Genomic DNA, 57671 nt, shown 5'->3' on the forward strand with positions numbered 1-57671 from the left:
CGAAGGCCACGATGCAGGTCGCGCAGAAGCTGTACGAGAACGGCTACATCACCTACATGCGTACGGACTCCACGACCCTGAGCGACACGGCGGTCTCCGCCGCCCGCGCCCAGGTCACGCAGCTGTACGGCGCCGACTACCTGCCGCCGCAGCCGAGGACGTACGCCGGGAAGGTCAAGAACGCGCAGGAGGCCCACGAGGCGATCCGCCCCTCGGGTGATCGTTTCCGCACTCCCGCCGAGACCGGACTGACCGGTGACCAGTTCAAGCTCTACGAGCTGATCTGGAAGCGGACCGTCGCCTCCCAGATGAAGGACGCGACCGGCAACAGCGTCACGGTGAAGATCGGCGGCACGGCGGCCGACGGCCGGGACGTCGAGTTCAGCGCGTCCGGCAAGACGATCACCTTCCACGGCTTCCTGAAGGCCTACGTCGAGGGTGCCGACGACCCGAACGCCGAGCTGGACGACCGCGAGCGCCGGCTGCCCCAGGTCTCCGAGGGCGACGCCCTGAGCGCCCAGGAGATCACGGTCGACGGGCACGCCACCAAGCCCCCGGCCCGCTACACCGAGGCCTCCCTGGTCAAGGAGCTGGAAGAGCGCGAGATCGGCCGCCCGTCGACGTACGCGTCGATCATCGGCACGATCCTCGACCGCGGCTACGTGTTCAAGAAGGGCACGGCCCTGGTGCCGTCCTTCCTGTCCTTCGCCGTGGTCAACCTCCTGGAGAAGCACTTCGGGCGGCTCGTGGACTACGACTTCACCGCCAAGATGGAGGACGACCTCGACCGCATCGCCCGCGGCGAGGCGCAGGCCGTGCCGTGGCTGAAGCGGTTCTACTTCGGCGAGGGCACGGGCAGCGGCGGCGCGGCCGACGCCGGCAACGGCGACGGGGACCACCTCGGCGGCCTCAAGGAGCTGGTGACGGACCTGGGCGCGATCGACGCGCGCGAGGTGTCGTCGTTCCCGGTGGCCAACGACATCGTGCTGCGGGTCGGCCGCTACGGGCCGTACATCGAGCGCGGCGAGAAGGACACCGAGCAGCACCAGCGCGCCGACATCCCCGACGACCTGGCGCCCGACGAGCTGACCGTCGACCTCGCGGAGGAGCTGCTCGCCAAGCCGAGCGGCGACTACGAGCTGGGCACGGACCCGGCCACCGGCCACACGATCGTCGCCAAGGACGGCCGCTACGGCCCGTATGTGACGGAGGTGCTCCCCGAGGGCACCCCGAAGACGGGCAAGAACGCGGTCAAGCCGCGCACGGCGTCCCTGTTCAAGACGATGTCCCTGGACACGGTGACCCTCGACGAGGCACTGAAGCTGATGTCGCTGCCGCGTGTCGTCGGCGCCGACGCCGAGGGCCAGGAGATCACCGCGCAGAACGGCCGCTACGGCCCGTACCTGAAGAAGGGCACGGACTCCCGCTCGCTCCAGGCCGAGGAGCAGCTCTTCACGATCACGCTGGAGGAGGCGCTGGCGATCTACGCCCAGCCCAAGCAGCGTGGCCGGGCCGCGGCCAAGCCGCCGCTGAAGGAGCTGGGCACCGACCCGGTGAGCGAGAAGCCGGTCGTGGTCAAGGACGGCCGCTTCGGTCCGTACGTCACCGACGGGGAGACCAACGCGACCCTGCGCTCCGGCGACAGCGTCGAGGAGATCACCCCGGAGCGCGGTTTCGAGCTGCTTGCCGAGAAGCGGGCCAAGGGGCCGGCGAAGAAGACCGCGAAGAAGGCGGCCAAGAAGGCGCCGGCGAAGAAGACGACGACGGCCAAGAAGACCGCGGCGAAGAAGACCACGACCGCGAAGAAGACGACGGCGAAGAAGACCACCACCGCGAAGAAGACGGCCGCCAAGACGGCGACCGCCTCCAAGTCCGCGGAGGACTGAGGTCGTTCGAGCCCTGTTCGGAACCCGGACCGCCGTGTCCGGTTCTTCGCCCAGGGTTCGGAAAGCGAACGCCCCGGCAACACTTCGGTGTCGGGGCGTGCGCATGCCAGACCGCAACCCCCCAGGGTGTCGGTGGCTCCCGATAGGCTGAACGCATGACGCGAGCCGACCACCCAACGGCCCCTCAGCCCGCCCCCGACGACGCCCTGGTCGCGGACTCCCGCGAGCGTGCCGTCCGCGCCCTGCTGCGACGACCGCAGCTGAAGCGGTTGTGGAGCGCACAGCTCGTGGGCGGCGTGGGGGACACCCTCGCCCTTCTCGTACTGGTCGTTCTCGCACTCCAGGCAGCCGTAGCCGAAGGATCGTTCGGCGGCGGCTACCGGGGTGTGGCGTTCGCAGTGGCGACCGTTTTCGGCGTGCGCATCCTGGCGACGCTCCTGTTCGGCGCCGTTCTGCTCGGCCCGCTCACGGCGCTCACCTCGCAGGACGGCCCCCTCGACCGGCGCTGGACCATGGTGGGCGCCGACGGGCTGCGCGCGGCGCTGCTCATCGTCGCGCCCCTGTGGATCGACTGGATGCCCGAGAACGCACTGGCCGTGCTTCTCGTCACGGCCTTCGTGGCCGGGGTCGCCGAGCGGTTCTGGACGGTGTGCCGGGAGAGCGCGGCCCCCGCGCTGCTGCCCGCCCCGCCGCCGGAGGGCGCGACGATCCGGCCGCTGCCCGACCACATGGACGCCCTGCGCCGCCTGTCGCTGCGCACCGGCTTCGTGGCGATCCCCCTCGCGGCGGTCGCCCTGGTCGTCGCGGCCCTGTTCAACAACCTGCTGGGCGCCGGCATCGACTGGTTCGGCCAGCACCAGGCGGCCCTCGCCTCGTACGTGGCCGCCGGGCTGTTCGCCGCGTCCCTGTCCGTGCTGACCTTCCTGGAACTGCCCGGCACGCGCACCCCGCGCGCACGGTCGCCGCTCGAGGGGCTGCGCCGCCCGAAGACCGGCACCGGCACCGACAAGGGCCGCACCGGCGCGATGCCGCTGCTGGTCCTTTCCTGCGCGGCCGTCGCCGCGGCGGTGTCGGCCGCCGTCGCCGTGGCCGTGCTGCACGCCAAGGACCTGGGCGGCGGCCCGGTGCTCTACGGCCTGTTCGTGGCCGCGCTGACCGGCGGTGTCGTCGTCGGCATCCGTACGGCGCCCGCCCTCATGCCCGCCCTGTCGCGCCGCCGGCTGCTCGCGCTGACGATCGCCTTCACCGGTGTCGCCCTGCTGGCCGCCGGGCTGGTCCCGGACGTCACCACCGTGTTGCTGATCCTCGCGCTGGCCGGCGTCGGCGCGGGCATGTCCGCCAACATCGGACACATCCTGCTCGACCAGGAGACCGAGGAGTACCGGCGCTCCCGCACCACGGAGCACCTGCACGCGGTCGTCCGGGTCTGCGTGGCGCTCGGCGCGGTGATCGCCCCGCTGGTGGCGGCGGCGATCGGCCCGCACCGGCTGGAGAGCGGCAAGTTCGTCTTCGCGCACGGCGGCGCGGCCTTCACGTTGATGCTGGTCGGCGCCCTGCTGCTGCCGGTGGCCGCGCTGGTGCTGGCCAAGGTCGACGACCGTTCCGGTGTGCCCCTGCGGCAGGACCTGAAGGACGCACTGCTCGGCGGCGACGACCCGGTGCAGGGGGCCGCGGCCTCCGGCTTCTTCATCGCCCTGGAGGGCGGCGACGGGGCCGGCAAGTCCACGCAGGCCGAGGCGCTCGCCGAGTGGATCCGCGCCAAGGGCCACGAGGTCGTGCTGACGCGCGAGCCGGGGGCGACGCCGGTGGGCAAGCGGCTGCGGTCGATCCTGCTGGACGTGTCGAGCGCGGGCCTGTCGCACCGCGCGGAGGCGCTGCTGTACGCGGCCGACCGGGCCGAGCACATCGACACCGTCGTACGGCCCGCCCTGGAGCGCGGCGCCGTCGTCATCTCCGACCGGTACATCGACTCGTCCGTCGCCTACCAGGGCGCCGGCCGCGACCTCTCGCCGACCGAGATCGCCCGGATCAACCGCTGGGCGACGAACGGACTCGTGCCGCATCTGACCGTGCTGCTGGACGTCGCGCCGGAGACCGCGCGCGAGCGGTTCACCGAGGCGCCGGACCGGCTGGAGTCGGAGCCCGCCGAGTTCCACGCGCGCGTGCGGGCCGGTTTCCTCACCCTCGCCGCGGCCGATGCCGGACGGTACCTGGTGGTGGACGCCGGCCAGGAGCCCGAGGCGGTCACGACGGTCATCCGGCACCGGCTCGACCAGGTGCTGCCGCTGTCCGAGGCCGAGATCAAGGCCCAGGAGGAGGCGCGGAAGAAGGCCGAGGAGGAAGCCCGCCGCAAGGCCGAGGAAGAGGCCGCCCGCAAGGCCGAGGAGGAGCGCCTGGAGCGCGAGCGCCAGGAGCAGTTGGCCAAGCTGCGCGCCGAGGAGGAGGAGCGCAAGCGCCGCGAGCTGGAGGAGGCGCAGCGCCGCGAGGCCGAACGGCAGGCCGAGGAGGCCCGGCGCCGGGCCGAGGAAGCGCGCAAGAAGGCCGAGGAGGAGCGGGCACGGCTTCTCGCGGAGGAGAAGGCCCGCGCCGAGGAAGAGGCCCGCCGCAAGGCGGAGGAGGAGCGGCGCCGCAAGCAGGCCGAGGAGGAGGCGCGACTGCGTGCCGAGGCCGAGGCGGTCCGCTTGGAGAAGCAGCGCAAGGCCGAGGCGGCGCTGATGCGGGCCGAGGAGGCCCGGCGGCTCGCGGAGGCGGCGGCCGCGGCGGCCGAGGCCGGGCCGAAGAGCTCCGCTCCGAAGGGTGCCGCGGGTTCCGCGGCCGGTCAGGACGCGGCGACCGTGCCCACGCCGGCGGTGACACCGGGCGGCGCGGGGGACGACACGACCGTGCTGCGCCCGGTGCGCGACGAAGAGCAGGGTGCGGGCCGGGGCCGGACCTCCGGCGGGTCCGATGCCGAGGTGACGGCCGAGCTGCCCAAGCCGCCGGCTCCGCCGGTGGCCGAGGAGGAGACGGAGATCCTGCCGCCGGTGTCTCCTCGTGCCGCCGACGAGACCGAGGTGCTGCCGCAGGTGCGCGAACGGGACGCCTCCGGTGCGGCCGACGAGACGGCGGTGCTGCCTCCGGTCCGGCCGGGGGACGCCGAGGAGACGGCCGTGCTCCCGCCGGTGCGCGGGGACGGACCGGCGGACCGGGTTCCGCCCGGGTACTTCCGGGAGGACGCCCCGGCCGCCCGCCCCGACGGCACCGAGGACCGCACGCGGGAGATGCCCCAGATCGATGCCGACGGGGCGCCGCGCCGCCGCCGGTCCGACTGGGCCGAGGAGACGCCGCTGGACGACCTGCCCTCGCTGGCGGACGAACTGCTCGGCCCGCACGACGACGAGCCGGACGAGGGGCGCGGACGCCGCGGGAGGGGCGGCCGGGGGCGCTGAGGCCCCCCGGCGGACCGACGTAGGAGCCCGGACTCCGGACGGCGAGGTCGGGTGGGGGCGGCCGGCGTTGTCAGTGGTCGCCCTCACAATGGATCTCGCAACGCAGCACGTGACGGAAGGGCGGCGTGACCCATGACCGTGTGGGACGACCTCGTCGGGCAGGAGAGGGTGAGCGAGCAGCTGGCCTCTGCCGCTCGGGACGCCGACGCCCTGGTCACCGCGGCCGTCACCGGCACCCCGCCGCCCGAGGCGTCGAAGATGACGCACGCGTGGCTGTTCACGGGCCCGCCCGGGGCCGGGCGGAACCAGGCGGCGCGCGCCTTCGCGGCGGCGCTGCAGTGCGTCAGCCCCGACCGCGCCCTCGGCGGCTCCCCGGGCTGCGGTTTCTGCGACGGCTGCCACACGGCGCTCATCGGCACGCACGCCGACGTCACCACCGTCGCCGCCGTCGGCACGCAGATCCTCGCCGACGACATGCGCGACACCGTCCGCAAGTCGTTCACGTCACCGGCGACCGGCCGCTGGCAGATCATCCTCGTCGAGGACGCCGAGCGGCTGAACGAGAAGTCGGCCAACGCCGTCCTCAAGGCCGTGGAGGAGCCCGCCCCCCGCACGGTCTGGCTGCTGTGCGCCCCCTCCATCGAGGACGTCCTGCCGACCATCCGCTCCCGCTGCCGCCACCTGAACCTGAGCACGCCGCGGGTCGACGCCATCGCCGACATGCTCGTCCGCCGCGAGGGCATCGAGCCGGACGTCGCCGCCGCGGCGGCCCGCGCGACCCAGGGGCATGTCGACCGGGCACGCCGCCTGGCCACCGACCCGGCCGCGCGTGCACGCCGTGCCGCCGTGCTCAGGCTGCCGCTGCGCGTCGAGGAGATCGGCAGTGCGCTCAAGGCGGCCCAGGAGCTCGTCGACGCGGCCGCCGAGGACGCCAAGCAGCTCGCGGAGGAGACGGACTCCAAGGAGACCGAGGAGCTGAAGGCCGCTCTCGGTGCTGCCCAGGGCGGCCGCATGCCCCGCGGCACCGCGGGCGTGATGAAGGACCTGGAGGACAAGCAGAAGCGCCGCAGAACGCGCACGCAGCGTGACAGCCTCGACCTCGCCCTGACCGACCTCACGGCCTTCTACCGCGATGTCCTCGCCCTCCAGCTCGGCTCGCGCGTGGCCATCGCCAACGCGGACGCCGAGGACGCCCTGGAGCGGCTCGCCCGCGGCAGCTCCCCGGAGTCCACCCTCCGTCGCATCGAGGCGATCGCCGCCTGCCGCGACGCCCTCGACCGCAACGTGGCGCCGCTGCTCGCGGTGGAGGCGATGACGATGGCGCTCAGAGCGGGCTGAGTACGGGCCGGGAGGACGGGAAGCCCGGGAGGGACGGCCCGGGAGGACGGGCGGACGCCGGGCGCCGCACGAGCCGGACGTGGTGTTGACGCCGTAACTCGTACGTGGCACGCCACGCACGCACGGCACCCATTCCGTCGCCCAGAGTTACGCTCGCTGGATGTACACAAGGCGCACCCCCCGCTCCGCCTCCACCTCCGGCGGTCTCCACCGCAGGACACGAAACCGGGCCAAGACCGCCGCCGGTCTCCTCGCGACGGCCGCGCTGCTCGTCTCCGCCTGCTCCTCCGGCAGCGCGACGACGTCCGCCGCCTCCGCGGCGGCGGAGGCGGCGCTGGTCGCGCTGCCGCAGGCCACGCCCGCGGCGCTCTCGTCGTACTACGGGCAGAAGCCGGCCTGGCGCGGCTGCGGTGTCCCCGGCTTCGAGTGCGCCACCGTCAAGGCACCGCTCGACTACGCCAAGCCCTCCTCCGGTGACGTCCGGCTCGCCCTCACGCGCAAGAAGGCCACGGGCCCCGGCAAGCGGCTGGGCTCGCTGCTGGTGAACCCGGGAGGGCCGGGCGGCTCGGCGATCGGCTATGTGCAGGCGTACGCGGGCATCGGCTACCCGGCCGAGGTGCGGGCCCGCTACGACATGGTGGCGGTCGACCCGCGTGGCGTGGCCCGCAGCGAGCCCGTCGAGTGTCTGGACGGCCCGGAGATGGACACGTACACGCAGACGGACACCACGCCCGACGACGGCAAGGAGACGAACGGGCTGGTCACGGCGTACCGGACGTTCGCCGAGGGCTGCGGCGCGGGCGCGCCCCGGCTGCTGCGCCATGTGTCCACCGTGGAGGCGGCGCGGGACATGGACATCGTGCGGGCGGTGCTCGGCGACGAGAAGCTGAACTTCGTGGGGGCCTCGTACGGCACGTTCCTCGGGGCGACGTACGCCGGTCTCTTCCCGGACCGGGCGGGACGGCTGGTGCTGGACGGCGCGATGGACCCGTCGCTGCCGGCCCGGAGGCTGAACCTCGAGCAGACGGCGGGCTTCGAGACGGCGTTCCGGTCGTTCGCGAAGGACTGCGTACGGCAGGCGGACTGTCCGCTGGGCGGCAAGGGCACCCCGCCCGAGCGGGTCGGCGAGAACCTCAAGGCGTTCTTCAAGAAGCTGGACACACGGCCCGTCCCCACCGGCGACGGCCGCAAGCTCACCGAGTCGCTCGCCACGACCGGTGTGATCGCGGCCATGTACGACGAGGGTGCCTGGGAGCAGCTGCGCGAGGCGCTGACGACCGCGATCAAGGAGAACGACGGCTCCGGACTCCTCGTCCTGTCCGACGGCTACTACGAGCGGGACGCCGACGGCGCCTACAGCAACCTGATGTTCGCCAACGCGGCGGTGAACTGCCTGGACCTGCCGGCCGCCTTCGACACCCCCGATGAAGTGCGCAGGGCGCTGCCCGAGTTCGAGAAGGCCTCGCCGGTCTTCGGCAGGGGCCTGGCGTGGGCCGCCCTGAACTGCGCGTACTGGCCGGTGCACGCCACGGGCGAGCCGCACCGCATCGAGGCGAAGGGCGCGGCCCCCATCGTCGTGGTCGGCACGACCCGGGACCCCGCGACGCCGTACCGCTGGGCGCAGGCCCTGGCCGGCCAGCTGTCCTCGGCGCGCCTGCTCACCTACGAGGGCGACGGCCACACGGCCTACGGCCGCGGCAGCTCCTGCATCGACCGGACGATCAACGCCTACCTCCTCCGCGGCACCCCGCCCACGGACGGAAAGCGCTGCTCATAGCCCTGATCCCGGCCCTGGAGCGCAGGCCTCCGGGGCTGGTACGGAGCACCCTCGGAAACTGTGTAGACTTACCGTCGTTGCTGATCGCACCATAGTGCGGACAGCGCGCCGCCTTAGCTCAGATGGCCAGAGCAACGCACTCGTAATGCGTAGGTCTCGGGTTCGAATCCCGAAGGCGGCTCTTTTCAGAACCCCAGGTCAGGCCTCTGACCTGGGGTTTTCTGCTATTCGTGCTGTGTCGTCCGGGCTGGACTGCGGCCGGTTGACCTGCGCAGGCGCAACGCGTAGGTCGGAGGCTGTGGGGGGTGTGGTTCCCCGGGGCGTGCGTGCGGATGCCCCTCTGGCCTTGTGGTTTCGAGAGATCGCCTCTGCCTGATCGGTGCTGGTTGGCAATGGAGTGCGGGAGGGGAGCGTATCGGTCAACTGCAGTGCGGCAGCTGGCGTTACTGGCGGGCGGCCGAGCGGGAAGTGCTGACTCCGGCCAGGTTGTCGATGTCGCCCAATCCTGGGTTCCGCCGCCCGCGCGCGATCCGCCGCTTCCGTTGACGTGGTCCATCCCGGCCGAACCCCACCCTGCCGGAAGAGCCGCAGGGCGGCCCAGCGGTACGAACCCGGAAGGACCGTGAAACGCGCCGGAATCCTTCAATGGGCACATCGCCTGGAAGCAGCGGCACCGGTGGTCGCCTCGCGAGATCCGGAGTCGGTATGCCGGATCGATGTGGAGAATAAGTGCAGCTATAATAACTGCATCTATATGTGGGAGCTGGTGTTGTGGACAAGCCCGCCGAGATGTTCGACCGTGTCTTCGAATGGGCCGAGCTGACCCGGTTCGCCATCCTGCCGGGCCCGCGGGCCACGCTGGGCGTGGTCTCCGGTCGCCGCCGGCAGGGCAAGACCTTCCTGCTCGACGCCGTCGCTCGTGCCAGTGGCGGCTTCATGTTCACCGCCACCGAGACCACCGAGGCCGACGCCCTGCGTCAGTTCGGTGAGGCACTGGCCCGTTATCGCGGGCAGTCCACTCCGTTCCGTTTCGCGCACTGGGACGAGGCAGTCGCGGAACTTATGCGCATCGCCGACGCGGGCGGCCCCACCGTGGCGGTCATCGACGAGTTCCCCTTCCTCGCCAAGGCATCTCCCTCCCTGCCTTCGATCATCCAGCGCGCTCTGGACCCTGCTGCCCAGCACACCAACACTCCCGTGCGTCTGCTGCTGTGCGGCTCCGCGCTGTCGTTCATGGGCCGGCTGCTGTCCGGCAATGCTCCGCTGCGTGGCCGAGCCGGCCTCGAACTCGTGGTCCCGACCCTGGACTTCCGGCTCGCGGCCGAGTTCTGGCAGATCGACGACCCGCGCACCGCGCTGCTGACCAATGCCATCGTCGGCGGCACGCCTGCCTACCGCCGTGAGTTCACCCAGGGCGATACCCCGGCCGGGCCGGACGACTTCGACGACTGGGTCGTCCGAGCCGTCCTCAACCCGGCGCGTCCGCTCTTTCGGGAGGCCCGCTACCTCCTCGCCGAAGAGCCCGAACTGCACGACACCGCGCTGTACCACTCGGTACTGGCAGCCATCGCCGCCGGTAACGCCGCGCGTGGCGGCATCGCCGACTACCTGGGGCGCAAGTCCACCGACCTCGCCCACCCGTTGAGCGTTCTCCAGGACGTCGGCATGATCACCCACGAAGCCGATGCCTTTCGCCGCAACCGCTCCGCCTACCGCATCGCCGAACCGCTCGTCACCTTCTACCACGCGGTCATGCGCCCGGCCTGGGGCGATCTGGAACGCCCTGGGAGGGCGCCCGACGTGTGGCGCCGAACCCAGTCCACCTTCCGCAGCAAAGTCGTCGGTCCGCACTTCGAGCAGGTCTGCCGGGAATGGGCCCGCTGGCATGCGGCACCCGACACTCAGGGAGGACACGTCACACGCGTCGCAGGCGGAGCCGTCAACGACCCGGCTGCCCGGACCAGCCATGAGGTCGACGTCGCAGTCCACGGCGAGAGCCAAGAGGGTCGTCAGGTGCTGCTCGCCATCGGCGAAGCGAAGTGGAGTGAGGTGATGGGAGCCGGCCACCTGGAACGCCTCCGGCACATCCGTTCCCTCCTGACCAGGAGCGGCACGGCTACCGAGGCAACGAGGCTCTACTGCTTCAGCGGCACCGGCTTCACCGATGAGCTGAATCACCTCGCAAAGAGCGACCCCACGATTCAACTGATCGACCTGCCCCGCCTCTACCACGGAGAGTGACTCTCGATCTGCAGCGCGGGCGACCGGTCGGCCGCACCGGCAGGCAGACCCGTATGAGGAGTCCGGGCTCTTCGGAGAGGAGGGCACGAGGGCGTACGACCATGCGCGATCCGTCGTCGGACGGTCAGGGTGAGCGCGGGCAGCCACTACGACATGTCGGTGGTGGCCGCAGAGCCTCGGCCGAGAGCGGTTCGTCTCGATTCGGCGGTAGCGTGGCGAGGCGAGCAAGGCTGCGGACAGGCGGGGCGGATTTCATGCGGATGCGGTGCGAAGCCGGGGCCGAGGAGGAGTTCGAGGCGGCGTGTGGGCTGTTGGTCGACCGGCTGGTCCGGTGGGCGGGGGAGCAGGGGCTGCCGGTGGACGCGTTCATGGCCGAGGCGGCGTTGGACTACCGGCACCGGGCGACCGTCGACGGTCGGCTGGGGCTGTGGGAGCCGCGGCATGTGGAGGAGTTGCTGCTGTCCTGGCTCCCCCAGCAGGTCACCGAGCTTCCCGGGGAGGAGCGCGGCGACGGTCCGGGCACGTTGCGCACCCTCCTGCGTTTTCTGCATGCCGTGCAGTTGGCGGACCCACGCGGCCCCGCGCTCGATGACTCCCTCTGCGCGGTGGACGCGGCCGAAGAACGGTATCCGGAGGCGATGGCGGACCGTAAGCGCTGGGGCCTGGCGAAGTTCTGGGCGGTGACCGCTGCCGAGCAGGGCGTGGACGTCATGGACGGGGCGGCGTTGCAGCGGTTCGCTGAGCGCGCTCAGCGTGGGGAGATCGCTTACGACCAGCGGACCCTTGACGAGATCATGGATCGACGGTTGAACGGCCGCGTGTTGGGCGACGGGGTCCGGGCCGAGCCGCAGCTGCCGGTGGTGCTCCCTCCGGACGGTGAACTGCGGCTACTGGCTGAGGCGTCGACGACTGTGGCGCAGCTGCGGGGCCTCGCAGAGTGGGCGGGGCGCGAGGGGCGGGTGGTGACAGCCACGGGGCGGCTGCGGATGGCCGATGCCCGCGAGCTGGTGGATGTGCTCGGTACCGGGGACAGGACCGAGGGGGTGCGCTCTTCGAACGACCTGCCGCGGCTGGGACTGCTGGTGGAGTGGGCGAAGAAGGCGCGGCTGGTCCGGGTGGCCAAGGGCCGTTTGTACGCGGTGGCCAAGGCCCGGCCGGTGCTGGCCGACCCGCTTCAGCTCTGGTCGCGCGCCTTCGACGCACTTCTCGAACTGCGGCAGGCCCTGATCGGGGCGCGCAGCGGCTGGCACGTCGAGTCGATGCTCTTCGACATCTACGACGAGATGCTGGAGGACGTGCTGAACACGCTCTACAGCCTGCCGTACCCGATGCCCTGGCCGCGGCTGCGTGACTCCGTGCACCTGGGCTACCGGGCCCGCTTCCGGCTCGACGGCGGCTCGGACCTCCAGCACCGGATGTGGTTCGAGCACGCCGACCGGGACCTGCGTGCCGTATTCGACGTGCTGGTGGATCTGGGCGCGGTCGAGCGTGAGCAGGGGATGGCCGATCCGGTGTTCCTGGAGACCGATCTCTCCGGTCCGGAGGATTACGGACCCCAACCTCCTGCGGGCCTGCCGCAGGAACTCGCGGAGCTGCTGGGCGTCATGGGGGCGGCAGCGGATCCGGCAGAGGCGCGGGCGCGTGACCGCCGCCTGCGTGAGGAGCTGGCCGCCGGGCCCGTCGAACTCATCCGTCTCACCGACCTGGGCACCCGGGCTGTACGGCAGCGGCTGCTGGCGGCCGGCCGGGACGCACCGCTGGTCGGTGAGCTGGTCCAGGCACCGGCGGCCGGCCTGCTGGGGGTGCTGGCCGAGGACTACGACCCGGATGCCGCCCGCGCGGAACTGACCGGCTGGATTGCGGCCCGCGGGGAGCGGGATGGCGCACTGCGGCAACTGACTGACGCCGTACGGACCATGGCGGGTGCGGCTTTCCGTACGCGTGCCCAGGCGATGCTGGACGTGCTGACGGTGGCGTGGCCTGACGGCGAGGGCGAGCGACTGCTGCGTGCGCTGCGCGGTGACGCCATACTGGCTCCGCTCGCTCTGAGCGCGCTGGCGCACCGTGAACTGTTGTCCCCCGAGGACATGACCGACGCCGAGCATCTGCTGGTGCTCGCCGAGAGTCTGCTCCAGCTCGTGGAGCTGGCGGGCGCCTCGGGCGGCGCCGAGGAGGCGCTGCGCGCCCAGGGGCCCGAGGCCAGGGATGCGGTCGCCGCCGCGCTGGACTCCGAGCACCCGGACCGGGCTGGCCTTGAGGAACTCCGGCACCTCGCGGCCAGGGCCTGGCGTACTTCCGCCGTTCGTCACGGCGGGCTCCGCAGGCGTGGGCGGTCCGCGGGCAGGGGTGGGCGCAAGCGGCGCCGGTGACAGGGGGCGCCGATCGGTTCGGCGGGCGCGGGGACGAGGTCGGCGGGACGGAGCGGGAACCTGGCGGTGCTCGGGGCTCCACGACTCGGTGACGCGCGTTAGCGTGATCTGCGAAAACTGGATCTGATGCGATCGCGTGGCACAGCTCGTCACGATCTCTCACGACCTCGTAATGCGTAGGTCTCGGGTTCGAATCCCGAAGGCGGCTCCACTGGAACCCCAGGTCGGATGGACTCCGACCTGGGGTTCTTGCGTGATTCAGCGGATGGTTTCCCGTTCGACCGGGAGCCACAGCTCGGCGTCCGCCTCCGTGCCGTCGTCGGACATGCGGGTGCGGAGGATCTCCGGGCCGGGGCGGGTGCGGTACGGGTTGGAGGGGAACCACTCGGTGAACACGTCGCGCCACAGCTCCTGGATGGCCTCGGGGGCCGGGCCCGACGTGGTGAAGACCGCCCAGGTGCCCGGCGGGACCGGGAGGGCGGTGGTGCCGTCGGGGATCGGGCCCGGAACCGGGCCCGAGGTGATCACGGCCTGGTAGTAGTCGAGTTCCGTGCCCTCCGCGCGGCTCGGGTCCAAGTCGTCGCAGACCGCCACGACGCCCTGCGGCTCCTGGTCGGACAGTTTCTCCAGGGCCTCCACGGCGGACTTGTCCAGGCCCCGGACGAAGTCGATGATCGCCTGGTTCGGGCCGGAGTGGACCAGGGGGATCCGGGCCTTGAAGCCCGTGACGGTGAAGGCCGGGCGGTCCACTACTCGGTACTGCATGCTGCTGCTCCCTTCGACGGTGAGCCGGAAGGCCAGCCGGGGCTGGGAGACCAGCGCGGCGCCGGTGCGCCGGGCCTCGCCCGGGCCCACGCCGTGCATCGTGCGGAACGCCCGCGCGAACGCCTCGCCGGAGCCGTAGCCGTAGCGGACCGCGATCTCCAGGAGCGTCGCGTCACCCGACAGCACCTCCGCGCCCGCGACCGTCAGCCGGCGGCGGCGGATGTACTCCGACAGGGGCATGCCTGCCAGGGCGGAGAACATCCGGCGCAGGTGGTACTCCGAGGTGCATGCCGTACGCGCCAGGTCCGCCACGTCGACGGTCTGGTCGAGGTTCCGTTCGATCCGGTCCATCGCCTGGTTGAGCTGCTCCAGCACGTCCGGCCTCCTTCCGTTTCCTGCCCGCACGCTAGGCGGCGCGTGCCCTGCCGCACCCGACATCCTGTGCCCGTTCCGGTCGGGTGCGGCCTGTGCTGAACGGCGTGGGCGAACCGCCGTCCGGCAGGAGTACTCGCGGCGTCCTCACCGTGAACGGCTAGCATCGCCCGTCAACCCGTCAGTTGCCGACCGGATGAGGTGAGGACATGGGGGCGCCCCGGATCGCCGTCGCCGTGGTGACGATGGGCAACCGGCCCGAAGAGGTCGACGCCCTGCTGGAGTCCGTGGCCAAGCAGGACGTGCCGCCCGAGCGGATCGTCATCGTCGGCAACGGCTGCCCGCTGCCGGACTTCGCCCGGCGGCTGTCGCTGCCCGGCGAGGTCACCGCCGTCGAACTCGACGAGAACCTCGGCTGCCCCGGCGGGCGCAACGCGGCCCTGGCACGGCTGCGGGAGTTCGGCGACGTCGACGTCGTGGTGGATCTGGACGACGACGGTCTGCTCGTCGACCCCGATGTGCTGCGCCGCGTGCGGGACCTGTACGCCGCCGACGAGCGGCTCGGCATCGTCGGCTTCCGCATCGCCGACGAGCACGGCGAGACGCAGCAGCGGCACGTGCCCCGGATCGGCAACTCCGACCCCGGCCGGGGCGGTTACGTCACCGGCTTCCTCGGCGGCGGCCACGCGCTGCGGATGGCGATGCTCGACGAGGTCGGCGACTGGCCCGCCGAGTTCTTCTTCGCGCACGAGGAGACCGACCTCGCATGGCGCGCGGTGGATGCCGGGTGGCGGATCCTGTACGCGCCGGAACTGCTGCTCCGGCATCCGAAGACCTCGCCCGCCCGGCACGCCATCTACTACCGCGTCAACGCCCGCAACCGGGTCTGGCTGGCCCGCCGCCGGCTGCCGCTCGCGCTCGTCCCCGTCCATCTGGGCGTGTGGGTGCTGCTCACCCTCGCCCGGAACCGGTCGGGGGCCGGGCTGCGTGCGTGGTTCGGCGGATTCGTGGAAGGCGTACGGGAGCCGGCGGGGGAGCGGCGGCCCATGCGGTGGCGGACGGTGTGGCGGCTCACCCGGCTGGGGCGGCCGCCCGTCATCTGATGCGCTGAGGAGACGACTCGATGTGTGGAGGAGACGGCCCGCCGCGCTGAAGAGATGGTGTGGGCCCCGGTCGTTCACCTCCGCCGACCGGGACCCGGACCCGGCCGCGGCGGCGACACTCCCCCGAGTTGCGCGTCCAGACGCGCGCGCCGCCGGGCCAGATCCGATGTAGTGATCACATCAGGCTTTGCCAACGGATCGCTAACATGTGGCCAACGGTTCGCCGTTGCGTCGTCTGCCGATTGGCCGGAAGTCGCCGAACCAAGGTCGACGACGGCCAGGGCGGCGGCTGATCCCGGCGGAGCAGGCGAAGGCCGAGGTGGCGGAAATCCGCTGCCCAGGGGTGGAAACTCGTCAAGGCGGGAGGCACGGGGGGTAGTGGCGCGATGATGCGGTTCGGGCTGTTGGGGCCGCCGGTGCTGTTCTACGACGTCCAGGGCGGCGGCCGGGGTGAGGCCCGGGCCATCGCCGGCCCCAAGTCCCGTGTGCTGCTGGCCGCGTTGCTGCTCGACGCAGGCCGGGCCGTCTCCGTCGAGTCGCTCAAGGACGCGCTGTGGGGCGGGGCGCCGCCCGTGTCCGCCCAGGCCTCGCTGCACAATCACATCACCCGGCTGCGGCGGCTGCTCGACGATCCCGAACGACTGCGCACCGTGCCGTCCGGGTATGTGCTGCGGATCGACGAGGGCGAGCTCGACGTCCACGTCTTCGACGCCCACGTCGCCGAGGCCCGTGCCGCGCACACCGGCCGGGACCGGGAACGGGTCGTGCGCGCGTGCACCGCCGCACTCGCCCTGTGGCGCGGCGCGCCGCTCGCCGGGCTGCCACCCGAGGTGGGCGGGTACGCCTTCGCGCAGCGGCTGTGCGAGGCTCGGCTGCTGCTCCTGGAGTGGCGCCACGAAGCCGAGTTGGCGCTGGGCGGCCCGCGGCTGCACGAGCTGGTGCCGGAGCTGGCGGCGTTGACCGGCGAGTATCCGCTGCGGGAGGTGTTCCACCGGCAGCTCATGCTCGCCCTGCACCGCACCGGCCGTCAGGCCGAGGCCCTGGCCGTCCATCGCGAGCTGCGCACCCGCCTCGTCGGCCGGCTCGGGATCGAGCCGGGGCCGGGGGTGCGGGAGGCCCATGTGGAGGTGCTGCGGGGGGCCGCGGGGGACGGTGGTTCAGGGGAGCCGGGTGAACCGGGCAGGCCGATCGTCCCGCCCGCCCAGCTGCCCCCGCCCTCGACCCACTTCATCGGCCGCGCTGCCGTACGCGACGCCCTGCACCGCACGCTCACGGCACCCGATCCGTATCCCACCGCCGTCATCAGCGGCATGGCCGGCGTCGGCAAGAGCGCGCTCGCGCTGCATGTCGCCCATCAGCTGGAGGAACGTTTCCCCGATGGGCAGCTCCACCTCGACCTGCACGGCGCCACCCCGGGCATGACACCACTCACCCCTGGTCAGGCCCTCACCACCCTGCTGCGTGACCTCGGCACCGAGCCCTGCCGCATCCCCGAACAGCCGGACGCCGCAGCCGCGTTGCTGCGTTCGCTGCTCGCGCCGACGCGCACGCTCCTGGTGCTGGACGACGCCGCGAGTGCCGCGCAGGTACGGCCGCTGCTGCCGGGCGGCGCAGGGTGCGGGGTGATCGTCACGAGCCGTTCGCCGCTGACCGCTCTCGACGGCGCGGTCCGGTTCCCGCTCGCCCCGCTGTCGGACGAGGAGAGCGCCGAACTCCTGCGCAGGGCTTCGGGCCGCGACGGACTGGACGGCACGGACGCCGCCCGGCTCCTCGTCGAGCTCACCGGCCGGCTCCCGCTGGCCCTGCGGGTCGTCGCCGCGCGGCTCGCCGCCCGCCGGGCCCTCTCCGCCGACGCCCTCGCCGGACAACTCGCCGTCGAGGACGGGCGATTGCACCACCTGGAGTACGACGACCTGAGCGTCCGCCGCTCCCTGGCCGTCGCGCACGACGCGCTCGCCGCCTCCGAGCGCGAGACCGACCGGGACGCGGCCCGCACCCTGCGCCGTATCGGCGCGCTCGACCTGCCCACGTACGGCGCCGGCCTGCTCGCCCACCTCACCGGCACCGGCGAACCCCGCACCGAGGCCGCCCTGGACCGCCTCCTCGACGTGGCCCTGCTGGAGGAGACGACGTACGGCCGCTACGCACCGCACGACCTGGTGCGCGACTTCGCCCGTGAACTGGCCGGAGAGCGGGACGCCGTCGACACCGCGCTGCACTGGTACGCCGCCGTCGCCGAGCGCGTCCTCGCCGCGATCGTGGCACCCGGACCCGACCAGAGCGACCGCCGCCGGCCCACCGCGAGCCGGCCGAGCGGCCACACGGCCCACGTCGACAGCGTCGCCCCCTTCGCCGGCCCCGAAGAGGCATTCCTCTGGGGAGACAGGGAGCTGGAGAACGTCGTCACCCTGGTCCAGCGGTACGCGGACGACCCCGCCGGGCAGCGTGCGGGCCTGGTCTCCACGCTCGTCCGGCTGATCTTCCCGTACACGCATCGCCGGGGACGCGTCGCCGAGATGGAGGTGCTCGGGCAGGCCGGCCTCCGGGTGGCCCGGCGGCTCGGTGACGCGGCGGCGGAGGCATACGCGCTGGTCGACCTCGCCGGGCTGCACTTCCTGACCGGCCGGCAGAACGACGCCCTCGCCCTCAACGACCACGCGCTCGTCATCTGGCGGCGGCTGGACCACCCGACCTGGATCCGCCGCTGCCTCAACAACCGCGGCCTGCTGCTGGACGGGCTCGGCCGGCACACCGAGGCGGGCGAGGCGCTGACGCGGAGCCTGGAGTACGCACGGCGGCTGAACGATCCGTACGGCGAGGCCGTCACCCACAGTCACCTCGGCAACCTCTTCGAGCACACCGACCCGCGGGCCGCCATCGAGCAGCACCGGCGTTCGCTGGCGCTCGGTGACGAGATCGGCGCCGTGATCGTGCGGCACTCCGCGCACTGCAACATCGGGTACGCCCATCTGCGGCTCGGGGAACCGGCCGCCGCTCTCCCGCACTTCGAGGAGAGCCTGCGCATCCTCGGCGGGCACGGCGACTGGCACGGGGAGTCCCAGGCCCGGCTCGGCCTGGTCCGTGCCCTGCGGCTGCTGGGCCGCAGCGGGCCGGCCGCCCGCGAGTGCGCCGAGCTGCTCGACCGGGCCGACGCCCGCGCCGACCGCTACACCGCCGCTCTCGCCCGCCACCAGCACGGGCTGCTGCTGCGGGCGCGGGGCCACATCGGCGAGGCGCGCGAGGAGTGGGGTTCGGCCCTCGCGGCACTGGAGGGGACGGACGAGCGGGCGGTGGTAACGGAGTTGCGTGCGTTGCTCGCTCCCGCCGGCTGACCACTGCCGTCCTCATCACACCCCACCCGAGCGGCCTACTTGGCGTCCGCGTAGCACTCCACCACCGCCGTCGTGAACGGGAACCGCACCGGTGTCTCCCCGAAGGTCAGCCGCCCGGCCAGGGCCGCCGCCTCGCGGATCGCCGCCACGACCGCCTCCGTCTCCTCCTCGGGGCAGTGCACGATCACCTCGTCGTGCTGGAAGAAGACCAGCTCGGCCGCCAGCTCCGCGCAGCTCTTCCGCAGCGCGGCGAGCAGGAGCAACGCCCAGTCGGCGGCGCTGCCCTGGACGACGAAGTTGCGGGCGAAGCGGCCGCGGGCACGGGCGTTGGTGGAGGCGTAGCCGGGCACCCACTGCCCGCCGTCCGGTTGGTCGTCCTCCCCGGAGACGACGGCAGCCGTCGGGATGCCGGCCTCCTCGCTCGCGTCGTCCGTCCCCCGGGCCGCGGGCGGGCAGGTCCGGCCGAGCCAGGTCCGCACGAGCCGGCCCTCCTCCCCGGCCCGGGCCGCGTCGTCGACGTACGCCACCGCCCTGGGGAAACGGCGTCTGAGCGCGGCGAGGTTCTTCAGGCCGTCGCCGGAGGTCTGGCCGTAGACCGCGCCGAGCACGGCGAGTTTGGCCTGGGAGCGGTCGCCGGAGAAGGCGCGGTCGGAGACGGACTGGTACAGGTCGGTCTCCCGGCCGGCCACCTCCATCAGGCCGGGGTCGCGGGAGATCGCCGCGAGGACGCGCGGCTCCATCTGGTCGGCGTCGGCGACGACGAGCCGCCAGCCGGGGTCGGCGACCACGGCCCGCCGGATCACCTTGGGGATCTGGAGCCCGCCTCCGCCGTTGGTCACCCAGCGCCCGGTCACCGTCCCGCCCGCGAGGAACTCGGGTCTGAAGCGGCCCTCGCGGACCCAGTCCTGCAGCCAGGACCAGCCGTGGGCGACCCAGATGCGGTACAGCTTCTTGTACTCGATCAGGGGCTTCACGGCGGGGTGGTCGACCGACTCGAGCTCCCAGCGGCGGGTCGAGGAGACCTTGATGCCGGCCTGGGAGAAGGCCCTGACCACATCGGCGGGCAGGTCGGGGCGGACGCGGCGGCCGAAGGCGGTGGAGACCTCCTCGGCCAGCTCGGCCAGGCGGCGCGGCTCACCGCCGCCCGCGTACCGCTCGCCCAGCAGGTCGTGCAGGAGCGCGCGGTGCACCTCGGCGCTCCAGGGCAGCCCGGCGCGGTTCAGCTCGGCGGCCACCAGCATGCCCGCCGACTCGGCGGCCGTCAGCAGCCGCATGCGGTCGGGGTGCTCGGCGCTGTCGTGCCGCAGCTGCTGGTCGGCGTAGACCGCGAGGAGGTCGGGCAGGGGCAGGTGGACGCCCTGAGGCTCGAACAGGGAGGACTGGGAGCCCGGTTCGGCGGACCGCTGCGGCGGATCGGGCGGTACGGGGCCGCCGCGCAGCCGGGCCAGGGCGGCCGCGGCCGAGCGTGGTTCCCCGTACCGCCCCTCGTGGCCGAGGAGGAGGGTCTCGGCGGCCTCGATGTCGTAGCACCGCTCGGCTCGCACCCCCGTGGCGAGCAGGCGCGGGTAGACCTCGGCGGTGGACCGCCACACCCACCGCGTGACGCCGGGACGGCTCCGCACGGCCTCGGCGGGATCCGCCTCCCGCCGCACCGGGCCGGAGGGCAGCCCGTCCGGACCGAGGGGGGCGACGTCCACGCCACCGTCCTCGGCCGGAGCGAGCGCCCACCGGTCGGCCATGCTGCGAGTGTGCCAGGGGGGTCTGACAACGCCCCCTGCCACCGCCGAGGGAGGTCAGGACTCGTCCGGCACGTTCTCCTGTGCCCGCGCGATCCTCTCCAGCACCTTGGCGACGTACCGCTCCGTCCGCTCCTTGCCGATGCCCAGGCCGCTGAGGACGCCCTGGCCGTTCTCGTGCTCCAGGAGGGCGAGCAGGATGTGCTCGGTGCCGATGTAGTTGTGGCCGAGGCGCAGGGCCTCGCGGAAGGTGAGCTCGAGTACCTTCTTGGCGGCCTGGCCGTACGGCACGAGTTCCGGGGCATCGTCGACGGCCGGCGGGAGTGCCGCCGTGGCCGCCGCGCGGACCGCGTCGAGGGAGACGCCCTGTTCGACGATGGCCTTCGCGGCGAGGGCATCGGGTTCGGCCAGCAGGCCGAGGACGAGGTGCTCGGGCAGGCCCTCGGCGTTGTGCGCCGCCTTGGACGCGTTGTGCGCGGCCATCACGGCGCTGCGGGCACGGGGCGTGTAGCGGTTGAAGCCCTGGCTCGGGTCGAGGTCGGCCGACTCCTTCGGCACGAACCGCTTCTGGGCGGCCTGCCGGGTGACGCCCATGCTCTTGCCGATGTCGGTCCAGGACGCGCCGGACCGCCGGGCCTGGTCGACGAAGTGGCCGATCAGGTGGTCGGCCACGTCGCCCAGGTGGTCCGCGGCGATCACCGCGTCCTGGAGCTGGTCCAGCGGCTCCGGGTGGACCTTCTTGATGGCCGCGATGAGGTCGTCGAGACGGATGGCTGACGTGGTGTCGGGGTTCGTCATGCGTCAACCGTAGGTTGCGCCCTGATGACTGTCAACCATGAGTTGACAGTCGCGAGGGCGTACGGGATCGCGGGTTCCGGGCCGTCCGCGGCGGCATGGCACCATCGGCCCGTGAGTACGTCCAGCACCGTCGACCGCGCGTTCGCAGCGGCCCTCTACGAGACCGGCGAGACAGCCCTCGACACCGGCGCGTCCCTGCTCGCCTCCGACCCGGCGGCGGACGCCGAACTCGCCCGGCGTGGGCAGGAGTTCGTGGCGGCGGCCTGGCGGCGTGGCTGGCAGCCGGCCGACCTCGTACGGACCGTCCGGCGCGAGCTGGACGACGCACACGTGCTCCAGGTGGCCGCGCTGATCCGCGCACAGGCGCCCGGCGACGGCCCCCGGGGCAGCCGCTGGACCGCGCAGCTCGCGGAACTCCCCGCCGACGGCCCGCCCCGCACCGACCGCTTCTCGCACGCCACCGCCGTGCTGGAGCTGTACCGCCTGCTGCTGCGGCTGCCGGCCCTGGAGGCCCTCGACGAGGAGCCGGGGAAGGCGGCCGGGAGCGCGAGGACCGAGTCCCGCATGCTCACCCGCATCCGCGCCCTGCTCGCCAAGGCGGAGGCCACCGGATTCCCGGAGGAGGCCGAGGCGCTCAGCGCCAAGGCGCAGGAGCTGATGGCCCGGCACAGCGTCGACGAGGCGCTGCTCGCGGCGCGGGCGCCCTCCCCGGACGCGCCCGGTGCCTGCCGGGTCGGGGTCGAGCCGCCGTACGAGCAGGCCAGGGCGGTGCTGCTGGACGCCGTCGCCGGCGCCAACCACTGCCGGGCGGTGTGGAACGAGCCCCTCGGCTTCTCCACCGTGGTCGGCTTCGAAACCGACCTGGAGGCGGTCGAACTCCTCTACACCTCACTCCTCGTGCAGGCCACGGCCGCGATGACGAAGGCGGAGGCCGTGCAGCGGGCAGGTGGCCGCAAGCGCACCAAGACGTTCCGGCAGTCGTTCCTCGCGGCCTACGCCCACCGCATCGGCACCCGCCTGGCAGCGGCCGCCGAGACCCAGGTGACCGACGACCTGCTCCCGGTCCTCGCCTCCCGCGACGTCGCCGTCACCGGGCGGCTGGACCGGATGTTCCCGGAGACGACCACGACCCGGCTGCGCGGGGTGCGCGACGCGGCGGGCTGGACGGAGGGCGCGCAGGCGGCGGACCGGGCCCAGGTCCGGCACCGGTCGCCGCTGCGCTGATCTGCTCCGCGCTGATCTCCCGTCAGTCGCCCGAGGTTTCGAAGCCGCTCACCGAGGCCTGCGTTCCCTCCGTCCGGTCGACCTCGCCGTACGTCCACTTCAGCTCGTGCGCCGTCTTGGTGTCGCCGGGCAGGGTGAAGGACGCCTTGTGCACGTCGAGGCTCTCCGCGGAGCCCGCCTCGCCCCGGACGTAGGTGATCGTGAAGGACGTGGTGCCGCCCTTCCCGAGCGTGAGCGACTGGGCCTTCGCGCCCTCGTCCGGGGAGACGGACGTCGTGCCGTCCTCGAACAGCAGGTCCACGCCGGGGAAGCCCTTCAGCGTGCACTGCGCGCCCTTGTTGGTGAGCGTCACGGTGACGGTGCCGGTGTCCCCGGCGGCCGGGGCGGCGCCCGCGCCGACCTCGACGCCCATGTCGCCGAGTGCGCAGGCCGAGTCGCTCGGCCGGTCCGCGTTCTTGACGTCGTCGCCACCGGTCTTGTCGTCGCTACAGCCGGTCAGCAGGACCGTCGCGGCGAGGGCGGCGGCCATGGTGAGGGGGAAGGTGCGCATGGGGTCCTCTGGGCGTGTCGAACGGGAGCGGCTTCGGGCCCCTGGATCATCACGCACGCGCGTTCCGTACGGGCACGCGCCCCCTGCGATTCCCCCGAACGCCGGACGGCACACGCCATCGCCGATTCCCCGAAGGCCGGACGGCACACACCCTCGCCGATTCCCCGGCGCCCGTCCGCGCGTCCCCGGACGCCGGACGGGCCGCGGCGCCCGAGGGCGATCCGCGGCCCGTCCGCAGGGGGCCGGGTGTCAGCCGAGGCCCGCCGTCGGCAGCCCCGTCGGCAGCTTCCCGCCCTCGGCCTTCGTGTAGGTCTCCGCGCCGAGGCCGCCCTCCCAGGTGACCTTCAGGCTGCTCCCGTTCACGGAGTCGACCATGCCGGCCGCCCGGTCCTTGGAGCCGTCCGTGCACTTCAGGCGGATCATCCGCATGCCGGACTCCTCGCCCGCGGTGCCGCTGCACACGCTGCCGCCGGTGGCGAACAGCGCGGCCTGCTTGCCGGTGATCACCAGGGCCACGGCCTTGCCGTCGGTCGTCGCGAGCCAGCTGCCCGCCAGCTTGCCGGCCGACTCGCCGGAGCCGGAGCCGGAGCCGGCGCCGGAGCCGGAGTCGCCCGAGCCGCCGTCCGTTCCGGCGGACGCCGAGAGGGAGGGAGCCGGGCTGGACGCCGAGTCGTCACCCGAGTCGCCGTCGCTGCTGCACGCGGTCAGCGCGAGCGCGCCCGCCAGCCCCGCGGCCGCCGCCGCGACGCGCACGGCGCCGGAACGACGCGAGAAGATCACCGAAGTCACTGCAAGCCCCCAAGCTGTAGCCGGCCGACCGGCCCGGACGGCACCGGCCGGCCTCCTGGCCGGAACGACCGCAGCAAGCTACCAGGGCCCGTCAAGAGCCCCCGCGAATGCCTCTTACCAGGACGACTTGCGCACCCCGGGCAGATACCCCGCGTGCGCCTGCTCCCGCAGACTCACCCGGGACAGCCCGAACGCCCGGAAGTAGCCGCGCGGCCGGCCGTCCACCTGGTCGCGATTGCGCACGCGCGTGGCGCTCGCGTCGCGCGGCTGCCTGCGCAGTTCCGCCTGTGCGGCGAGCCGCTCGGCCTCCGTCGACGACGGCCGCCGGATGATCTCCTTCAGCTCGGCCCGCCGGGCGGCGTACCGCGCGACGACCTCCTGTCGCCTGTCGTTCTTCGCGATCTTGCTCTTCTTCGCCATCAGACCCTCACTCCCCGCGCCCGGATCCGGGCGACGGCCGCCTCGATGCCGATCGTGTCGATGGTCTTGATCCCCCTGGCGCTGAGCCGGAGCCGAACGTACCGGCCCTCGCTCGGCAGCCAGTAGCGCTTGGACTGGATGTTGGGGTCGAACCGGCGCGACGTGCGCCGGTGGGAGTGCGAGATGCGGTTGCCGAAGCCCGGCTGTGTGCCGGTCAGCATGCAGTGCGCGGACATGGTGGTGACGTACCTCTCTGATCAGACAGTGGAAATGGATTTCATTTTCAGTATCATAGCGGCATGGCACGCAACGAACTCCGGCCGGTCATCAAGCTCCGGTCCACCGCCGGGACCGGTTTCACCTACGTGACCCGCAAGAACCGCCGCAACGACCCGGACCGCCTGACCCTGCGCAAGTTCGATCCGGTCGCCGGCCGCCACGTCGACTTCCGAGAGGAGCGCTGACCATGCGCGAGGGAATCCACCCGGCCTACGGCCACGTCGTCTTCCGCGACCGAGCCGCGGACTACGCCTTCCTCACCCGCTCGACCATGACGAGCGAGAAGACGATCGAGTGGGAGGACGGCAACACCTACCCGGTCGTCGACGTCGAGATCTCCGACGTCAGCCACCCCTTCTACACCGGCACGGCCCGCGTCCTGGACACCGCCGGCCGCGTGGAGCGCTTCGAGCGCCGGTACGGAAAGAAGGGCTGACCCCGTGGCTGTCCCTCCTGGGCTCTCCGTCGTGATCGTCGGCGGGCTGCACGCCGACGCCCGCAGGGCCGCCGTCGCGCGGCTGCTCGCCGACGTGCCCGGCAGCGTCGTCCTTCACCACGACCTGGCGACGGCCGCCGCGGGCACGGTCGTGCGGACCATCAGGGACGCCGGCGGCATCCTCGACGCGGGGGAGGCGCCGCTCGTCAACGACTGCGCGTGCTGCGCCCTGCGCGAGGACCTGGTGCCGGAGCTGGAGCGGCTGCGGGACGCCGGCGGCACCCGGCTCGCCGTCGTCGAACTGTGGGACTCCGTCGAGCCCAAGGCCATGGCCGAGGTCGTCACGGCCGGCGGGCTGACCGTCACCGGCGTGATCACCGCCGTCGACCCGGCCCTGGTCCTGCCGTACCTCGGCAACGGCGACGACCTGGCCGACGGCGGTCTCGCCGCCGCCGCGACCGACCAGCGCACGGTCGCCGACACCTTCGCGCGCCAGCTGGAGTACGCCCCCGTCCTCGCGGTCGCCGATTCCCCTGAGGCCGACGACGAGGACCGTGAGCTGCTCGCGCAACTGCACCCGACGGCCCGCCAGGCCCCGATCGGGCAGGGACTCCCCGTGGACCCGGCCGACGACGGTCTGACGGTGCCGACCCCGCGCCGGCGTCCGCTCTCGTCCCTGGCCCAGGCCGCCCTGGCCGGCTTCGACGTCGAGGCGGCCGCCGCCGCCCAGCACCCGGCCTGCGCCCTGCTGCCCGCCGAGGCCGACGCGCACGGCGTCTCCACCCTGGTCTGGAGCCGGCGCCGCCCCTTCCACCCGGAGCGGCTGTACGCCGCGCTGGAGGACCTGACCTGCGCGGCCGCCCGCAGCCGGGGCCGGTTCTGGCTCGCCGACAAGCCCGACACGCTGTTCCACTGGGACGCGGCGGGCGGGGCCCTGTGTGTGGAGAGCGCGGGCCCGTGGCTGGCCTCCCTGCCGGACGCGGCCTGGGAGATGGTCCCGCCGGTGCGCCGTGCCGCCGCCGCGCTGGACTGGCACCCCGAGCACGGCGACCGCTGCCAGCACCTCGTCTTCACCTCGCCCGGCCTCGACCGGGACGGCCTGGAGCGGCTGCTGGAGTCCTGCCTGCTGACCGACGCCGAGTACGCCGCCGGGCGCGACGCCTGGCAGCGGCTGCCGCACGCCTTCGACACCCTCCTGGAGGTCTGACCCCCCATGCCGCGCAAGCCCGACCGCAAGCCCGCCAAGGACCGGCCCAACCCCCTGGACCAGGCCGGGATCACCTACATCGACTACAAGGACACCGACCTGCTGCGGAAGTTCATCTCCGACCGCGGCAAGATCCGCAGCCGCCGCGTCACCCGGGTGTCGTCCCAGCAGCAGCGGCAGCTGGCCCGGGCGATCAAGAACGCCCGCGAGATGGCGCTGCTGCCGTACGCCGGACGCTGAGCCGGTCCGATTCGGGTGAGGTTCCCCACGCTTGACGGGTGGGGAACCTCCTGCGCGTGACGCGACCGGGCCGGAGGCGGCCATCGGCAGACCGGCGCCGCGGCCCACGACGGGCCGTCAGGACCGGGCCGGACGCGGGCCGGACGAGGGTCGGACCGGATGCGCGGCGGTCGTCCGCCGGGGCGGCCCGGGGTGCTGCCGTGCGGGTCGTCGGGGGCAGAAGAGCCGAGGGCGTGTCCGGCGATCGTCCGAGCGGAGCACCGGCCGTGAGGTGGACCCCGCCCTCCTGCGACCGGTCCATTTCTTCCCGTCCTCGCAGGCAGCGACGGTCTTCCGGATGCGGGTCGGCCGGCCGAACAGCCTGCCCGCGCCCCGCGCCTCAGCTCCCGCTTCTCCGGTGCGGCCCCCGCGCGCCCTCTCGCCCGGCCGCCGAGCGGATGCTCTGCCTCCACCGGACCTCCCCGAACCCACCGACTTCATCGCAGGCCTCCGGGAACGAGAGGTGGGGCCGGGCCGTCAAACAGTCAAGAACTTCGGTAAAGCGGTCGTCAAAGCTGTAACCGCAGGACCACCCCGCGTGCACGTGCATCTGCCCATGCATCTGCACATGAACAGGGCTATGATCCGGGTCAGTTGACCACTGCATCAATGGCCACTCAGCCAGTGCACCACCGGGGAGCGACCTGTGGACCACGACGCGTACAACGGTATGGCGGCCGCCGGGCTGCACGGCGTGGCCTGGCAGAAGAGCCGGCACAGCAACTCGCAGGGCTCGTGCGTGGAGTTCGCCCGGTTGCCGGGCGGGGACGTGGCCGTCCGCAACTCACGTTTCCCCGACGGCCCCGCGCTGGTCTACACCCGTGCGGAGATCGAAGCGATGCTGCTGGGCGTGAAGGACGGCGAGTTCGACCACCTGGTGGGCGGCTGACGCTCCGAAAGACCCCGGCGAAATCGGGGTAATCGGTACTCAATGCGCGGTGACGCGCGTAGAACCGCGACGTGAGGAAGCGCCGCGGTCTTCTCATTCCCCGTGCGGCTGCGAACCGGTCCGCGGTAGCCGGAACAGCGCCCAGACCACCTTGCCGTTGAGCGCGCCCGCGAGCGGATGCCAGCCCCAGCTGTCGCTGAAGGAGTCGACGAGGAACAGTCCGCGGCCCGACTCGGTCGAGAAGTCGTCGGTCTCCCGGGCGACCGGACTGTCGTGACTGGGATCGCGCACCGCGCACACCAGCCGCTCGGTCCACCGCATCAGGTGCAGGCGCACGGGAGGTTCACGGCCGCCGGGGCACGCGCTGTTCGCCGGCAGGCCGTGCCGCAGCGCGTTGGTGACGAGTTCCGAGACCACCAGGCAGACATCGTCGAACCGGTCGCCCATGTCCCACTGGTCGAGGGTTCCGCGGGTGAACCGCCGTGCCTCGCGCACCGCTTCGTAGCGGGCGGGCAGAGCGCAGGAAGCGGCGTCGGACACGGCCGCGGGGTCCAGCGGCGGAAGGCCCTGCCGTAACGGCTCGAGCATGGTCGATCCATTCGTCCCCATGCGAGGCACTCCCGGGAATTCGCGGTCGGTGCGATGCGGCGGTGGTGCGGGACCATGGTTTCGGATGCGTACAGCAGATGCAAGGGCAGATGCACGTGCACGTGACCGGAATGAGGCGGCCCGTACCGCTTGTTGGCCAATTTTTCCGTCATCTTCGTGTCCCTCTTTGGCCGTTCACTTGCCCTCTCCTTGCTCTCGCGGGCGAGCGCCGACCGTCTCGATTCCGTTTCCGTAACCGGACGAGTACTGCTCGGAGTGTTTTAGTGGCAGACTGCGGCCCCTGGAGACGTTGGGGAGGCTGGCGAACGTGAGCGCGGGAGAGCCGGGATCGGTGGTGCGGCGCATGCTGCTCGGATCACAACTCAGGCGACTGCGTGAGGCGCGGGGCATCACGCGCGAGGCGGCGGGCTACTCGATCCGCGCCTCCGAGTCGAAGATCAGCCGGATGGAGCTGGGCCGGGTGAGCTTCAAGACCAGAGACGTCGAGGACCTGCTGACCCTGTACGGCATCACCGACGAGCAGGAACGCGCCTCCCTGCTGTCCCTGGCGAAAGAGGCCAACGTCGCCGGGTGGTGGCACAGTTACTCGGACGTGCTGCCCAGCTGGTTCCCGACCTACGTCGGCCTGGAGGGCGCCGCCTCGCTGATCCGGGCGTACGAGGTGCAGTTCGTGCACGGCCTGCTGCAGACCGAGGCGTACGCCCACGCGGTGGTCCGGCGGGGCATGCAGGGCGCGAGCGAGGCCGACGTCGAACGTCGTGTGGCGCTGCGCCTGGAGCGGCAGAAGTACCTCGTCGACGAGCGCGCTCCCGACTTCCACATCATCCTGGACGAGGCCGCCCTGCGCCGCCCGTACGGCGACCGCGAGGTCATGCGGGGCCAGCTCCAGCACCTCATCGAGATCTCCGAGCGGCCCAACGTACGGCTTCAGGTGGTGCCGTTCAGCCTCGGCGGCCACGCCGGCGAAAGTGGCGCGTTCACGATCCTCAGCTTCCCGGAGTCCGATCTGTCGGACGTCGTCTACCTGGAGCAGCTCACCAGCGCGCTGTACCTGGACAAGGCCGAGGACGTCGCCCAGTACGAGAAGGCGCTCAAGGAGCTCCAGAGCGACAGCCCGGGCCCTTCGGAGAGCCGGGATCTTCTCCGAGGGCTTCTTCAACTCTCCTGAAGTACTCCTCCAACTCGTTTGAAACACAAGTACGATGACGTGTGATCAGATCGTGAAGGCGCGATCAGGGGTCTGCTTAGGGATCGAGGGATCACATTGTCGTCGTCCTGCTTCACCGACCTTGCACAGCAGTACATCGACGGTGAGTGGCGCCCGGGTACCGGTTCCTGGGACATCATCGACTTCAACCCGTACGACGACGAGAAGCTCGCGTCGATCACCATAGCCACGGTCGACGAGGTCGATCAGGCCTACCGGGCCGCCGCCCGCGCCCAGAAGCAGTGGGCCGCGACCAACCCCTACGCCCGCCGGGCGGTCTTCGAGAAGGCGCTGCGCCTGATCGAGGAGCGCGAGGCCGAGATCTCCGAGGCCATCATCGCCGAGCTCGGCGGCACACGGCTCAAGGCCGCCTTCGAGCTGCATCTCGCCAAGGAGTTCCTGCGCGAGGCGGTCCATCTGGCGCTGGCCCCCGAGGGCCGGATCATTCCCTCGCCGGTGGACGGCAAGGAGAACCGCGTCTACCGCGTGCCGGTCGGCGTGGTGGGTGTGATCAGCCCCTTCAACTTCCCGTTCCTGCTGTCGATCAAGTCCGTCGCCCCGGCGCTCGCGCTCGGCAACGCCGTGGTGCTCAAGCCGCACCAGAACACGCCGATCGTCGGCGGATCCCTGGTAGCGAAGCTCTTCGAGGACGCGGGGCTGCCCGGCGGGCTGCTGAACGTCGTCATCACGGACATCGCGGAGATCGGCGACGCCTTCCTCGAGCACCCGGTACCCAAGGTCATCTCCTTCACCGGCTCCGACCAGGTCGGCCGGCACGTCGCGACCGTCTGCGCCCGGCAGTTCAAGCGCTGCGTCCTCGAACTGGGCGGCAACAGCGCGCTGGTGGTCCTCGACGACGCCGACATCGACTACGCGGTCGACGCGGCCGTCTTCAGCCGGTACGTCCACCAGGGCCAGGTCTGCATGGCCGCCAACCGTGTCCTCGTGGACCGTTCGATCGCGGACGAGTTCACCGAGAAGATCGTCGCCAAGGTGAAGACCCTCAAGGCGGGCGACCCGCGCGACCCGGAGACCGTCATCGGCCCGGTCATCAACTCCTCGCAGGCGGACGCCCTCTCCGGCGTGGTCGAGCAGGCCCTCGCCGAGGGCGCCACGGCCCTGGTGCGCGGCGGGCGGACGGACAACCTCGTCGAGCCGTCCGTGCTGACGGACGTCCCCGCCGACTCGGCGCTGCTCAGGCAGGAGGTCTTCGGGCCGGTCGCCTTCCTCGTCCCGTTCGACGGCGAGGAGGAGGCCGTACGTCTGGTCAACGACACCCCGTACGGTCTGAGCGGCGCGGTCCACACCGGGAACATCGAGCGCGGTGTGAACTTCGCCAAGCAGATCGACACGGGCATGTTCCACGTGAACGACGGCACCGTGCACGACGAGCCGATCGTCCCGTTCGGCGGCGAGAAGCACTCGGGTATCGGCCGGCTCAACGGCGACACGATGCTGGACTCGTTCACCACGACCAAGTGGATCTCGGTGCAGCACGGCCGGAGCGGGTTCCCGTTCTAGAGCCTTTCGCGCGCCCGGACCCTTGCGGACAGAACCTGACCGCAAGGGTCCGTAGATTCGCCGGTGTCAGGGGGAGAAGCCCCCGGTCCGGTGAAAGGCGGCGGTCATGGTCACTCACGTTCCCGCGGAGGCGCACGGCGACGAGCGCGGAGCGCTCCTGTCCTTCATCGCCGAACAGCGCGGTGGCGTCCGCAGGGCGGTGCTCGGGCTGACGGACGAGCAGGCGAGCTCCCGTCCCAGCGCCAGTGAGCTGTCCCTCGCCGGGCTGGTCAAGCACGTCGCCGAGGTCGAGCAGATGTGGATCTCCCTGGCCAAGGGCGAGCCGCCGGCCGTCGTGCGCGACCAGAGCAACTGGCACGAGTGCTTCCGGCTGGTCGAGAAGGAGACCGTCGAGTCGCAGCTGGCGTACTGGGAGAAGGTCGCCGCCGAGACGGAGGCGTACATCCGCTCGGTGCCGAGCCTCGACGACACCTTCGCGCTGCCGGCCCAGCCCTGGTTCCCGCCGGACGGCCGGGTCTCCCACCGCTGGCTGTGCCTGCACCTGATCCGCGAGACGGCCCGGCACGCGGGCCACGCCGACATCATCCGCGAGTCGCTGGACGGCGCGACGGCCTTCGAGCTGGTGGCCGCGGAACAGCAGGTGACGGCCGGGTCCTAACCTGGACCGCATGTCAGCGATCCGTCTCCTCGTGCTCGGCGCGGTCCGTATGCACGGCCGCGCCCACGGCTACCAGGTGCGCAACGACCTGGAGTACTGGGGCGCGCACGAGTGGTCCACCGCCAAGCCCGGCTCGATCTACCACGCCCTGAAGCAGATGGCGAAGCAAGGGCTGCTGCACGCGCACGAGGTCGCCCCGTCCACGGCCGGCGGCCCGCCCCGCACGGAGTACGAGATCACCGGGCGGGGCAGGGAGGAGTATCTCCGGCTGCTGCGGGACGCGCTGGTCACCTACGACCAGCGCGGGGACGTGAAGACGGCCGCCGTCGGCTTCGTCGTCGACCTGCCGCGGGCGGAGGCGGTCGCGCTGCTGAAGGAGCGGACCCTGCGGATCGAGCAGTGGCGGGCCTCCGTCCTGGAGCACTACGTGCCCGAGGAAGGGCCGGAACAGCTCGGGCACATCGGCGAGATCATGAACATGTGGGTCCACACGGCCGACTCCGAGGCCGCGTGGACCCGCGGTCTCATCGAGCGCATCGAGGGCGGCGCCTACACCTTCGCCGACGAGGGCGACCCGTTCGTCGGCATCCTGGCCGAGGACCAGGAGAACCCGTACGCGACGGGGGAGCGGCACCCCGGGGACGCTGACTAATCAAGTTTGACGAATGGGGCGCACGGGCTTACCTTCGAGTATGTAGTCAAGTTTGACTAGCGAGGGAGACTCAGTGGCCGACACGGCGATCACCGTCGAAGGCGCGGAGAAGACGTACGGAGGCAAGAACGCACTGGACGGGCTCGACCTCACGGTCGCGCGCGGCACGGTGCACGGGGTGCTCGGCCCGAACGGCGCGGGCAAGACCACCCTGGTGAGGGTCCTGTCCACCCTGCTGCGGCCCGACGCGGGCCGGGTCGAGGTGGCGGGGCACGACGTGGTGCGCGAGGCGTACGCCGTGCGGCTGCGCATCGGCCTGCTCGGCCAGCACGCCGCGCTCGACGAGGAGCTCGGCGGCCGGCAGAACCTGGAGCTGTTCGGCCGGCTGCACCACCTGGGTGCCCGGCGGGCACGCGCGCGTGCCGACGAGCTCCTGGAGCGCTTCGGCCTGGCCGGCACCGGCCGCAAGGCGGTCCGGCAGTACAGCGGCGGCATGCGCCGCCGCCTGGACCTCGCCGCCTCCCTGATCACCGAGCCGGAGGTGCTGTTCCTGGACGAGCCGACCACCGGCCTCGACCCGCGCGGCCGCGCCGAGGTGTGGGACTCCGTCCGCTCCCTGGTCGGCGGCGGTACGACGGTCCTGCTCACCACCCAGTACCTGGAGGAGGCCGACCAGCTCGCCGACCGCATCTCGGTCGTCGACGCCGGCCGGGTCGTCGCCGAGGGCACGGCGGACGAGCTGAAGGCCGAGACCGGCGGCGACCGCATCGACGTGGTCCTGCGCAACGCCGGCCAACTGGGGGCGGCCGTCGCCCTGTTGCCCCTCACCGGGGTCAGCGTCGACACCGACCGGCGGCTGCTGAGCGCCCCGGTGACCGACCGCATGGAGGCGCTCTCCGGGGTCGTACGGGCCCTTCAGGAGGCCGGGATCGAGGCGGAGGACGTCGCCCTGCGCCGCCCGACGCTGGACGAGGTGTTCCTGCACCTCACCGGAGACGACCGCCGAGTGAAGGAGGCCGCGTGAGCGCCTACGCCCTGACCGACTCCTGGACCATGACCCGCCGAGAACTCGCCCGCTGGGGGCGGCAGCCGGTCCAACTGGTGGTCAACCTGGTCTTCCCGGTGATGCTGCTGCTGATGTTCGGCTACCTCATCGGCGGCGGCCGGGGGGTGAGCGGCGAGTACCGCGACTACCTGATCCCCGGCATGTTCGCGCTCACCATGGCCTTCGGCCTGGAGGGCACGATGCTCGCCGTCACGCAGGACCTCAACAAGGGTGTCATCGACCGCTTCCGCTCGATGCCCATGGCCAACGGGGCGGTGCTGGTGGGCCGTTCGGCGGCCGACATGCTCCAGTCGGCGCTGGCCCTGGTCGTGCTCATCGGCGTGGGAGCCGCGCTCGGCTGGCGTCCCGGCGGCGGCCCGGCGGCCCTCCTCGGAGCCGTGGGCCTACTGCTCCTGTTCCGCTTCGCCATGCTGTGGATCGGCATCCATCTGGCCCTGGTGGCCGGGAAGCCGGAGATGGTCCAGGCCGTGCAGATCCTGGTCTGGCCGGTCGGCTTCCTCTCCAACGCGCTGGCCACCCCCGGCTCCATGCCCGGCTGGCTGGGCACGGTCGTCGAGTGGAACCCGATGTCCCACACGGCCACGGCCGTCCGGGACCTGTTCGGCGTGCCCGGCACGGAGTCCGGGCACGCATGGGCCGCGATCGTCTGGCCCCTGGCCCTGCTGGCGGTGTTCTTCCCGCTGGCGGTACGGAGGTTCGGACGGCTCAGCCGTTAGAGGCTTCGGAGGAACGCCCCCTAGTGGTGGAAGCTGGTCGCCGCGCCCCTGTCCTCGGTCAGCGGGCCCGGCTGCCGGCGCAGGTCCGGCAGCAACTGCTCCAGGTCCTGCGCGAGCATCTCGGCGAGGTCGGTGGAGAAGCCGTTGCGGCACACCACCCGCAGCACGGACAGGTCCTCCCGGTGGGGCGGGAAGGTGTACGCGGGCACCAGCCAGCCGCTCTCGCGCAGCCGCCGGGAGACGTCGAAGACGTCGTACGCCGTCACGTCGGGCGCGGTCGTGAAGGCGAACACCGGCAGTTGGTCGCCCCTGGTCAGCAACCGGAAGTCGCCGAGACCCTCCACCCGCCCGGCCAGCTCCGTGGCCACGTCCCGCGCGGCCTGCTGCACGGCCCGGTAGCCCTGCCGCCCCAGCCGCAGGAACGTGTAGTACTGCGCCACCACCTGCGCGCCCGGCCGGGAGAAGTTGAGCGCGAACGTCGGCATGTCGCCGCCCAGGTAGTTCACCCGGAACACCAGCTCCTCGGGCAGCGCGGCCGAGTCCCGCCACAGCGCCCAGCCCACGCCCGGGTAGACCAGCCCGTACTTGTGCCCCGAGGTGTTGATCGACGCCACCCTCGGCAGCCGGAAGTCCCACACCAGGTCCTCGTCGAGGAAGGGCGCGACCATGGCCCCGGACGCCCCGTCGACATGCACGGGGATGTCGAGTCCGGTCCGCTCCCGCAGCGCGTCCAGTGCCGCGCACAGCTCGGCGATCGGCTCGTAGGACCCGTCGAAGGTGGAGCCCAGAATGCCGACGACCCCGATGGTGTTCTCGTCGCACAGCTCGGCCGCGGCCTGCGGGTCGAGGTGGAACCGCTCGCCCTCCATGGGCACCAGCCGGGGCTCCACCTCCCAGAAGGTGCAGAACTTGTCCCAGCAGACCTGCACGTTCACGCCCATCACCAGGTTGGGCCGGGCTCCGGGGTAGCGGTCGGCGTTGCGCTTCGCCCAGCGCCGCTTCAGCGCCATCCCGGCGAGCATGCACGCCTCGCTCGACCCGGTCGTCGAACACCCCACGACGGACGCCGGGTCGGGCGCGTTCCACAGGTCGGCGAGCATCGCCACGCAGCGCCGCTCCAGCTCGGCGGTGCGCGGGTACTCGTCCTTGTCGATCATGTTCTTGTCCCGGCACTCCGCCATCAGCACCCCGGCCTCGGGCTCCATCCAGGTGGTGACGAAGGTGGCGAGGTTCAGCCGCGCGTTGCCGTCGAGCATCAGCTCGTCGCGCACCAGCTGGTGGGCGGTCGCCGGGGCCATGGGCTGCTCCGGGAGCCGGTGGGTGGGCGGGGCCTCGGTCATGTCGCCGAGCGGGTTGGCGGGGCCGTAGAAGGGGTTGACGGACAGGCGGCGTTCGACGGGGCGGTGACCTTCGTGGAGCGGCATGGGTGCCTCCAGGGGTGGGTTCGGGACGGTCCGAGAGGGGAGGGGGCGTCAGCGGACGGGCGTGCCGTCCTCGCGCAGCTGCATCTGCGGACGGCCCGTCACGAGCAGCCAGGCAGGCAGCGAGGCGATGCAGAGCACGGCGATGATCCCCGGCGAGGCGACCAGCACCGCCGCGACGAAGAGGCTCACCCAGCCCTGCCGGGTGATGGCCAGCAGCAGTCCCAGCACGGCGGCCGAGACCCCGATCGAGGGGTGCACCCCGGACACCAGGGCATGGGCGCCCAGGCCGAGGGCGGTGCCGACGAACACGGCCGGGAAGATGCGCCCGCCCCGGAAGCCGCAGGACGCGGCGATCAGCAGTGCGGCCAGCTTCACGACCGTCAGCAGGGCGTACTCCCCGGCCGACCGGCTGTCCGGGGCCTTGGCGAGCTCGGCGATCTCGTCGAGCCCCTTGAACAGCGTCAGATGGCCGCCGAGGGCCGCGAGGGCGCCCAGCACGAGGCCGCCCGCCGGGAGCATCAGCATCGGATGGCGCAGCCGGCCGAAGGCGCCGTGGACGTAGGGGAAGGCCCGCACCGCGGCCATGCCGAGCAGGGCGCCGACCGCAGCGACCACGATCGCCGCCAGCAGGTCGCTCCAGCCCGGCCGGCCGAAGGAGGGCAGGTCCAGGTCGAAGCTCGGGTGGTCGATGAGGGTGGCGGTGAGGGCACCCGCCGTGCCGGCGGTCAGCGGTGCGAAGACGTTGTCCCACAGCAGTCCGCGGGTCTCCCGCGCGGCCAGCGCCTCGGAGATCACCAGGGCCGCAGCGACCGGCGTGCCGAACAGGGCGCCGATCGTCGCCGCCTCGGCCAGCGCCGGCCAGACCCGGCCCGGCGCCCGCGGCACGAGCCGTGCGCCCAGCCAGGCCGCCAGGGCGACGTTCACGGTGATGATGGGGTTCTCGGGGCCGAGGCTGGGCCCGCCGGCCAGCATCAGCGCGGTTGCCAGCAGCAGTCCCGGCAGCACGACGGGCGGCAGGACGGGGGCGTCCAGTCCGACCGTTGCCGGATCCGGGCCGGCGTGGCCCGGCATCTTCCACACCACGAGCCCGACCGCGACCCCCGTCGCGAAGAGCATCACGAACATCCACGCCACGGAGTACCGGCCGATCCCCAGTGCGTCCGGCAGCGGCCCCCAGAGCACGTCCTGGAGCTCCTCGGCGGCGACTTCCACCCCCACCAGGACCAGGCTCGACAGGATCCCCACCGCCAGCGCGGGCAGGATCGTCGGCAGCAGCGTGCGGGCGGGAGTCGCGGGGGTGACGGAGGGCGCCTGCTGCGCGGAATCCTGGACCACGCGCACACCATAAGCGCACCAAAGAGGATAAACCGGAAACACGCTTGCACCTCACGCGACGTGAGGCCCGACCGTGGAGCACGGAAGAAGGAAGGAGCGGAAGTGAGCTACTCCGTGGGACAGGTCGCGGGCTTCGCCGGCGTCACGGTGCGCACGCTGCACCACTACGACGACATCGGCCTGCTCGTCCCGAGCGAGCGCAGCCACGCGGGCCACCGGCGCTACAGCGACGCCGACCTCGACCGGCTGCAGCAGATCCTGTTCTACCGGGAGCTCGGCTTCCCGCTCGAGGAGGTCGCCGCCCTGCTCGACGACCCGGAAGCGGACCCGCGCGCACACCTGCGCCGGCAGCACCGACTGCTGACCGCCCGGATCGAGAAGCTGCGGAAGATGGCGGCGGCCGTGGAACAGGCCATGGAGGCACGCACGATGGGGCTCAATCTCACGCCCGAGGAGAAGTTCGAGGTCTTCGGGGGCAAGGACCCGGAGCAGTACGCCGACGAGGTGGAGGCGCGCTGGGGCGACACGGACGAGTACGCCGAGTCGCAGCGCCGCACCGCGAGCTACACCAAGGAGGACTGGAAGCGCATCCAGGCCGAGGCCGCCGACTGGGGGGAGCGCTACGGCGCCCTGATGTCGGCGGACGAGCCGCCCACCGGCGAGGCGGCCATGGCCCTGGCGGAGGAGCACCGGCAGCACATCTGCACGTGGTTCTACGAGTGCTCCCACGAGCTCCACCGCTGCCTCGGCGAGATGTACGTCGCCGACGAGCGCTTCAAGGCGTTCTACGACGCCGTGCGCCCGGGCCTCGCCGAGCACCTGAGGGACGCGATCGCCGCGAACGCCGCGCCGCACACCTCCTGATCCCCGGCCCGGGGGTGTCTCACTCCCGGGTCAGGACCACCGCCGTGCCGTACGCGCACACCTCGGTGCCCACGTCCGCCGCCTCCGTCACATCGAAGCGGAACGCCAGGACGCCGTTGGCGCCACGCGTGCGTGCCTGTTCCACGAGCCGCTCCATGGCCTGGTTGCGGGTCTGCACGAGCGTCTTGGTGAGCCCGCGCAGTTCGCCGCCGACCATCGACTTCAGCCCGGCGCCGATCTGGCTCCCCAGGTGCCGGGAGCGCACGGTCAGGCCGAAGACCTCACCGATCACCTCCCGCACGTGGTAGCCGGGTACGTCGTTCGTGGTGACGACGAGGACCTCGGGCTCCGGGCCCTGTCCGCCGCCGTATTCATCGATGCCCATGGTTCACAGCTTTGACCGGGACCGCGCACAGTGCATCCTGAGTACGCCCATGGAACCTGGGCCATGGCGGCTGCGTTGATACTTTGAGGCAGCCAGTCCCCGCCCGTCCCCCACAGCAGCAGGAGCCACATCCCCGTGACCACGCTTGCGCTCGGCCCCGAGTGGCTCAGCCCGGACTACCTGATCTCGACGTTCAGCCTGCCCGGCATCCTGCTCATCGTCTTCGCGGAGTCCGGTCTCTTCGCCTTCCTGCCGGGTGACTCCCTGCTGTTCACGGCGGGCCTCTTCGTCGCCGAGGGCACCTACATCACCCAGCCGCTGTGGCTGGTCTGCACGCTGATCGTGCTCGCCGCCGTCATCGGTGACCAAGTGGGCTACATGATCGGCAAGTTCCTGGGCCCGAAGCTCTTCAACCGTCCCAACTCCAAGCTCTTCAAGCAGGAGAATCTGGAGAAGGCCCACGAGTTCATGGAGAAGTACGGCCCCAAGGCGATCGTCCTGGCCCGCTTCGTGCCCATCGTGCGCACCTTCGCGCCCATCGTGGCCGGCGCCGGCCGCATGCAGTACCGCACGTTCCTCACGTACAACATCATCGGCGGCATCGCCTGGGGCACCGGCGTCACCCTCGCGGGCTACTGGCTCGGCCAGATCGACTTCATCAAGAAGCACGTCGAGCCGATCCTCGTCCTGATCGTCCTGCTCTCGGTCGTCCCGATCATCATCGAGTACCTGCGCGACCGCTCGAAGAAGAAGCGCGCGACGGCGCAGGCCCCCGCGGAGCGGCAGCAGCAGCCCCCCGCCATGGACGACGCGACGACCCAGCTCCGCCGCATCGACCCGAACGGCCGGCCGCCCCACCAGCAGCCGCAGCAGCCCCCGTACGGCAACCAGAACGGCTACAACGACCAGCAGTACTACAACCAGTACCCGCAGGCGCCGGGCTACGGCCACCAGCAGCAGGGCGGCGGCCACCAGCAGCCGTACAACGGCGGCTACTGAACCGCGGACAACCCCACCGGCCCCGGCCGCCAACGGCGCTAGAAACCCCTGGTCCGCTTGGCGGCCCGCCGCTTCTCGGCGGACCCGATCCGCAGGAACATCCGGGAGATCTCGGACCCGAGATTCACCCCGATGGCGATGGCCATGGCGAGCGCCACCGCCTTCGACAGCGACACCAGCCCTTCGTCCACCTCGTTCTGCGCGATCGCCAGCAGCCCGAAGTACGTCGCGGAACCCGGCAGCAGGGGTCCGATCGCCGCCGTCGTATAGGGCAGGGCGGAGGCGAACTGATACCGGGACAGCAACTGCCCGAACAGCCCCACCAGCCCCGCGGCCGCCGCCGTGGACGCCACCGGCGAGATGTCGCCCACGTAGTGCATCGCGCCGTACACGACCCACGCGACACCCCCGTTCAGCGTCACCCACACCACGGTGGATCGTTCCTGCTGGAGCAGCACCGCGAACGCCAGGGACAGCAGCATCGACGCCCCGATCATCATCACCGGGTCGTCGGAGGCCCCGAGCGCCTGGTCGGGGTTGAGCCGCGCCCCCAGCTGCACGCCGAAGTACAGCACCAGCAGCACACCCGCGACGATGCCCACGAAGAAGTACAGGACCTCCAGCAGGCGCGCGGACGCGGTGATGTAGAACCCGGTCAGCCCGTCCTGCACCCCCGCCACCAGCGCCCGCCCGGGCAGCAGCGCGAACAGCCCACCGGTGATGACCGCGGAGGCCTTCACGTCCACGTGGCCCAGCGTCAGCGCGACCCCGATCGCGGCCGGCGGCATCGCGGCCACCGTGAACTGGTAGAACTCCGGGAGCCCGCGCCCCGCGCACAGCCACGCCAGCCGGTCACCGAGCATCGCGCCCAGCGCCGCGGCGACGAACACGATCAGGTCACCGCCCACGAGCACGGAGGCCGCACCGGCCAGCAGCCCGCTCGCACCGGTCAGCGCCCAGCCGGGGTAGGGGTGCCGGTTACGGCGGATCTCCGCCAGCCGCCGGTAGGCCTCCTCCAGGGAGACCGCCGTCTCGTGGTCGCTGAGGTCGTCCACCAGTTGGTACACGGCCGCCAGCCGCGTGTAGTCGGTGCCCCGGCGCCGCACGGTCCGCGACGCCGTGATCGGGTCGTCGACCAGGGACGGCTGATAGGAGATTGCCAGCAGCGTGAACGTGACGTTGGGCTCGCAGCGGTCCAGCCCGTAGGACCGGCAGACGGCGAACATGGCCGCCTCCACGTCCTCGGCGCCCTCCCCGCCCGCCAGCAGCAACTCGCCGATACGCAGCGTCAGGTCGAGCACGCGCGGCACCGCGGGCCCGCTCTCGTCGCTGCTGCGCTGGATCGCCTCCGGCGCGGGCCGCTCCGCCACCGGCATGCGCAGCATCGTGCGCATCCGGTCCTGCCAGGGCACGTCCTTGGTCAGGCTGACCACGGGGATCCCGCTCGGCGGCGTGAAGGCCGTCGGGGCGTGCTTCGAGCTGTACGTGCTCGGCGGGGTGAACGCCGACCCCTCCTGCTCCGCCGAGGGCGCGGCATGGACGTCCAGCCCCTGCGGCACGGCGAACTCGGACGTCGTGTCGGACTCCGTACCGGCCGTGCCCCGCAGGGCCAGGCCATCGGGGATCGCGAACTCCGACGTCGTCGACATGTCCCCGTCGACGCCCGTCCCGGCCGGAGGCAGAAACGCACTCCTCGCCTCGTCCGACTTCGGTTTGCGGTCCTCCGCGTCCGTCACTGCCTGGTGCTCCCTGTACAACACGTGAGCCTCGTACCCCCCACCGCCTCAGTATGCGCACAGACGGACGAACGGGCCGCACGCGCAGGCGTGCGGCCCGTCAGCAACAGGAGAGGAGGTCAGTGACCGCCCTGGTCCTTGAAGCGCTTGTAGGACCGCTCGATCTCGGCCTCGGCTTCGGTGCGGCCCACCCAGTCGGCGCCCTCGACCGACTTGCCGGGCTCCAGGTCCTTGTAGACCTCGAAGAAGTGCTGGATCTCCAGGCGGTCGAACTCCGACACGTGGTGGATGTCCCGCAGGTGCTCCACACGCGGGTCCGTCGACGGCACGCACAGCAGCTTGTCGTCGCCGCCCGCCTCGTCCGTCATGCGGAACATGCCGATCGCCCGGCAGCGGATCAGGCAGCCCGGGAACGTCGGCTCGTCGAGGATGACCAGCGCGTCCAGCGGGTCGCCGTCCTCGCCGAGGGTGTTCTCGACGAAGCCGTAGTCGGTCGGGTAGGCGGTCGAGGTGAAGAGTCGCCGGTCCAGGCGGATACGACCGGTCTCGTGGTCCACCTCGTACTTGTTGCGCGAACCCTTCGGAATCTCGATCGTGACGTCGAACTCCACCGGTGGCTCCTCCATGATCAACACATAGTTCTGGTGGTTAAGTGTCCCTCACGCAGGTGTGTGATCGCGAAAGGGGCTGGTGGTCGTGCCAGAGCTGAGGCCTTGGCGGGCCGCGAAACCGCACGTGGTGCGGCTCGCGGATGCCGTACGACCGCGCCTGGCCCGGGCCGCAGCGGCCACGAAACCACGGCTCGCACGACTCGTACGAGTCGGAAAACCGCAGGTCACGCCGCCGAAGGCCTGGCAGTACACCGCGGGCGCCGCCACCGCCGGACTCGCACTGGCCGCCGGTGTGGTGACCGCCGCCGGTCCCTGGGACTCCTCGGGTCAGCGTACGGCCGAGCGGGACCGCGCAGTGGCCCTGGGCCGCGCGGGTGGCACAGATCACGGCAGCGCCCCCGGCGCGCCCGCTCGGCCCCGGCCCGCCCCCAGCGCCGGACCCGTGCTGACCGGCCTCGGCGGCGTCAGCACCGTGAAGTCCGCCCCGGACGGCAAGCCCCTCGCGGACGCCCTCACCCCCCTGCTGAAGGACCCGGCCCTCGGCCCCCGGCCCGCAGCGGCGGTCATCGACGTGACCACCGGCAGGCGCCTGTACGGCTCCGGCTCGGGCACCGGGCTCACCCCGGCCTCCACGACGAAGGTCGCCACGGCCGTCGCCGCGCTGTCCGCGATGGGCGCCGACCACCGCCTCACCACCCGAGCCGCGCTGGAACCCGACACCAGGGAAGTCGTCCTGGTCGGCGGCGGCGACCCCACCCTCACCGCCCGCGAGAACGACCGGACAGGCTCGGCGAGCCTGCGCACCCTGGCCGCCGAAACGGCCGGCGCCCTCGCCGAACGCGGCGTCCGCGAGGTCACCCTGTCCTACGACACGACCCTCTACGCGGGCGACGAAAAACACCCGATCGGGGATAACCCCAACCTCGCCCTCGTCAGCCCCCTGATGGCCGACGAAGGCCGCACGAACGACTCGGCGAGCGGCCCGGTCGAGCGCGTGAAGGACCCCGCGGCGGACGTGGCCCGCCGGTTCGGGGACCTCCTGAAGTCCCACGGCATCAAGACCACGGCCCCCGGCCCGTCCAAGGCCACGACCCGCGCCAAGACCCTCGCGGCGGTCTCCTCGCCCCCGCTCTCCGCCCTCGTCGAACGCATGCTGACCAACAGCGACAACGACATCGCCGAGGCCCTCGCCCGCCAGACCGCGATCGCCACGGGCAACCGGGCCGACTTCGCCGGCGCCGGCAAGGCGATCAGCTCCCAGCTGCGCAAGCTCGGCCTGCCGCTGAAGGGCGCCGTCTTCAAGGACGGCAGCGGCCTGAACCGCGCCGACCGGCTGACCCCCGACCTCCTCACCGCGCTGCTCGCGAAGGCGGCCGACCCCGCCCACCCCGAACTCCGCCCCGCCCTCACCGGCCTCCCCGTCGCCGGCTTCACCGGCACCCTGACCACCCGTTACACGGACGGAGCATCCGGCGTCGTCCGCGCCAAGACCGGCACCCTCTCGGGCGTCCACACCCTCGCCGGCACCCTGGTCGACCAGGACGGCCGCCTGCTGGCCTTCGCGTTCATGGCCACCGGCACGGACCCCGGCAACCCGACAGCCTCCCAGCAGGCCCTGGACCGGGTCGCCACGGCCCTTGCGGCCTGCGGCTGCAGGTGACCAGCGGGTGAGGCCGGGCGCCCCGGCCTCACCCGGCCCTCGCCGCCCTGCCCGAGCGGGCGGCGCTCACGTACGGTTGACGCATGACGAGCATCGGTGGTGCTTCAACCGGCATGGTCGACTGGAATCTCGCGGTCGCGACCGCGACCCGGCTCGTACGGCCGGGCCCCGAGGTCAGTCGCGACGAGGCCCGCGCCGTCGTCGCGGAGCTGCGGCGGCATGCCAAGGCCTCGGAGGAACACGTCCGCGGATTCACCCGTCTGGGCACCGAGGAGGGGCACGACACCCCCGTCCTCGTCGTCGACCGCCCGGGCTGGATCCGGGCGAACGTCGCCGGCTTCCGGGAAATCCTCCGGCCCCTGCTCGACAAGATGCAGGAACGGCGCGGCAACACCCCCGGCGGCGCGGTCATGGGCGCCGTCGGCGGCAAGGTCACCGGCGTCGAACTCGGCATGCTGCTGTCCTTCCTGGCCTCCCGCGTCCTCGGCCAGTACGAGACCTTCGCCCCGGCCACCCGCGAACTCCCCTCAGGCGGCCCGAATGGCGGCCGGCTCCTGCTCGTCGCCCCGAACATCGTCCACGTGGAGCGCGAACTCGACGTCGACCCGCACGACTTCCGGCTCTGGGTCTGCCTGCACGAGGAGACGCACCGCACCCAGTTCACCGCCGTGCCCTGGCTGCGGGACCACCTGGGGGGTGAAATCCAGTCGTTCCTGGAGGAGACCGACGTCGACCCCATGACCGTCCTGGAGCGCGTCCGGGAAGCCGCCCAGACCCTCGCCGGGGGCCGCCCCGAGGCCGAGGAGGACGACGGCGGCCGCTCCCTCGTCGAGATCGTCCAGACCCCCGCCCAGCGCGAGATCCTCGGCCGCCTCACGGCCGTGATGTCCCTGCTGGAGGGCCACGCCGACTTCGTGATGGACGGCGTCGGACCGGACGTCGTACCGACCGTCGGGGAGATCCGCGAGAAGTTCCAGCAGCGCCGCGCCAAGGGCGCCTCCCGCCTGGACCTGGCCCTGCGCAAGCTGCTCGGCCTGGACGCCAAACTCCGCCAGTACCGGGACGGCGAACGCTTCGTGCGGGCCGTCGTCGACGAGGTCGGCATGGACGGCTTCAACCGCGTGTGGACCTCGCCCAACACCCTCCCCACCAAGTCGGAGATCGCCAAACCGGCGGACTGGGTCGCGCGGGTGCATCGCAAGGCCGAGTAGTGAACATCCCGGGAAGGTCGTGAAAGGAAACCGGCCGACGGCAGGCGAACGCCCCTCCAATCACCCGTCCGAGGGACCGTGAGGCAGGGGTAGGCGTGCAATGCTCGGGGAACGGCCCGGTTCTGTCACCATCTACACACTCTGCGTGACCGACACGCGGGTTCACACCCCCCGAAAACTTCATGAAGGGAACCGGACATGGGTCCCCATCCTGCGGTCGCGGCGATACGCCTGGCGGTCCGCCGCGTCCTCCACGACCTCCTCACCGAACACCACCGCACCCCCGCCGCGGTCCCGCACGAGCATCCCCCGAGCTCCCCGCCGCTCGTGCTCGTGGCATGCTCCGGCGGCGCCGACTCGATGGCCCTCGCCTCCGCCCTCGCCTTCGAGTCCCCCAAACTCGGCATCAGAGCCGGCGGCGTGACCGTCGACCACGGCCTCCAGCCCGGCTCCGACGCGCGCGCCGCGGAAGTCGTCCAGCGCCTGCGCGAACTCGGCCTCGACCCCGTCGACTCCGTCGCCGTCAGCGTCGGCCGCGCCGGCGGGCCCGAAGCCGCCGCCCGCGACGCCCGCTACGCCGCCCTCGACACCGCTGCGGAACGCCACGGCGCCGCCGCCGTCCTGCTCGGCCACACCCGCGACGACCAGGCCGAAACCGTCCTGCTCGGCCTCGCCCGGGGCTCCGGCATCCGCTCCCTGTCCGGAATGGCCGCGGTCTCGGGGGCCGGCGGCCGTTACCGGCGCCCCTTCCTTGAACTCGACCGGCAGACCGCCCGCAAGGCCTGCATGGTCCAGTCCCTGCCCGTCTGGGACGACCCCCACAACGCCGACCCGGCCTACACCCGCTCCCGGCTGCGCCACGAGGGCCTGCCCGCCCTGGAGAAGGCCCTCGGCAAAGGAGTCGTCGAGGCCCTCGCCCGTACGGCCCGGCTCTCCCGCGACGACGCCGACGCCCTCGACTCCTGGGCCGGCCAGGCCGAGGCCGCCGTCCGCGACGCCGCCGGCCTCCTGGAGTGCGCCAAGCTCTACGCCCTGCCGCCCGCCGTACGCCGCCGCATCCTGCGCCGGGCCGCCATCGCGGCCGGTGCACCCGCCGGATCGCTGTTCGCCCGCCACATCGAGGAAGTCGACCGGCTGATCACCGGCTGGCGCGGTCAGGGAGCCATCAATCTCCCCGGCAGAGTCGTGGCCCAGCGGCAGGGTGGCAGACTGGTGATTCGGCAAGGCTGAACCACGACCCCTCCCCGCAGCCGGCGGAGGGGCCGATCGGCCGGTGGGACGACCGAAAGTGATGCGGGTGGACGCGAAAGACATGGGTGCCGACCTCGAGAAGGTGCTCATCACCAAGGAAGAGATCGACGCCAAGCTGGCCGAGCTGGCCGCGAAGATCGACGCGGAGTACGCGGGCAAGGACCTGCTGATCGTCGGAGTCCTCAAGGGCGCGGTGATGGTCATGGCCGACCTCGCCCGGGCGCTGTCCACCCCCGTCACCATGGACTGGATGGCCGTATCCTCGTACGGGGCGGGCACCCAGTCCTCCGGTGTGGTGCGGATCCTCAAGGACCTCGACACCGACATCAAGGGCAAGCACGTCCTGATCGTCGAGGACATCATCGACTCCGGCCTGACCCTGTCCTGGCTGCTCTCCAACCTCGGCTCGCGCGAGCCCGCCTCCCTCAAGGTGTGCACGCTGCTGCGCAAGCCCGAGGCCGCGAAGGTGGCCATCGACGTGGAATGGGTCGGCTTCGACATCCCCAACGAATTCGTCGTGGGCTACGGCCTCGACTACGCCGAGAAGTACCGCAACCTCCCGTTCGTCGGTACGCTCGCGCCCCACGTGTACGGCGGCTGACATTCCGGCCGGAGTGCCGTCACGGTGATCGGGAACCCCAGCGGGCTTCCCGCCGTTGGAGCAGGCGTAGGCGGATCGCCAGCTGTCCCACGCGGCTTCGGGTAACAATGCTGGGGTACCGTCCGAAGAACAGTCTTTATCAAACTCACTATGGCAGGAGGGACGGGGCGGCACCGCTCCGTATGGATGGACGTGAAGCGATACTTCCGTGGGCCGGTCATGTGGATCGTGCTGGCCGTCCTTGCCGTGGTCGTGTTGATGCAGGTCGTCGGCTCGTCCGGCGGCTACAAGACGGTGGACACCGGCCAGGTCGTCCAGGCGATCAACCAGAACAAGGTGGAGTCGGCCAAGCTGACCACCGGTGACGAGTCGACCATCAAGGTCACTCTCAAGGACGGCGTAAAGGTCGAGGACAGCTCGAAGATCCAGGCGAGCTACATCGGCGACCAGGGCGTCGACCTCGCCAATACGCTGCAGAACAAGTACCAGGACAAGCAGATCCCGGACGGCTACACGGTCTCGCCGTCCAAGCAGAACCCGTTCGTCGGCATCCTGCTCTCCCTGCTGCCCTTCGTGCTGATCGTGGTCGTGTTCCTGTTCCTGATGAATCAGATGCAGGGCGGCGGCTCCCGGGTCATGAACTTCGGGAAGTCCAAGGCGAAGCTCATCACCAAGGACACCCCCAAGACGACCTTCTCCGACGTCGCCGGATCCGATGAGGCCGTCGAGGAGCTCCACGAGATCAAGGAGTTCCTCCAGGAGCCGGCCAAGTTCCAGGCCGTCGGCGCCAAGATCCCCAAGGGCGTCCTGCTCTACGGGCCTCCCGGCACCGGCAAGACCCTGCTCGCGCGTGCCGTCGCGGGCGAGGCGGGCGTCCCCTTCTACTCGATCTCCGGTTCCGACTTCGTCGAGATGTTCGTCGGTGTCGGTGCCTCCCGAGTCCGAGACCTGTTCGAGCAGGCCAAGGCGAACGCCCCGGCGATCGTCTTCGTCGACGAGATCGACGCGGTCGGCCGCCACCGCGGCGCCGGCCTCGGCGGCGGTCACGACGAGCGCGAGCAGACTCTGAACCAGCTCCTCGTCGAGATGGACGGCTTCGACGTCAAGGGCGGCGTGATCCTCATCGCCGCGACGAACCGGCCCGACATCCTCGACCCGGCGCTGCTGCGCCCCGGCCGTTTCGACCGGCAGATCGCGGTCGACCGCCCGGACATGCAGGGCCGTCTGGAGATCCTCAAGGTCCACCAGAAGGGCAAGCCGGTCGCGCCCGACGTCGACCTGTCGGCCATGGCCCGCCGTACGCCCGGCATGACGGGTGCCGATCTGGCCAACGTGCTGAACGAGGCCGCCCTGCTGACGGCCCGCAGCGACAAGAAGCTGATCGACAACCACATGCTCGACGAGGCGATCGACCGTGTGGTCGCGGGCCCGCAGAAGCGGACCCGGATCATGTCGGACAAGGAGAAGAAGATCACCGCGTACCACGAGGGCGGTCACGCCCTGGTCGCGGCGGCCTCACCGAACTCCGATCCCGTCCACAAGATCACGATCCTGTCGAGAGGCCGTGCCCTCGGCTACACGATGGTGCTGCCGGACGAGGACAAGTACTCGACCACGCGCAACGAGATGCTGGACCAGCTGGCCTACATGCTGGGCGGCCGCGCGGCCGAGGAGCTCGTCTTCCACGACCCGACCACGGGTGCCGCCAACGACATCGAGAAGGCCACGGGCCTGGCCCGCGCGATGGTCACGCAGTACGGCATGACCGAGCGGCTCGGCGCGATCAAGTTCGGTGGCGACAACACCGAGCCGTTCCTCGGCCGTGAGATGTCTCACCAGCGCGACTACTCGGAAGAGGTCGCCGCGCTCGTGGACGAAGAGGTCAAGAAGCTCATCGAGACCGCGCACAACGAGGCCTGGGAGATCCTGGTCGAGAACCGCGACGTCCTCGACAACCTGGTGCTGCAGCTGCTGGAGAGGGAGACGCTGGGCAAGGAGGAGATCGCCGAGATCTTCGCGCCGATCGTCAAGCGCCCGCCCAGGCCCGCCTGGACCGGCTCCTCCCGCCGTACGCCGTCCACCCGCCCGCCGGTCCTCTCCCCCAAGGAGCTGGCGCTGACGAACGGGGCGAACGGCGCGACGCCGGCCATCTCCACCGTGAAGAGCACCGCGGCGGAGCCCGCCGCGGCGCCCGAGCGGACACCGGAGGACCGCCCCGAGAGCTGATCTGAGCTCTCCCGGCGGCCCCAGCCCCCGGAATGGATGCCGCGCCCCCCAGGTTTTAGCCTGGGGGGCGCGGCTTTCCGCCATTTCCGCAGGCCGCCCCGTGAAGGACACAGGAACGAGGCACCAGATGACCGACCCCGTGACGCTGGACGGCGACGGCCAGATCGGCGAGTTCGACGAGAAGCGCGCCGAGAACGCCGTACGCGAACTGCTGATCGCGGTCGGCGAGGACCCGGACCGTGAGGGTCTCCGGGAGACGCCGGCGCGGGTGGCGCGGGCGTACAAGGAGATATTCGCGGGGTTGTGGCAGCAGCCGGAGGACGTGCTGACGACGACGTTCGACATCGGGCACGACGAGATGGTGCTCGTGAAGGACATCGAGGTCTACAGCACATGTGAGCACCATCTCGTACCATTCCGGGGCGTAGCGCACGTCGGGTACATCCCGGCCACCAGCGGCAAGATCACCGGGCTGTCCAAGCTGGCCCGGCTCGTGGACGTCTACGCCCGGCGCCCGCAGGTGCAGGAACGACTCACCACGCAGATCGCGGACTCGCTGATGGAGATTCTGGAGCCGCGCGGCGTCATCGTGGTCGTGGAGTGCGAGCACATGTGCATGTCGATGCGCGGGATCCGCAAGCCCGGTGCGAAGACGCTGACGTCGGCCGTGCGGGGGCAGCTGCGGGACGCGGCGACGCGGAACGAGGCGATGAGCCTCATCATGGCGCGCTGACGCCGGGCGTCACGTGGTCGGAGCCGTCCCCGTGCCGTCGTTCTCGTCGTCCTCCGGGAGCTTGCAGACGCGCTCCAGGAAGATGGCGGCCGCTATGACGGCGATGCCCGCGAGGACGGAGAAGCCCGCGTAGATGGCCTGGTCGCGGCGGGCGGGGACGTCGAGGGACTCCAGAAGGAAGACGCCGGTGCCGCCGTACATGCCGGCGACCAGGGCGGCGACCAGGGCGCTGGCGTGGCCGAAGACGACCGCGCGGGCCGCCATGAGGGGGTCGACGCCCTTGGCCTCGGGGAGGCGCTCGCGCTGGGCCTTGAGACGGGCGCGGATCGAGAGCGCCGTGGCCAGCAGGACCACGGCGATCACGGCCAGGACGATGGGGGCGGCCAGGGGGACGCTCGGGAGCGTTCCGACCGAGTTCCACAGGCGGGCGCCCGCCCAGGACAGGACGCCGGCCACGACGAAGACGCCGGCCAGCACCCTGATACGCAGCTCTCTCACGGTGTCCCTTCGGTTCCCCCGGCTTCCGGCCCGGTTCGCGGCCGTCTTGACCTTAACGGCTACTCGGGCAGCCGGAGTTCCAGGTCCTTGCGGGGCGCCACCCCGTCCCGGGTGACGGTGTCGAGGAGACCGGCGACGGGACCGCGGCCGGGCAGCTGCGCCCCGGGGTCCAGGTCGTGCCAGGGGGCCAGGACGAAGGCGCGTTCGTGGGCGCGGGGGTGGGGGAGGGTGAGCTGCGGGTCGTCGGAGACGACATCGGCGTAGGAGACGATGTCGACGTCGAGGGTGCGGGGGCCCCAGTGCTCGTCCCGGACGCGGTGGAAGGCCTCCTCGACCGCGTGCGCGCGCTCCAGGAGCGAGGACGGCGGGAGGGTGGTCTTGAGGACCACGACGGCGTTGAAGTAGGCGGGCTGGCTGCCGGGGTCCACACCCCAGGGTTCGGTTTCGTAGACCGGGGAGACGCCCTTGATGCGGAGGCCGGGCGTGTCCCCGAGGGCGTCGACGGCTCCCTGGAGGGTCTCCAGGCGGTTGCCGAGGTTGGACCCGAGAGCGACCACGGCCCATTTGGGGTTGGACAGGGTCGTGTCGGCGGCGTCGACCTTCTCGACGACGGAGGCGGGTACCGGCTGAACGGTCGGGTCGCTGGGACCCTTGATGAAGGGCGCGGTCATGCTCGGCTCCGGGTGATGGTGACGGTCACGTCGTCGAAGGGGACGGTGATCGGGGCGTCCGGTTTGTGGACGCAGACCTCGACCTCCTGTACTCCCTCGTGCTTCAGACAGACCTGGGCGATGCGCTCGGCGAGCGTCTCGATGAGGTCGACGGGCTCGCCCTGGACGACGGCCACGACCTCCTCCGCCACGATGCCGTAGTGCACGGTCTTCGCCAGGTCGTCGTCGGCCGCGGCCGGTCGGGTGTCCAGGCCGAGGACGAGGTCCACGATGAAGGTCTGGCCCTCTTCGCGTTCCTCGGGGAACACGCCGTGGTGCCCGCGGGCCTTCAGGCCGCGCAGCGCGACACGATCCACGCGAATCACTCCTGCAATCGTCGGTCAGGGCCGGGCGGTGCCGTGTGCGGTCGGCACACCGGCCTCAGTCGAATCTACCTGCGCGCACGGACGGGGCCGGGCCACGGGGGTGGAGGCTCTGGCCGGGCCCGGCAGGATTCATCCAGCGTTTCCCCTGGGGAACCCGTCGGTGCACAGGTAGGTAGCCGCCCCTACCCGGGCGTCCGTGATTCCAACCACGTCCTGGCGCCTACCCACTCAGGCGGGGGTGTCGTCCTGCTCGTCCTCGCCGGTTTCGGCCAGGACGGGGGAAGCGTGGTGCGACCAGAGTTTCCACCCCTGGGGCGTGCGCCGGAACACGTTGGTGGCGACCACGAGCTGCCCGACGAGCGGGCCGAGCTCCTCGCCGGCGCCCTCGGGTGCGGGGCCGCCGCTGAGGATGTTCTCCGTGCAGGTCACCAGGGCGGTGTCGCCGGTGACCGAGACGTGCACATCGGTCAGGAAGAACTGGATGTAGTCGGTGTTCGCCATGATCAGCGCGTACGACCTGAGGACCTCGCCGCGGCCGGTCAGCACGGGCCAGCCGGGGTGCACGCAGGAGACCACGCCGGTGTCGGCAGGGTCGTGGTAGGACTCGTCGACGCCCAGGTCGGCGGGGGTCAGCCAGAGCGACGCCAGTTCCTCGAAGTCGCCCTGCTCCAGCGCCTCGTAGAAGGCGGTGTTGGCGGCCTCGACCTGCTCGACGTCGGTGTGCGGGGCGCTCACCGGGTTCCTTCTGCGCCGGTGCCCGTTGTGCGCGCTCCCGCGATGGCGCGGGCGACCCTGACGGCGTCGGCCGTGGCGCGTACCTCGTGGACGCGGACCGCCCATGCGCCGGCGTGCGCCGCGAGGGCGGAGACGGCGGCGGTGGCCGCGTCGCGTTCGCGGGCGGGCGGTGGGGGGCCGTCGGGACCGGCGAGGACCCGGCCGAGGAAGCGTTTGCGGGAGGCGGCGACGAGCAGCGGGTGGCCGAGGTCGAGGACCCGGTCGAGGCCCGCGAGGAGGGCGAGGTCGTGCTCGGCGTCCTTGGAGAAGCCGAGGCCGGGGTCGACGATGACGCGGTCGGGGGCGATGCCGCCGGCCAGGACGGCCTCCACGCGCGCGTGCAGTTCGTCGACGACTTCGGCGACGACGTCGGCGTACTCGCCCCTGACGTTGCCGCCCTGGAGGAAGCCGCGCCAGTGCATGACGACGAAGGGGGCCCCGGCGTCGGCGACGGCCGGGATCATGCGGGGGTCGGCGAGGCCGCCGCTGACGTCGTTGACGAGGGCGGCACCGGCCGCGAGGGCCCGTTCGGCGACGCGGGCGCGCATGGTGTCGACGGAGACGGTGACGCCTTCGGAGGCCAGGCCGCGGACGACGGGGAGGACGCGGCGCAGTTCCTCGTCCTCGTCGACCCGGGTGGCGCCGGGGCGGGTGGACTCGCCGCCCACGTCGACGAGGTCCGCGCCCTCGGTGACCAGGTCGAGGCCCCGTTTGACGGCGGCCGTGGTGTCGAAGAAGCGGCCGCCGTCGGAGAAGGAGTCGGGGGTGACGTTCACGACTCCCATGACCGCGCAGCGGTCCCATTCCGGTAGGCCCGCCACGCGCCCGCGTCCGCTCTGGTTGCTCATATGTTCAGCGTAGGCCCCGGCGGGGGCCGTCAGGCGCTGCGGCCCGGGCGACGGCCCCGCGCGGGGGCCGGGTCACGCCGCCTGGACGTCCCGTTCCGCCGTGGTGTGGTGGGCGCACGGGCGGGGAGCGGCCAGGCGCCGGCGGCGCAGGAAGCGCGGCAGGGGCGGGGCGAGGGTGACGAAGCCCTCGGCCTGCATGGCGGCGAAACCGATGCGGGGCAGGTCGGCGGAGGCGCGGTAGACGACGAAGCGGGGCTCCCAGCGCGGCCGGAACTTGGCGTTGAACTTGTACAGGGACTCGATCTGGAACCAGCGGGAGAGGAAGACCAGCAGTCCGCGCCAGGCGCGCAGCACCGGTCCGGCACCGATCTTCTCGCCGCGGGCCAGTGCCGCGCGGAACATGGCGAAGTTGAGGGAGACGCGCGCGATACCGAGTTTGGGGGCGGCCTGGAGGGCGGCCACGATGAGCAGTTCGTTCATACCGGGGTCGGCCGAGCGGTCGCGGCGCATCAGGTCCAGGGAGGCGCCGTCGGTGCCCCACGGCACGAAGTGCAGGATGGCCTTCAGGTCGCCGTAGGGGCCGGGGTGTTCGTCCTGTTTGTGGGCGGTGGCGATGAGGCAGTCGCCGTCGGCGGGGTCGCCGACGCGGCCCAGCGCCATGGAGAAGCCGCGTTCGGTGTCGGTGCCGCGCCAGTCGTCGGCGGCCTGCCGGATGCGTTCCAGCTCGGCCTCGCCGAGGTCACGGACACGTCGGACCCGGGTCTCGTAACCGGCGCGCTCGATGCGCTTGACCATCTGGCGCACGTTGCGCATCGCGCGGCCGGCGAGGGAGAAATCCGCGACGTCCACCACCGCCTCGTCGCCCAGTTCGAGGGCGTCGAGCCCGGTCTCACGGGTCCACACCTCGCCGCCGGTCTCGGAGCAGCCCATGACGGCGGGGGTCCAGGAGTGGGCCTTGGCCTCGTCCATGAAGCGTTCGATGGCGCCGGGCCAGGCCTCGACGTCGCCGATCGGGTCGCCGCTGGCGAGCATCACGCCGGAGACCACGCGGTAGGTCACCGCCGCCTTGCCGCTGGGGGAGAAGACGACGGCCTTGTCGCGGCGCAGGGCGAAGTGGCCGAGGGAGTCGCGGCGTCCGTGCCGGTCCAGCAGGGCGCGCAGCCGGGTCTCGTCCTCCTCGGTGAGCTGTGCGGCCGGGTGTTCGGGGCGGAAGGCCAGGTAGATGGTGGTGACGGCGGTGAGCAGGCCGAGGGCGCCGAGTGAGAAGGCGACGGTCCAGGAGGTGGTGCCCTGGTAGTCGACCGGGCCCTCGAAGCCGAACAGGCCGTAGATGACGTGGGTGATGCGGTCGGCGAGGCTCGGGTCGCCGATGATGCGGTCGCCGTGGACGCTGACGATGAGCAGCCCGAGCAGGAGCGAACCGGCGCTCATGAGTACGAAGTTGGCCAGTGCCCGCCAGCGGCTGCGCGGGTCGGGCAGGGCGTTGAACTGGTCGCGGTGGCGCAGCAGGGGTGCCAGCAGTGCCAGGGAGATCAGCACGCCCACGAGCGAGTGCCGGTAGGTGAACTGCGCGACGGCACCGGCGGGCAGGAGCGCCACCGCGGCCCGCCAGGCCCGGCGCTTGCCGCGCTTGAGGCCGTGGGCGAGCAGCAGCAACAGCACGCCGGTGCTGAGGGACAGGGCGGCCGCGAAGGGGCCGAGCGCGCCGGGCAGGACCTCGGCGATGGCGTGCATCCGGCTGTGCCGGAAGCGGGGGAAGACGCCCGCGGCGATGTCCAAGGCGCCCACCAGGGCGCAGGCTCTGCCGACGAGGACGGGGACGGCCTCGGGGCGTGGCCCGCGCAGTATCCGGCTCATCCGGCCCGGACGAGCCGTGTCGCTGCTGCGACTCGGAACCTCGCCCGACATTTCCTCATCTGTCCTGACAGACATCGCATCCCGTAGTTCTGCGAGAGACCTTGGATCCGGTGCCGATTCGGGCATCCGGCGACATTGCGCCCTCTAGGACGGTGTCTCGGGGGAAGAGGTTCACTCCCCTGGTCAAAGCCGTTTCAAAGGCCAAGGAAAGTCCGGGACAAGCCCTTGCGAAAACGATCGCGGGGCCGGCCCGGACGGAGAGCGCGGACAGGTAACCAACGCATGGGTCTGACGAGCAACAAGGTGCTGGTGCTGGCGGTGCTGTCCGCCGTACTGCTGTTCGCCGGCACTGTCTGGCTGTGGCCACGGCTGGCCCGTCGCAGCTGGCCTGCCGTGGGCGGGCGGGTCGGTCTGCTGCTGGGCACCCAGGTGGCGCTGTTCGCCGCGGTGGGCCTCGCCGCCAACCAGGCCTTCGGGTTCTACGCGAGCTGGGCGGACCTGTTCGGGCAGGAGAAGGATCAGGGCGTGGTCGTCGACCACACGCCGGGCGGTGGACCGCTGGAGGTGGTCGGCTCGCGCCGGGTGCCGGGGGCGGGCGGTGCGCTGCCCCGGGCCGGCGGCCGGGTCCAACAGGTCGACATCGTGGGCCGTACGACGGACATCGCCACGCCCGCGTACGTCTATCTGCCGCCGGAGTACTTCCAGTCGCGGTACCGCACCCACAGGTTCCCGACGGCCGTCGTGCTGACGGGCTACCCGGGTACGGCGTCGGCGCTGGTGGAGAAGCTCCACTATCCGCGTACGGCCCTGGAGCTGGCCCGGGCGGGCCGGGCGGAGCCGATGATCCTCGTGATGCTGCGGCCGACGGTGGCGCCGCCCCGGGACACGGAGTGCGTCGACATCCCGGGTGGTCCGCAGACCGAGTCGTTCTTCGCGAAGGATCTCCCGGACGCGTTGCGCACGCACTACAGGGTGGCCGAAAAGCCGGGCGGTCTGGGCATCATCGGCAACTCCACGGGCGGCTACTGCGCGTTGAAGATCGCCCTGCACCATCCCGATGTGTACGCGGCCGGGGCGGGACTGTCCGCGTACTACAAGGCGCCGATCGACGCCACGACAGGCGATCTCTTCCAGGGCGACAAGGCGCTGCGCAATCGCGCCGACCTGTGGTGGTACCTCGCGCACACGCCGGCTCCCGATACGTCCCTGCTGGTCAGCAGCAGCAAGCGGGGGGAGAGCAACTACAAGGACACGCTGAAGTTCATGGAGCGGGTGAAGGGCACCGGGCGGACCCGGATCTCGTCGATCGTCCTCGAAAGCGGCGGGCACAACTTCAACACCTGGCGGCGCGAGATTCCGGCGGCGCTGGAGTGGATGAGCGGGCGGCTGAGCGGCCGTTGAAAATGATCTTGGGAATTGGATGAGCGGCCGATTCCGGTTCTTCCCGAGTTCTGATGCCGTGTGAACGTTTCGGTGTGGCTTTGTTTTTGCGGGGTGGCTCACCATGATTCGCCTACGCGCGGTAAGTTTCTGGCCATGCCACGTGGACGTCACCGCCATTCACCGCCCCTGCACAGGATGCTGCCCCCGTCGGCGATCGCAGGCGTCTCCCTCGTCTGCGCCCTGGGGCCCTGGGTGTTCACGGAGCCGATGGCGCTCCGCGGCCTGGCCGCTGCCGCCGCGGCGACGGCGGTCATCGGCGCGGTCGTGCTGCGCCGTTGGGACACTCAGGCGGGCAAGCGCGTCGCCGACCTCACGCGCGCGCGTGCGAGCGACGAGTGGCGCTTCGAGGAGCGGGTCGCCGAACTGGAGGCCGACCTCGAGGAGTCGCGCGAGCTGCGCGGGAAGCTGGAGCAGCGGCTGCGCGCCAAGCGCACGGAACTGGCCGGGCTGCGCAACGAGCACGCCGCGCTGCTGCGCCGGTACGCCACGGCGGAGGCCGATCGCGCGAGCGTCCTGGAGGAACGCAGGGTGCTCGAGATAGAGGCGACGGCTCCGGTCCGGGCCGCGCTGCCGGCGGGGGCGTCGGAGGCGGCGGACGCCGCGCCGGAGCCGGACGAGGCGCCTGCCGCTCTCACCGTCGAGGAGGGGCCCGCGGTTCCCGCCGTGTTCTCGCCCGAGGGTTCCCGGCTGTTCCTGCGGGCCGCGGTGGCACTCGCCCGGTTCGACGGTGAGACGGTCCCGGACCCGGACGGTGGCGGCGACGGCGACGGCGTACCGAAGGGTGAGGACGCGGAGCCCGCGCAGGAGCCGAAGCGGGAGCAGGCGGAGCAGCGAGAGCAGACGCGGGAGGACGAGGCGCAGGGGCAGTCCGAGGCGGCCGACGGGCACGAGCGCGCGACCGCCGAGACCTCCGAGCCGGCCGACGAGCCTACTGCGCCGGCCGCTGAGACCTCGGTGCCGGTCGGTGAGACCTCCCTGTCGGCCGGTGAGGGAGAGCGACTCCCCGAGTCCGCGCGGCCCGGTAGCGCGCTCGCCGGTCACTACACCGTGCCGACCGCCGTGGCCGTCGCGCCGCAGTCGCCGGTGCGGCGTCCGCTGGCCGAGGGGGGCTTCGACTTCTTCGGCACCAAGGCCGGCACCTCTCGGGCGGCCCTGGAGGCCGTGCAGAACGAGGACCTCGCCGATGTCGTCGGCCAGGAGGCGCTCGCCCTGCACAAGGCCGAGACCGAGGCCCGTTACAAGCCGGCCGACGAGGAGTCGCGCGGTATCGGCCAGGTCATCGACCTGACGGCGCACGACGAGACGGAGCAGATCGACGTACAGGGACTGCGGAGCGCGGTGTCCTGAGACCCGTTGTGGCGGAAGGCCCCCCGGCTACGGCCGGGGGCCTTCGGCTTTGGGGAGTCATGCCATCCAGCGGTCCGGCCGCGCGTCCCTGCGCCCGGTCCGGGACCGCTCCGCCTGGGCCGCCAGCAGCTCGCGCGCCTCGGCCGCGTCCCGCAGCCGGGCCCGCACCGTCTTGTTCGCGCCCGTGTCCACACACACGTCGGCGACGCCCCGGGCCCGCTCCCACGGCCCCTGCGTCATCCGCACGCTCTGCACCTTGGCGTGCGGCACCAGCGCCAGGTTCCGCCGCAGCAGCCCGGACCGGGCGGCGAACACCGCGTCCGTGACGGCGAGCCCGTATCCGCGCCACCACAGCGGCACGCACCAGCGGGCGCTGCGCGGCGCCGGCGACAGGGCCTCGGGGCCCGGCACGCTCACCCCGGGCAGCACGCGCGCGACGACGTCCTCGGCGATCTCGCGCGGAGCGACCGGCACCAGTACGGAGTTGGACGAGCCCGCCACGTCCAGTTCCACGCGCACCCAGCCGCGGCGCCGCCACAGCAGCGGTTCGACGATCCGTACGGTCTGGACGCGTCCCGGCGGCACCGTCTCGTGGGCCCGGTCCAGCAGGCCGTGGTCGAGGCGCAGCCCGTCGGGCGACTCGCCCACCGTCCAGTCGTACTCGGCGACGAACCGGCCGACGCTGCTCGCGCCCGCCGCGCCCAGCAGCGGCAGGGCGACCGCGAGGACCGTCCACAGGCTGTGGGTGGCCAGCCACAGCACCGGCGGGACGACGAGGGCCGCGGCCAGCGACACCCAGGTCGCGCCCGTCAGCACCAGCGACAGGGCGAGGACGCCCGGCGGCACCCGCAGCAGCTGCCGGGACGGGGCCTCGCCGACCTCGTGCGCGGTCTCGGGCGCGAAACCGGCCGCCCGGGCGAGCAGTTCGGCCCGCAGCGTCCGTGCCTCGTCCGCGCCCAGGAAGGCCAGTTCGTCCTTCTTGTCGGTGCCTATGACGTCGATCTTGAGCTTGGAGACGCCCGCGACCCGGGCGAGCAGCGGCTGGGTGACGTCGATGGCCTGGATCCGCTCCAGCCGGATGTGCGCGGTGCGCCGGAAGACGAGTCCGGTACGGATGCGCAGTTCGGTCCCGGTCACCGCGAAGTGCGTGAACCACCAGGAGCAGAAGCCGTAGAGGGCGGCGGC

50 protein-coding genes and 1 tRNA gene (2 of these 51 running past the window's edge) are annotated in these 57671 nt (G+C 71.9%); 31 read left to right on the forward strand and 20 right to left on the reverse strand.

What is annotated here, in order from left to right:
• The 7 genes from topA to G3I77_RS34135 form a co-directional block, all read left to right on the forward strand.
• Positions 1-1886: the 3' portion of a type I DNA topoisomerase gene (gene topA, locus G3I77_RS34105; RefSeq protein WP_248510053.1), read on the forward strand. 946 nt of this gene lie to the left of the window's left edge; 1886 of the gene's 2832 nt are visible here — the last part of the coding sequence; its start codon lies off the left edge, out of view; the stop codon is at positions 1884-1886.
• 155 nt (positions 1887-2041) lie between these two features.
• A complete protein-coding gene (tmk, locus tag G3I77_RS34110; protein ID WP_248510054.1) occupies positions 2042-5314 on the forward strand; it encodes a dTMP kinase in 3273 nt (1090 codons plus the stop codon).
• A 132-nt stretch (positions 5315-5446) separates the two neighbouring features.
• Positions 5447-6652, forward strand: a complete 1206-nt coding sequence (locus G3I77_RS34115; RefSeq protein ID WP_248510055.1) for a DNA polymerase III subunit delta' — start codon at positions 5447-5449, stop codon at positions 6650-6652.
• Between the two features lie 160 nt (positions 6653-6812).
• Positions 6813-8429, forward strand: a complete 1617-nt coding sequence (locus G3I77_RS34120) for an alpha/beta hydrolase (protein WP_248510056.1) — start codon at positions 6813-6815, stop codon at positions 8427-8429.
• Positions 8430-8536: 107 nt separating this feature from the next.
• A tRNA-Thr gene (locus G3I77_RS34125) sits at positions 8537-8610 on the forward strand.
• 608 nt (positions 8611-9218) lie between these two features.
• The gene (locus G3I77_RS34130) at positions 9219-10670 is read left to right on the forward strand and encodes an ATP-binding protein (protein ID WP_248510255.1); all 1452 of its coding nucleotides are present in this window, start codon (positions 9219-9221) and stop codon (positions 10668-10670) included.
• 254 nt (positions 10671-10924) lie between these two features.
• Positions 10925-13039, forward strand: a complete 2115-nt coding sequence (locus G3I77_RS34135) for a hypothetical protein (RefSeq protein ID WP_248510058.1) — start codon at positions 10925-10927, stop codon at positions 13037-13039.
• A 258-nt stretch (positions 13040-13297) separates the two neighbouring features.
• Here G3I77_RS34135 and G3I77_RS34140 read toward each other — a convergent pair whose 3' ends face one another.
• Positions 13298-14179, reverse strand: coding sequence for an AraC family transcriptional regulator (locus G3I77_RS34140; protein WP_248510060.1), 882 nt, complete (start codon positions 14177-14179; stop codon positions 13298-13300).
• 206 nt (positions 14180-14385) lie between these two features.
• Between G3I77_RS34140 and G3I77_RS34145 the strand changes: the two genes are divergently transcribed.
• Together G3I77_RS34145 and G3I77_RS34150 are read left to right on the forward strand one after the other, a co-directional pair.
• On the forward strand, positions 14386-15279 hold the full coding sequence (locus G3I77_RS34145) for a glycosyltransferase family 2 protein (protein ID WP_248510062.1): 894 nt from the start codon (positions 14386-14388) through the stop codon (positions 15277-15279).
• Between the two features lie 386 nt (positions 15280-15665).
• Positions 15666-18611, forward strand: a complete 2946-nt coding sequence (locus tag G3I77_RS34150) for an AfsR/SARP family transcriptional regulator (RefSeq protein WP_248510064.1) — start codon at positions 15666-15668, stop codon at positions 18609-18611.
• 35 nt (positions 18612-18646) lie between these two features.
• Here the strand turns inward: G3I77_RS34150 and G3I77_RS34155 are convergent, their stop codons facing one another.
• Positions 18647-20350: a bifunctional 3'-5' exonuclease/DNA polymerase gene (locus G3I77_RS34155; RefSeq protein ID WP_248510065.1), complete on the reverse strand. Its 1704-nt coding sequence runs from the start codon at positions 20348-20350 to the stop codon at positions 18647-18649.
• 54 nt (positions 20351-20404) lie between these two features.
• Positions 20405-21145 (reverse strand): Clp protease N-terminal domain-containing protein, encoded by a 741-nt coding sequence (locus G3I77_RS34160; protein ID WP_248510067.1) that lies wholly within the window; start codon positions 21143-21145, stop codon positions 20405-20407.
• A gap of 111 nt (positions 21146-21256) precedes the next feature.
• On the opposite strand from G3I77_RS34160, the gene G3I77_RS34165 reads away from it, so the two are divergent.
• Positions 21257-22369, forward strand: a complete 1113-nt coding sequence (locus G3I77_RS34165; protein WP_248510069.1) for a DUF2786 domain-containing protein — start codon at positions 21257-21259, stop codon at positions 22367-22369.
• Between the two features lie 22 nt (positions 22370-22391).
• On the opposite strand, the gene G3I77_RS34170 is transcribed toward G3I77_RS34165, so the two are convergent.
• The 4 genes from G3I77_RS34170 to rpmB form a co-directional block, all read right to left on the reverse strand.
• Entirely contained in the window at positions 22392-22919 is a 528-nt protein-coding gene (locus G3I77_RS34170) for a DUF4232 domain-containing protein (RefSeq protein WP_248510071.1), read from the reverse strand.
• A 249-nt stretch (positions 22920-23168) separates the two neighbouring features.
• On the reverse strand, positions 23169-23708 hold the full coding sequence (locus tag G3I77_RS34175; protein ID WP_374387894.1) for a hypothetical protein: 540 nt from the start codon (positions 23706-23708) through the stop codon (positions 23169-23171).
• A gap of 114 nt (positions 23709-23822) precedes the next feature.
• Positions 23823-24128 (reverse strand): 30S ribosomal protein S14, encoded by a 306-nt coding sequence (gene rpsN / locus G3I77_RS34180; protein WP_062928325.1) that lies wholly within the window; start codon positions 24126-24128, stop codon positions 23823-23825.
• Positions 24128-24364, reverse strand: a complete 237-nt coding sequence (rpmB, locus tag G3I77_RS34185; protein WP_248510075.1) for a 50S ribosomal protein L28 — start codon at positions 24362-24364, stop codon at positions 24128-24130. The genes rpsN and rpmB overlap by 1 nt, the downstream gene beginning before the upstream one ends.
• A 63-nt stretch (positions 24365-24427) precedes the next feature.
• Between rpmB and rpmG the strand changes: the two genes are divergently transcribed.
• The 5 genes from rpmG to G3I77_RS34210 all read left to right on the forward strand — a co-directional run bounded on the left by rpmG (position 24428) and on the right by G3I77_RS34210 (position 27218).
• Positions 24428-24592, forward strand: a complete 165-nt coding sequence (rpmG, locus tag G3I77_RS34190) for a 50S ribosomal protein L33 (protein ID WP_003991959.1) — start codon at positions 24428-24430, stop codon at positions 24590-24592.
• A 2-nt stretch (positions 24593-24594) separates the two neighbouring features.
• Positions 24595-24843, forward strand: a complete 249-nt coding sequence (locus tag G3I77_RS34195; protein WP_248510077.1) for a type B 50S ribosomal protein L31 — start codon at positions 24595-24597, stop codon at positions 24841-24843.
• A gap of 4 nt (positions 24844-24847) precedes the next feature.
• Positions 24848-26050, forward strand: a complete 1203-nt coding sequence (locus G3I77_RS34200; RefSeq protein ID WP_248510079.1) for a GTP-binding protein — start codon at positions 24848-24850, stop codon at positions 26048-26050.
• A 6-nt stretch (positions 26051-26056) separates the two neighbouring features.
• Positions 26057-26290 (forward strand): 30S ribosomal protein S18, encoded by a 234-nt coding sequence (gene rpsR / locus G3I77_RS34205; RefSeq protein ID WP_053669730.1) that lies wholly within the window; start codon positions 26057-26059, stop codon positions 26288-26290.
• Positions 26291-26999: 709 nt separating this feature from the next.
• Positions 27000-27218 (forward strand): DUF397 domain-containing protein, encoded by a 219-nt coding sequence (locus G3I77_RS34210; RefSeq protein ID WP_045296613.1) that lies wholly within the window; start codon positions 27000-27002, stop codon positions 27216-27218.
• 93 nt (positions 27219-27311) lie between these two features.
• On the opposite strand, the gene G3I77_RS34215 is transcribed toward G3I77_RS34210, so the two are convergent.
• Entirely contained in the window at positions 27312-27827 is a 516-nt protein-coding gene (locus G3I77_RS34215) for an ATP-binding protein (protein ID WP_248510080.1), read from the reverse strand.
• A gap of 343 nt (positions 27828-28170) precedes the next feature.
• Here G3I77_RS34215 and G3I77_RS34220 point away from each other — a divergent pair, with 343 nt between their 5' ends.
• The 6 genes from G3I77_RS34220 to G3I77_RS34245 all read left to right on the forward strand — a co-directional run bounded on the left by G3I77_RS34220 (position 28171) and on the right by G3I77_RS34245 (position 33647).
• Positions 28171-28995, forward strand: coding sequence for a helix-turn-helix transcriptional regulator (locus tag G3I77_RS34220; protein WP_248510256.1), 825 nt, complete (start codon positions 28171-28173; stop codon positions 28993-28995).
• Between the two features lie 96 nt (positions 28996-29091).
• Positions 29092-30555, forward strand: a complete 1464-nt coding sequence (locus G3I77_RS34225) for an aldehyde dehydrogenase family protein (protein ID WP_248510082.1) — start codon at positions 29092-29094, stop codon at positions 30553-30555.
• A gap of 106 nt (positions 30556-30661) precedes the next feature.
• Positions 30662-31213, forward strand: coding sequence for a DinB family protein (locus tag G3I77_RS34230; RefSeq protein ID WP_248510083.1), 552 nt, complete (start codon positions 30662-30664; stop codon positions 31211-31213).
• A 10-nt stretch (positions 31214-31223) separates the two neighbouring features.
• Complete coding sequence (locus G3I77_RS34235) at positions 31224-31865, forward strand: PadR family transcriptional regulator (RefSeq protein ID WP_248510085.1); 642 nt, start codon at positions 31224-31226, stop codon at positions 31863-31865.
• Positions 31866-31938: 73 nt separating this feature from the next.
• Positions 31939-32889 (forward strand): ATP-binding cassette domain-containing protein, encoded by a 951-nt coding sequence (locus tag G3I77_RS34240; protein ID WP_248510086.1) that lies wholly within the window; start codon positions 31939-31941, stop codon positions 32887-32889.
• Positions 32886-33647: an ABC transporter permease gene (locus G3I77_RS34245; protein ID WP_248510087.1), complete on the forward strand. Its 762-nt coding sequence runs from the start codon at positions 32886-32888 to the stop codon at positions 33645-33647. Before G3I77_RS34240 ends, G3I77_RS34245 begins: the two co-directional genes overlap by 4 nt.
• A gap of 20 nt (positions 33648-33667) precedes the next feature.
• Here G3I77_RS34245 and G3I77_RS34250 read toward each other — a convergent pair whose 3' ends face one another.
• Positions 33668-35071 carry a glutamate decarboxylase gene (locus tag G3I77_RS34250; protein WP_248510088.1) on the reverse strand — a complete coding sequence of 468 codons (1404 nt, stop codon included), beginning with the start codon at positions 35069-35071 and terminating at the stop codon, positions 33668-33670.
• Between the two features lie 48 nt (positions 35072-35119).
• Entirely contained in the window at positions 35120-36406 is a 1287-nt protein-coding gene (locus tag G3I77_RS34255; protein ID WP_248510095.1) for an ion channel protein, read from the reverse strand.
• Positions 36407-36508: 102 nt separating this feature from the next.
• Between G3I77_RS34255 and G3I77_RS34260 the strand changes: the two genes are divergently transcribed.
• A complete protein-coding gene (locus tag G3I77_RS34260; protein ID WP_248510098.1) occupies positions 36509-37270 on the forward strand; it encodes a MerR family transcriptional regulator in 762 nt (253 codons plus the stop codon).
• 19 nt (positions 37271-37289) lie between these two features.
• Here the strand turns inward: G3I77_RS34260 and G3I77_RS34265 are convergent, their stop codons facing one another.
• A complete protein-coding gene (locus G3I77_RS34265) occupies positions 37290-37655 on the reverse strand; it encodes a YbjQ family protein (protein ID WP_248510100.1) in 366 nt (121 codons plus the stop codon).
• 135 nt (positions 37656-37790) lie between these two features.
• On the opposite strand from G3I77_RS34265, the gene G3I77_RS34270 reads away from it, so the two are divergent.
• The gene (locus G3I77_RS34270) at positions 37791-38654 is read left to right on the forward strand and encodes a VTT domain-containing protein (RefSeq protein ID WP_248510101.1); all 864 of its coding nucleotides are present in this window, start codon (positions 37791-37793) and stop codon (positions 38652-38654) included.
• Between the two features lie 38 nt (positions 38655-38692).
• Here the strand turns inward: G3I77_RS34270 and G3I77_RS34275 are convergent, their stop codons facing one another.
• Positions 38693-40390, reverse strand: coding sequence for a threonine/serine exporter ThrE family protein (locus G3I77_RS34275; protein WP_248510102.1), 1698 nt, complete (start codon positions 40388-40390; stop codon positions 38693-38695).
• A 119-nt stretch (positions 40391-40509) separates the two neighbouring features.
• A complete protein-coding gene (locus tag G3I77_RS34280) occupies positions 40510-41001 on the reverse strand; it encodes an inorganic diphosphatase (RefSeq protein ID WP_003975424.1) in 492 nt (163 codons plus the stop codon).
• Between the two features lie 79 nt (positions 41002-41080).
• Between G3I77_RS34280 and dacB the strand changes: the two genes are divergently transcribed.
• The 6 genes from dacB (at position 41081) to folE (ending at position 48683) form a co-directional block, all read left to right on the forward strand.
• Entirely contained in the window at positions 41081-42661 is a 1581-nt protein-coding gene (dacB, locus tag G3I77_RS34285; RefSeq protein ID WP_248510103.1) for a D-alanyl-D-alanine carboxypeptidase/D-alanyl-D-alanine-endopeptidase, read from the forward strand.
• Between the two features lie 83 nt (positions 42662-42744).
• Positions 42745-43872: a zinc-dependent metalloprotease gene (locus G3I77_RS34290; protein WP_248510108.1), complete on the forward strand. Its 1128-nt coding sequence runs from the start codon at positions 42745-42747 to the stop codon at positions 43870-43872.
• Between the two features lie 198 nt (positions 43873-44070).
• Positions 44071-45102, forward strand: a complete 1032-nt coding sequence (gene tilS, locus G3I77_RS34295) for a tRNA lysidine(34) synthetase TilS (RefSeq protein WP_248510110.1) — start codon at positions 44071-44073, stop codon at positions 45100-45102.
• A gap of 61 nt (positions 45103-45163) precedes the next feature.
• Complete coding sequence (gene hpt / locus G3I77_RS34300; protein WP_030845937.1) at positions 45164-45724, forward strand: hypoxanthine phosphoribosyltransferase; 561 nt, start codon at positions 45164-45166, stop codon at positions 45722-45724.
• Positions 45725-45910: 186 nt separating this feature from the next.
• Entirely contained in the window at positions 45911-47950 is a 2040-nt protein-coding gene (gene ftsH / locus G3I77_RS34305) for an ATP-dependent zinc metalloprotease FtsH (RefSeq protein ID WP_248510112.1), read from the forward strand.
• Positions 47951-48077: 127 nt separating this feature from the next.
• A complete protein-coding gene (gene folE / locus G3I77_RS34310) occupies positions 48078-48683 on the forward strand; it encodes a GTP cyclohydrolase I FolE (protein WP_248510113.1) in 606 nt (201 codons plus the stop codon).
• 9 nt (positions 48684-48692) lie between these two features.
• Here folE and G3I77_RS34315 read toward each other — a convergent pair whose 3' ends face one another.
• The 6 genes from G3I77_RS34315 to G3I77_RS34340 all read right to left on the reverse strand — a co-directional run bounded on the left by G3I77_RS34315 (position 48693) and on the right by G3I77_RS34340 (position 53747).
• A complete protein-coding gene (locus G3I77_RS34315; RefSeq protein WP_248510116.1) occupies positions 48693-49181 on the reverse strand; it encodes a DUF3180 domain-containing protein in 489 nt (162 codons plus the stop codon).
• A 59-nt stretch (positions 49182-49240) separates the two neighbouring features.
• Positions 49241-49852, reverse strand: coding sequence for a 2-amino-4-hydroxy-6-hydroxymethyldihydropteridine diphosphokinase (folK, locus tag G3I77_RS34320; protein WP_248510118.1), 612 nt, complete (start codon positions 49850-49852; stop codon positions 49241-49243).
• Entirely contained in the window at positions 49849-50208 is a 360-nt protein-coding gene (gene folB, locus G3I77_RS34325; RefSeq protein WP_248510120.1) for a dihydroneopterin aldolase, read from the reverse strand. The genes folK and folB overlap by 4 nt, the downstream gene beginning before the upstream one ends.
• Positions 50209-50445: 237 nt before the next feature.
• Positions 50446-50952, reverse strand: a complete 507-nt coding sequence (locus G3I77_RS34330; protein WP_248510135.1) for a nuclear transport factor 2 family protein — start codon at positions 50950-50952, stop codon at positions 50446-50448.
• Complete coding sequence (gene folP, locus G3I77_RS34335; protein WP_248510137.1) at positions 50949-51839, reverse strand: dihydropteroate synthase; 891 nt, start codon at positions 51837-51839, stop codon at positions 50949-50951. Before folP ends, G3I77_RS34330 begins: the two co-directional genes overlap by 4 nt.
• A gap of 72 nt (positions 51840-51911) precedes the next feature.
• Positions 51912-53747, reverse strand: coding sequence for a phosphatidylglycerol lysyltransferase domain-containing protein (locus G3I77_RS34340; protein ID WP_248510139.1), 1836 nt, complete (start codon positions 53745-53747; stop codon positions 51912-51914).
• 231 nt (positions 53748-53978) lie between these two features.
• On the opposite strand from G3I77_RS34340, the gene G3I77_RS34345 reads away from it, so the two are divergent.
• Together G3I77_RS34345 and G3I77_RS34350 are read left to right on the forward strand one after the other, a co-directional pair.
• Positions 53979-55097 (forward strand): esterase family protein, encoded by a 1119-nt coding sequence (locus G3I77_RS34345; protein WP_248510141.1) that lies wholly within the window; start codon positions 53979-53981, stop codon positions 55095-55097.
• A gap of 135 nt (positions 55098-55232) precedes the next feature.
• On the forward strand, positions 55233-56486 hold the full coding sequence (locus G3I77_RS34350; protein ID WP_248510143.1) for a hypothetical protein: 1254 nt from the start codon (positions 55233-55235) through the stop codon (positions 56484-56486).
• A 57-nt stretch (positions 56487-56543) separates the two neighbouring features.
• On the opposite strand, the gene G3I77_RS34355 is transcribed toward G3I77_RS34350, so the two are convergent.
• On the reverse strand, positions 56544-57671 hold the 3' portion of the coding sequence (locus G3I77_RS34355; protein WP_248510145.1) for a PH domain-containing protein. The gene runs 207 nt beyond the window's last position; 1128 of the gene's 1335 nt are visible here — the last part of the coding sequence; the start codon falls outside the window, past its right edge; it ends in the stop codon at positions 56544-56546.

The sequence above is a fragment of the Streptomyces sp. D2-8 genome (genome assembly GCF_023184515.1).
Taxonomy (GTDB): domain Bacteria; phylum Actinomycetota; class Actinomycetes; order Streptomycetales; family Streptomycetaceae; genus Streptomyces.

Excerpts from the sequence above, each read along its gene's own strand:
- G3I77_RS34345 (WP_248510141.1), top strand. The coding sequence starts at position 53,979 with ATGGGTCTGACGAGCAACAAGGTGCTGGTGCTGGCGGTGCTGTCCGCC.
- G3I77_RS34135 (WP_248510058.1), top strand. The coding sequence starts at position 10,925 with ATGCGGATGCGGTGCGAAGCCGGGGCCGAGGAGGAGTTCGAGGCGGCG.
- G3I77_RS34155 (WP_248510065.1), bottom strand. The coding sequence starts at position 20,350 with ATGGCCGACCGGTGGGCGCTCGCTCCGGCCGAGGACGGTGGCGTGGAC.
- G3I77_RS34340 (WP_248510139.1), bottom strand. The coding sequence starts at position 53,747 with ATGTCGGGCGAGGTTCCGAGTCGCAGCAGCGACACGGCTCGTCCGGGC.
- folE (WP_248510113.1), top strand. The coding sequence starts at position 48,078 with ATGACCGACCCCGTGACGCTGGACGGCGACGGCCAGATCGGCGAGTTC.
- G3I77_RS34195 (WP_248510077.1), top strand. The coding sequence starts at position 24,595 with ATGCGCGAGGGAATCCACCCGGCCTACGGCCACGTCGTCTTCCGCGAC.
- hpt (WP_030845937.1), top strand. The coding sequence starts at position 45,164 with ATGCGGGTGGACGCGAAAGACATGGGTGCCGACCTCGAGAAGGTGCTC.
- G3I77_RS34170 (WP_248510071.1), bottom strand. The coding sequence starts at position 22,919 with ATGCGCACCTTCCCCCTCACCATGGCCGCCGCCCTCGCCGCGACGGTC.
- G3I77_RS34115 (WP_248510055.1), top strand. The coding sequence starts at position 5,447 with ATGACCGTGTGGGACGACCTCGTCGGGCAGGAGAGGGTGAGCGAGCAG.
- G3I77_RS34215 (WP_248510080.1), bottom strand. The coding sequence starts at position 27,827 with ATGGGGACGAATGGATCGACCATGCTCGAGCCGTTACGGCAGGGCCTT.
- folP (WP_248510137.1), bottom strand. The coding sequence starts at position 51,839 with ATGAGCAACCAGAGCGGACGCGGGCGCGTGGCGGGCCTACCGGAATGG.
- rpsR (WP_053669730.1), top strand. The coding sequence starts at position 26,057 with ATGCCGCGCAAGCCCGACCGCAAGCCCGCCAAGGACCGGCCCAACCCC.
- G3I77_RS34235 (WP_248510085.1), top strand. The coding sequence starts at position 31,224 with ATGTCAGCGATCCGTCTCCTCGTGCTCGGCGCGGTCCGTATGCACGGC.
- rpmB (WP_248510075.1), bottom strand. The coding sequence starts at position 24,364 with ATGTCCGCGCACTGCATGCTGACCGGCACACAGCCGGGCTTCGGCAAC.
- G3I77_RS34160 (WP_248510067.1), bottom strand. The coding sequence starts at position 21,145 with ATGACGAACCCCGACACCACGTCAGCCATCCGTCTCGACGACCTCATC.
- G3I77_RS34120 (WP_248510056.1), top strand. The coding sequence starts at position 6,813 with ATGTACACAAGGCGCACCCCCCGCTCCGCCTCCACCTCCGGCGGTCTC.
- G3I77_RS34220 (WP_248510256.1), top strand. The coding sequence starts at position 28,171 with ATGCTGCTCGGATCACAACTCAGGCGACTGCGTGAGGCGCGGGGCATC.
- G3I77_RS34145 (WP_248510062.1), top strand. The coding sequence starts at position 14,386 with ATGGGGGCGCCCCGGATCGCCGTCGCCGTGGTGACGATGGGCAACCGG.
- ftsH (WP_248510112.1), top strand. The coding sequence starts at position 45,911 with ATGGACGTGAAGCGATACTTCCGTGGGCCGGTCATGTGGATCGTGCTG.
- G3I77_RS34265 (WP_248510100.1), bottom strand. The coding sequence starts at position 37,655 with ATGGGCATCGATGAATACGGCGGCGGACAGGGCCCGGAGCCCGAGGTC.
- tmk (WP_248510054.1), top strand. The coding sequence starts at position 2,042 with ATGACGCGAGCCGACCACCCAACGGCCCCTCAGCCCGCCCCCGACGAC.
- tilS (WP_248510110.1), top strand. The coding sequence starts at position 44,071 with ATGGGTCCCCATCCTGCGGTCGCGGCGATACGCCTGGCGGTCCGCCGC.
- G3I77_RS34150 (WP_248510064.1), top strand. The coding sequence starts at position 15,666 with ATGATGCGGTTCGGGCTGTTGGGGCCGCCGGTGCTGTTCTACGACGTC.
- G3I77_RS34210 (WP_045296613.1), top strand. The coding sequence starts at position 27,000 with ATGGCGGCCGCCGGGCTGCACGGCGTGGCCTGGCAGAAGAGCCGGCAC.
- folK (WP_248510118.1), bottom strand. The coding sequence starts at position 49,852 with ATGACCGCGCCCTTCATCAAGGGTCCCAGCGACCCGACCGTTCAGCCG.
- G3I77_RS34290 (WP_248510108.1), top strand. The coding sequence starts at position 42,745 with ATGACGAGCATCGGTGGTGCTTCAACCGGCATGGTCGACTGGAATCTC.
- G3I77_RS34250 (WP_248510088.1), bottom strand. The coding sequence starts at position 35,071 with ATGCCGCTCCACGAAGGTCACCGCCCCGTCGAACGCCGCCTGTCCGTC.
- rpmG (WP_003991959.1), top strand. The coding sequence starts at position 24,428 with ATGGCACGCAACGAACTCCGGCCGGTCATCAAGCTCCGGTCCACCGCC.
- G3I77_RS34350 (WP_248510143.1), top strand. The coding sequence starts at position 55,233 with ATGCCACGTGGACGTCACCGCCATTCACCGCCCCTGCACAGGATGCTG.
- rpsN (WP_062928325.1), bottom strand. The coding sequence starts at position 24,128 with ATGGCGAAGAAGAGCAAGATCGCGAAGAACGACAGGCGACAGGAGGTC.
- G3I77_RS34130 (WP_248510255.1), top strand. The coding sequence starts at position 9,219 with ATGTTCGACCGTGTCTTCGAATGGGCCGAGCTGACCCGGTTCGCCATC.
- G3I77_RS34230 (WP_248510083.1), top strand. The coding sequence starts at position 30,662 with ATGGTCACTCACGTTCCCGCGGAGGCGCACGGCGACGAGCGCGGAGCG.